Origin of the sequence: Streptomyces sp. NPDC047028 (genome assembly GCF_040644095.1) — a bacterium.
GTDB lineage: Bacteria > Actinomycetota > Actinomycetes > Streptomycetales > Streptomycetaceae > Streptomyces.
This window is the reverse complement of the sequence record NZ_JBEYVS010000010.1, coordinates 1-56,258: the sequence shown is the minus strand read 5'-3', so window position 1 is coordinate 56,258 and position 56,258 is coordinate 1. Positions and strand designations below refer to the sequence as shown.

The following is a 56,258-nucleotide window of genomic DNA, read 5'->3' as shown; positions in this document are numbered from 1 at the left end:
TGACGTGACCTCAACACCTCCCGGAGGCTGGGTTTCCTCCCCACCCCACCTCTCCAGGAGGCACGCAGTGAGACGTCTTCACGCATGTCTGAGCGCGGCGGCGGCCGTCGGACTCGCCGCCGCGGGCACGACCGCGTTCGTCGCGGGAACGGCCTCGGGCGCGACCACCACCGCACTGAGCAACCGCTGGTACGCGGCCGCCCCGTATCTGATGCCGCTCGACAACGACCCGCCGTCCGCGTCCGCGATCATGGACGCCACCGGCCTCAAGGCGTTCCAGCTGGCGTTCATCCTTGCCCCCAACGGCGGTGGCTGCTCCCCCACCTGGGGTGGCACGGCCCCGGTATCCTCGGACACGGCCGTGAAGTCGGTGATCGACACGATCCGCGCCAAGGGCGGCGACGTGTCGGTCTCCATCGGCGGGTACGGCGGCACCAAGCTCGGCCAGGCATGCTCGGACGCGGCGGCCACCGCGGCGGCTTACCAGCAGGTCATCACCAAGTACGGGCTGCACGCGATCGACTTCGACCTGGAGGAGCCGGAGTACGAGAACACGGCTGCGATCAAGAACGAGATCGGCGCGGCGAAGATCCTCCAGCAGAACAACCCGGGCCTGTACGTGTCGGTGACGACGGCCGGGACCGCGGACGGCACCGGCTGGTTCGGCAAGCAGATGCTGCTGGAGGCCAAGTCCCAGGGGTTCACCCCGAACAACTTCTCCATCATGCCGTTCGACGGCGGCTTCAACGGGGCGGCGAGCCAGACCGGCGCGCTGACCAAGTTCAACGCGATCCTGCAGTCCACGTTCGGCTGGAACGAGGCGACCGCCTACGCCCACGAGGGCTTCTCCGGCATGAACGGCCGCAGCGACACGGGCGAGTACTTCACGCAGGCCGACTTCCAGACGGTGCTGGACTACGCGACGAGCCACAACATGGACCGGTTCACGTTCTGGTCGCTGAACCGGGACCGGCAGTGCAGCCCGCCCGACAACGGCGGCCGCACGTCCGGCACCTGCTCCAGCGTGGCCCAGAACTCCTGGGACTTCGCCAAGTACTCGGTGAAGTTCGCCGGCGCGACGCCGCCCACCACGCCGCCCTCCACCTCGCCCACCCCGACGCCGACCCCGCCGGGCATCTCCTGCAAGTCCGCCTGGAGTTCCTCCGCGGTGTACACGCAGGGCGACGAGGTCTCCTACGGCAAGCACAACTGGAAGGCCAAGTGGTGGACCCAGAACGAGACGCCGGGCGCCTCGCAGTGGGGACCCTGGGAAGACGAGGGAGCCTGCTGACCCTCTTGACGTGTCTGGTTCAGACCTTTAACTTCTCGGGTCATCGGTGACCAAGGATGCGTTCAGTGTTCACATCGCTGAACGCATCCTGGTTCGACGAAGGGACCCCCACATGACCCGTACCCGACTCATCGCGCTGACGACGGCCGCCGGCCTCGGCCTCGCGCTCGCCACCCTCGGCAACGACGCCCAGGCGGCCGACCCGCACGTCGCCCCCGGCGGGAACTTCGACCTCTCGGTCTGGCAGCTCCAGGAGCCCGTCGGCTCCCCCGGGCACCCCACGACCGTCTCCTCCTCCCGGCTCCAGGGGGCGGACGGCTACCAGGACACGTACTTCTACACCGACAAGCGCGACGGAGCGATGACGTTCTGGGCGCCCGAGAAGGGAGTGACGACCCCTCACTCGAACTACGCGCGCTCGGAGTTGCGGGAGATGGACCCGGACGGCGGCGCCGCCGACTGGCCGCTGGCCGGCTCCCACCGGATGAGCGCCACCCTGCGCGTGGTGTCCGTGACCAAGAACGTGTGCGTCGGGCAGATCCACCTCGGCTCCGGGGGCTCCTCCACCAAGCCGCTGCTGGAGCTGTACTACCGCGCGAACGGGGACATCGTCCTCGGCACCGAGAACTCCCCATCCGGCGGCCAGACCTCGCACCCGGTCGGGCACGTCCCGGTCGGCAAGACCTGGCGGTACACCATCGCCGTCTCCGGCGGGAACACCATCGAGCTGACCGTGAACGGCAGCACCACCCGCTACGGCATCCCCTCGTCGTTCAAGCCGTACAAGCAGTACTTCAAGGCCGGCTCCTACAACCAGTCCTCCTCGGACAGCACCAGCCGGGGCGCCCGGGTGGCCTTCTACGGGCTGACCGTCCAGCACGGCTGAAACGCGGGCCGAAACAGGCTGAAACACGCCCCCACCTGCGCGACTGGTGCATTCGGCCCAGCGGTCGTAGCGTCGACTTGCACGCGGTCGGACACGGCACGACGGGTGGGAGCGACCATGCGCGGAACTATGGCAAGTGCGGTGATCACCCTCGGCGCGGGCCTGATGCTGACCGCCGGCATGACCACGGCCTCGGCGGGCGCGCCCACGGCCGCCCACCGGGCCCCGTCGGTGCGACCGGTGCTCGTCGAGTGCCTGGGGCACGGCGACGTCCGCCCGGCCGACTTCATCCTGGCCTGCGGCGACGGCAACAGCCGCCTCACCGGACTCCACTGGACCCAGTGGGGTCCGCGGGCGGCGACCGGCACGGGGATCAACGAGGTGAACGACTGCAAGCCGTACTGCGCGGCCGGCCGCTTCCACTCGTACCCGGTGGCCGTCCGGCTCGACGAGCCCAAGCCGTGGAAGAACCACCCGGGCGCCCAGTACTACACCCGGATGAGCCTCACCTACACCGCCGACCGTCCCGACGGCTTCAAGCCGGTCATGACCTTCCCGCTCTTCGACTTCGCCGGGCACTGACGACAGGGCTGGGCCCGTCACCCGGGCGCATGCCACCGATCCCTCTGCCGTGGGCCGCGCGGGCGACCCCGCGGCCCGGCTCCCGCCCTCAGTGACCGGGGCGGCGTCATGTTGGTGTGACCCCGTAAGGCCGGCGCCCCGCGTGCCGTACGAAGAGAGGTCACATGCCCCGACTCCCCCGCCTGGCCGGTGTCGCCACGGCCGTGCTCGCGCTCGGTCTGGTCGCGGCTGCTCCCGCCACCGGTGCCGAGCCCCTCGTCACCGACGCGCGGATCCTCACCCACTTCGACCTGGCCGCCGGGCAGACACCCGAGAACATCGCCCTCGAACGCGACGGCTCCGCCGACCTCACCTTCGCGTTCGCCCGGCAGATCGCCCACGTCACGCTCGACGGCGACCTGGAGATCCGGGCGACCCTCCCGGACGTGGCGAACCCCGGCACACCCGTCGTGCACAGCGCCCTCGTCACCGGCATCGCCCGCGCCCACGACGGCACCCTCTACGTCAACTACGCCACCGGCACCAGCAGGACCGGCGTGTGGCGCATCCCCCGCGACGGCGGCACGCCGGTGCAGATCGCCCGGCTGCCCGACGACGGGCTGCCCAACGGACTGGCTCTCGACGAGCGGCACGGCGTGCTCTACGTCGCCGACTCCGCGCTCGGCACCGTGTGGCGGGTACCGCAGTCCGGCGGCAAGGCCACGGCCTGGGCCAAGGACACGGCACTCGACCCGCTGCCGGCACCGCCCGCGAGCGGCTTCGGCGCCAACGGCATCAAGATCCACGGCAACGCCGTCTGGGTGTCCGACACGGACCGCGGCACGCTGCTGCGCATCCCGTTCGGACCGGGCCGCTCCGCCGGCGCCGTCGAGACCCGGGCGAGCGGGCTGGCCGGCATCGACGACTTCACGTTCCCCGGGCGCGGGGACAGCGCGCTGGCCGCGCTGAACGACACCGACCGGGTCGTCCTGGTGGGCCGCGACGGCACCCACACGGTCGCGCTCACGCAGGCGGACGGGCTGTCCAACCCGACGTCGGTGGCGGTACGCGGGCGGACCGTGTACGTGCCGAGCGCCGCCTACCTCACCCAGCGGGACCCGAACCTGCTGCTGGCCCGGCTGCGCCACCTGCTGGGCCGGATCTGAGCCCACCCGCTCACGCGGACCGCGCGCCGCGTCCGGTCTCCCGGTCGCGGCGCGCGGTCGTGTGCGTGCGGGTGGGGTCAGGCGATCTCGACGAGCAGGTCGCCGCCCTCCACCTGCTGGATGCGGTTGATGGCCAGCCGGGACACCCGTCCCGCCTTCGGCGCGGTGATCGTCGCCTCCATCTTCATCGCCTCGATGGTGGCGACCGTGGCGCCGGCCGCGACCTCGTCGCCCTCGGCCACCGCGAGCGTCACGACACCGGCGAACGGCGCCGCCACATGGCCCGGGTCGCCGCGGTCGGCCTTCTCCGTCACCGGCACGTCCGAGGCGGCCGCCCGGTCACGTACCTGAATGGGCCGCAGCTGTCCGTTCAGCGAGGACATCACGGTGCGCATGCCCCGCTCGTCGGCCTCGCCGACCGCCTGCAACTCGATCAGCAGGCGGACGCCGGGCTCCAGGTCGACGGCGTACTCCGTGCCCGGGTCGAGGCCGTAGAAGAAGTCCTTGCTGTCCAGGACGCTGGTGTCGCCGAAGGACTGGCGGTGCGTGTCGAACTCGCGGGTCGGGCCGGGGAACAGCAGCCGGTTGAGCGTGGCCCTGGGCTCCTTGGCCAGCCCGTCGCGGTCCTCGGCGGACAGTTCGGCGACCGGCTTGGCCTCCCCGCGGCCCTGCAGCGCCTTGGTGCGGAACGGCTCGGGCCAGCCGCCGGGCGGGGTGCCCAGTTCGCCGCGCAGGAAGCCGATCACCGAGTCGGGGATGTCGAACCGGTCGGGCGTCGACTCGAAGTCCTCGGGCGAGACGCCCGCGCCGACCAGGTGCAGGGCGAGGTCGCCGACCACCTTGGACGACGGGGTGACCTTCACCAGGTGGCCCAGGATGCGGTCGGCCGCCGCGTACATCGCCTCGATGTCCTCGAAGCGGTCGCCGAGCCCGAGGGCGACGGCCTGCGTGCGCAGGTTGGACAGCTGGCCGCCGGGGATCTCGTGGTGGTAGACGCGGCCGGTGGGGGAGGCGAGGCCCGCCTCGAACGGGGCGTAGATCCTGCGCACGCCCTCCCAGTACGGCTCCAGGTCGCCGACCGCCTGGAGGTCCAGGCCGGTGGGCCGGTCGGAGTGGTCGGTGGCGGCGACCAGCGCGGACAGCGACGGCTGCGAGGTCGTACCGGCCATGGAGGCCACCGCGCCGTCCACGGCGTCCACGCCGGCCTGGATCGCGGCCAGGTACGTGGCGAGCTGGCCGCCGGCCGTGTCGTGGGTGTGCAGGTGCACCGGCAGGCCGAACTCGCGGCGCAGCGCCGAGACCAGGGTGGCGGCGGCCGGGGCGCGCAGCAGGCCGGCCATGTCCTTCACGGCCAGCACGTGCGCGCCGGCGTCGACGATCTGCTCGGCCAGGCGCAGGTAGTAGTCGAGGGTGTAGAGCCGCTCGTTCGGGTCGCTGAGGTCGGCGGTGTAGCAGAGGGCGACCTCGGCGATCGCGGCGCCGGTCTCGCGTACGGCGTCGATGGCGGGCCGCATCTGGCCGACGTCGTTGAGCGCGTCGAAGATGCGGAAGATGTCGATGCCGGTGGCGGCGGCCTCCTGGACGAAGGCGTCGGTCACCTCGGTCGGGTACGGGGTGTAGCCGACGGTGTTGCGGCCGCGCAGCAGCATCTGGAGGCAGATGCTGGGCACGGCCTCGCGCAGGGCGGCCAGCCGCTCCCAGGGGTCCTCGGCGAGGAAGCGGAGGGCTACGTCGTAGGTGGCGCCGCCCCAGCACTCCAGGGAGAGCAGTTCGGGCAGGGTGCGGGCGACGGCCGGCGCGACGGCGAGGAGGTCCTTGGTACGCACGCGGGTGGCGAGGAGCGACTGGTGGGCGTCGCGGAAGGTGGTGTCGGTGACGCCGACCGTGGGCGAGTCGCGCAGGTGCCGGGCGAAGCCCTCCGGGCCGAGTTCCACCAGGCGCTGCCGGGAGCCGGCGGGCGGCTCGCCGGCGGGCAGCGGCGGCAGCTTGCCGGTCGGGTCCAGCAGGTGGGGTCGTTCGCCGTGCGGCTTGTTGACGGTGACGTCGGCGAGGTAGGTGAGCAGCTTGGTGCCGCGGTCGGCCGAGTGACGGGACGTCAGCAGGTGCGGGCGCTGCTCGATGAAGGAGGTGGTGACCCGGCCGGCCTGGAAGTCCGGGTCGTCCAGGACCGCCTGGAGGAAGGGGATGTTGGTGGACACGCCGCGGATGCGGAACTCGGCGACGGCGCGACGGGCGCGGCCGACTGCGGCCTTGAAGTCGCGGCCCCGGCAGGTGAGTTTGACCAGCATCGAGTCGAAGTGGGCGCTGATCTCCGTGCCGGCGTGGGTGGTTCCGCCGTCGAGCCGGATGCCGGAGCCGCCCGGCGAGCGGTAGGCGCTGATCCGGCCGGTGTCCGGGCGGAACCCGTTGGCGGGGTCCTCGGTGGTGATACGGCACTGCAGCGCGGCCCCGCGCAGGGTGACCGTGTCCTGGGAGAGGCCCAGGTCGGCGAGGGTCGCGCCGGCCGCGATGCGCAGCTGGGACTGGACCAGGTCGACGTCGGTGACCTCCTCGGTCACCGTGTGCTCGACCTGGATGCGCGGGTTCATCTCGATGAAGACGTGGTTGCCGTCGCGGTCGAGCAGGAACTCCACGGTGCCCGCGTTGCGGTAGCCGATCTCGCGGGCGAAGCGGACCGCGTCGGCGCAGATCCGCTCGCGCAGCTCCGGGTCGAGGTTGGGGGCGGGCGCCAGCTCGATGACCTTCTGGTGGCGGCGCTGCAGCGAGCAGTCGCGCTCGAAGAGGTGGATGACGTTGCCCTCGCCGTCGGCGAGGATCTGCACCTCGATGTGGCGGGGGTCGACGACCGCCTTCTCCAGGAAGACGGTCGGGTCGCCGAACGCGGAGGCGGCCTCGCGGGAGGCTGCCTCGATGGACTCGCGGAGCTGGGCGGGGTCCTCCACGCGGCGCATGCCGCGCCCGCCGCCGCCGGCGACGGCCTTCACGAACACCGGGAAGCCGATCGCCTCGGCGGCGCGGACGAGTTCGTCCACGTCGTTGGAGGGCGCGGAGGAGCCGAGGACGGGCACGCCGGCGGCTCGGGCGGCGGCGACCGCGCGGGCCTTGTTGCCGGTCAGTTCCAGCGTCGGCGCGCTCGGGCCGACGAAGGTGATGCCCGCTTCCTCGCAGGCGCGAGCCAGTTCGGGGTTCTCGGAGAGGAAGCCGTAGCCCGGGTAGACGGCGTCCGCCCCGGCCCGGCGGGCGGCGGCGACGATCTCCTCCACGGAGAGGTAGGCGCGCACGGGGTGGCCCGGTTCCCCGATCTCGTACGCCTCGTCTGCCTTGAGCCGGTGCAGTGAGTTGCGGTCCTCGTGCGGGAAGACGGCGACCGTGCGCGCGCCGAGTTCGTACCCCGCCCGGAACGCCCGAATCGCGATCTCTCCACGGTTGGCGACCAGCACCTTGCGGAACATCCTGGATTCCCTTCAGCCTGCCGGCGACGAACACCATGGTGTCAGCCGTACCTGCCGTACGTTGCGGCAAGGCTAGGGGGTGCCCGCACGTGTCGAAGTGCGAAAACCGTCACATTGACGTGGTGGGGACATGCCAGTTTCGGGGGTACCGGGGGTCACGGAGGTCTGCTCGGGCGCGGTCCGGGCGTGGACGACGACGGTCCCGGGCCGGATCACCGGCGCGAGGGGGGCGCGCCCGGTCCGGCCGGGTCGCCACAGGGCCCGTGACAGGGCCCACGGGAGGGCGCGGAGACGGTCGCCGCGGCCGCGCAGCAGGCCCAGGACGATCGCCGTGCCGACGGCGATCAGATGCTCGCGCCCGGCCAGGTTGGGGACGGCGATCGACTCCCACACCATCGATCCGCCGGTCAGGGTGAACACCACGGGCGCGCGGCGCACCACCGAGAGGTAGGTGAACAGGCCGACCACGGCGGCCGACGGCCCGGTGTCGAGGACCTTCCCGCAGTCGGCCGGCAGTCCGAGGCCCCACCAGCCGGGGCCGAGCGCGATCATCAGCCGGGCGGTGAGGGTCCCCGCCAGCGTCGTGACGTACGCGATGACCAGGGTCCGGGTCCGGCCGAGCGCGAGTTCGGCGAGGGCGAAGGCGAGGAACAGCTGGGTGATGCCCGCCCAGACCGGCAGGTCGAGCGCCGGGACGTAGAGGGAGACGGGGGTGCGCAGCAGGGAGAGCCAGAGCGGCAGGTCGGCGGTGACACCGCCGAGCCGGCGCACCCAGAGGGCTCCGGTGGGGTGCTGGGCGATGTCGTGGAAGAAGATGACGCCGGCCGCGGCGACGAACGCCAGCGGGAGCCCGGACAGGCCGCGGCGGGCGAGGCTGTGCACCGGGTCGACGACGATGGCGTGCCATTCGCCGCGCAGGGTGCGCGCGGTGAACCGGGTGGCGCGGGCGAGGACCGCGCGTAACCGGTCCCGGCGCCGGTCGGCGCTCATGGGGCACGGCGGCCCGTCGGCCCGACGTCCCGCGTCACGCACATCTCCCCCCTCCGCTCCGGGCATCCGTTTGGTCCGTTCGAGGCGTTCCGGTCGTGATCCGCCCGTTTCCTGCGCCATCGTAAAGATGTACCGCTCTCATCCGGCTGAACCTCCGCCTTCCAAGACGTGGCGCGCCGCGGCCGAGTTGCCCGGCGTGACGCGCGGGGCGGCCCGGCGGGCACGCCTTGACTTGGAGCGCGCTCGAAGTCGTAGCGTCCGGGCGGTACGAAGATCGAGTGCGGAAAGGCTGGAACACGACATGCGACAGCGCAGTCTGCGGGACCTCCAGGTATCGGCCATCGGCCTCGGCTGCATGGGGATGTCCGCCTTCTACGGCTCGGCCGACCAGGACGAGGGCATCGCCACCATCCGGCGCGCGCGGGAGATCGGGGTGACCTTCCTCGACACGGCGCAGATGTACGGCCCGCTCACCAACGAGTCACTGATCGGCGAGGCGATCCGGGGGCACCGCGACGAGTACGTGATCGCGACGAAGTTCAACTACCGGATGGACGACGCGGTGCCGGGCGACATCAGCACGGTGGGCCGGCAGGACGGCTCGGCCGAGCACGTCCGCAGCTCGGTCCACGGTTCGCTGGAGCGGCTGGGCACCGATCACATCGACCTGTACTACCAGCACCGGGTGGACCCGAACGTGCCCATCGAGGAGACGGTCGGCGCGCTCGGGGAACTGGTCGCCGAGGGCAAGGTGCGGCACATCGGGCTGAGCGAGGCGAGCGCGGAGACCATCCGGCGGGCGCACGCCGTCCATCCGGTGACCGCCGTGCAGAGCGAGTACTCGCTGTGGACGCGGGACGTGGAGGCGGAGGTGCTGCCCGCCTGCCGGGAGCTGGGCATCGGCTTCGTGCCTTATTCGCCGCTCGGCCGCGGCTTCCTCGCCGGACGCTTCAGCTCCCCGGAGGAACTGGACGAGGGCGACTTCCGCCGCAGCAACCCGCGCTTCGCCGACGCCAACCTGGAGGCGAACCTGCGGCTGGCCGCCAAGGTCAAGGAGATCGCCGCCGAGAAGGAGGTCACCCCGGCCCAGCTGGCGATCGCCTGGGTACTGGCCCAGGGCGACGACCTGGTGCCCATCCCGGGCACCAAGCGCCGCACCTACCTGGAGCAGAACGCGGCCGCGGTCGACATCGAACTCACCGAGGAGGACATGACCCGCATCGACGCGGAACTCCCCGAGGCGGCAGGCGCCCGCTACGACGAGGCAGGCATGCGATCGGTCAACCGCTGACACCCCCGTTCGCGCAGTTCCCCGCGCCCCCAGAGGGGCGCGGGCCTGCGCCGGATCGCGGCTCCGCCGCGTGGGCGCGACAAGCCACTGACGCCCCGCAGGTAACGACGGCCGGGGGCAGCGCCCCGAAGGGGCGCGGGGAACCGCGCGACAAGCCACGACGAGCCCGCGGCCGACGACGGCCCGGACGAGACTGGGCCGCCCGCGCTGGGCCTCCTCATGGAGTGGGCGGGAGCCCGCGGCGCCCTGACCGCCGGCGGCCTGCTGATCGCTGGCACCATCGCCGCGGGCCTTCTGAAGCACCGCACCGCGCGACCGACCCGCCCGACCTTGCCGAAGCAGGACAGCGGCCTCCCGGACCGAGAGACCCTGCGCACGGCCGGCTGACGCGTACGCCCTGCCTCATGCAGCACGGGTCGGCAGGTGGTACACGTGGAACGCCTGCCCGATCACCGGCTGCGCCACGTTCCGTACCCGCACTCCCCCGCTGGTCATCCCGTGCTCGGTCCCCGCATGCGCGTGTCCGTGCACCGCGAGGTCCGCGCCCCCCGTGTCGATCGCCTCGGCCAGCAGATAGCTCCCGAGGAACGGGTAGATCTCCGCCGGCTCCCCCGCCAGCGTGTCCTCCACCGGCGAGAAGTGGGTCAGCGCGATCCGCACGTCGCAGTTCCGCTCGTCGAGGTCCTTCAGCGCCCCGAGCAGCCCGTCCGCGCACCGGCGCGTGTAGCGGACGAACTCCTTCATCAGCGGCTCCCCGAACTCCCCGGCGCACCGCCCCACGAACCCTCCCCCGAACCCCTTGGTCCCGGCCACCCCGATGCGCGCCCCGTGGGCGGTGACCACGGCCGCCTGTCCCTCCAGGACGTGCGCGCCCGCGTCCCGGAGGATCGCGGTGACCTCCTCGGGGCGTTCGTCGTGGTGGTCGTGGTTGCCCAGGACGGCGACGACCGGCACCGCGAGGTCCTTGATCTCACGGGCGACGACGCCGGCCTCCTCGGGCGTGCCGTGCCGGGTGAGGTCGCCGGCGAGGAGCAGGACGTCCGCGCACTGGGGCAGGGTCTCGAAGGAGGCCCGGAGCGTGCCCTGGCTCTCGGGGCCCATGTGGATGTCTCCGACGGCCGCGACGCGGATCATGTCAGGTCCTCCCCTTGGTCGGGCGAGGCGGTCCCGGCGACGAGGAGGTCGCAGTGGACGGGGTGCCCCGCCAGTTCCTCGCGGGCCAGCTTGAGGATCTCGTCACGGCACTGGGTGGAGGGCACCGTGCCGGTCAGCTGGACGGCGTCGCCGCGAGCGACGAGCCGTACGCCCAGTTCCCCGAGCGGGCCGGCGGCCAGGTGCTCGGCGAGGTGCGCGACGCGGTAGTCCAGGTTGAGGTCCGCCGGCGTGTCCGGCGGACGGCGTGTGTCGTGGTCGGTCATGGCTGCCCCTCCTGGGGATCGATCACGTTCAGCCGTTCGAGGAGGAAAAGGAAGGCGGCGGGCATGGGCTCGCCGCCGCAGGTCGCCCGCACCTCGTCCCAGTCGACCTTCTCGCGCACGGCGCGGGCCACCGGCAGCACGGCCCCGAAGTCGCAGTAGTGCTCGGAGAACGCGCTGATCAGGCTGCGCATGAGATCGGTCGGGGACAGGACGGGCATGAGGACCGAGTCGACGGGGAGGCACTGGGCGCGGCCGAGCATGTCCTCGGTGACGGGCTCGTGGGCCAGCGCGAAGATGACGTCGACGTCCTGCCCCTGGCTGGTGGTCTTCACCAGCCAGTCCTCCGGCGGGGTCCGTACGGGCAGCCCGGCCTCGCGCAGGGTGGCGGCCACCGCGTCGGCGTCCTCGGGCAGCACGCAGAAGTCCGCGTCGTGCTGGAGGTGGCGGCCGCCTCCGTGGGCGTACACGGCCACGCTGCCGGCCAGCGCGAAGGGGTGGCCCTTCCTCTTCAGGAGGGCGCCCACCTGTTTGGCGGCCTCCAGGATGGCCTGGCTGCGGTCGCGCGGCAGGTGCTGCGCGTCCGGTGCGGCCGGTGCGGGCTCCTGCCCCGCGGTGGCGAGGCGGAGTCCGGTGACCTCGGCCGGCCGGACGGGGGCGGGGTCCTCCCCGTTCTGCGTCATGGCCTCTCCATTCACGGCGCCCTGCTGCCCCGGCGGGCCGGACCGGCCCCGGGGACCATCGGGTACCCGGGCGGCCCGCACCGACACGGCACCGCCGCCGTCGCCGTGCCGGAAGACCGTGAGACCCCACGGCCCGCCCCGAAAGGCAGAGCCGCCCGGCCGTCAGGGTTTGCGGGCGACCGCGCCGTACATCGCGATGTCCTCGTCGCGGATGCCCCGCTCGCCGGTGCCGTCCGGGTGCCACCGGTGGACCTGGACGACGCCCGGGTCGAGCAGGTCCAGACCCTCGAAGAAGGCGTGGGCCTCGTCCAGGGTCCGCAGCCGCATCGGCATGCCGCGGGCGGCGTACTCGCGGGCCACGCGGCCGACCTCGGCGGGCGCGAAGTCGGCGGTGCCGATGGACATGGCCAGGTGGCTGCCGGAGGGCAGCGGCTCCATCAGGCGGCGTACGACACCGACCGCGTCGTCCGCGTCGACCATGAAGTGGACGATGGCGATCACCGTGAGGGCCACCGGCCGGTCCAGGTCGAGGGTGGCCCGCAGCTCGGGGGCCCGGAGGATGGCCGCCGGGTCGCGGAAGTCCGCCTCGACGTACGCGGTCCGGCCCTCGGGTGTGCTGGCCAGCAGGCCCTGGGAGAGGGTGAGGACGATGGGGTCGTTGTCGACGTAGACGACCCGGGAGGCGGGGGCGACGGCCTGGGCGATCTCGTGGAGGTTCGGCGAGGTCGGGATGCCGGTGCCGATGTCCAGGAACTGGCGCATCCCCGCCTCCTCGGCGAGCCGGCGCACCGCGCGGTTCATGAAGTCGCGGTTGGCGCGCATGTGGACCGGGAGCGCGGGCCACTCCCGGGACATGGCGTCCCCGGCCTCCTGGTCGGCCGGGTAGTAGTCCTTGCCGCCCAGGATGTAGTCGTAGATGCGGGCGGAGTGCGCGTTCTCGGTGTCGACGCGGTCGGCCGGCCATCCGTTGTCGGTCAACGCCGTGCTCCTCGGTCGGTGGTTCTGTGCGGGGCATCTGAGGTTCGCGGAATTCTCGTTCACAGCTCCTTGCGGAGCGCGCCGAGCAGGCTCTCGGTACTGCCCGCGGGTGCCGCCTGGGCGCCCAGCCGGTCCAGGGCCTCGCGGTACACCACGACCTCGTCGCCCTTGTCCAGGTAGACGGCGCCGACGAGGCCGCCCAGGTGGACGATGTCGGGCAGTTCGGGGGCCCGGAACCGGAACAGGTGGAAGGCGCCCGCCCGCAGCGCGGGGTGCGGGCCGTTGGCGAACGGCATCAGCTGGAGCGTGACGTGGGGCAGCCGGCTCAGCTCCACGAGATGGTCGATCTGGGCGCGCATCACCTCGGGCCCGCCGACCGGCCGGCGCAGCACGGTCTCGTCCATCACGACCCACAGCCGCGGCGGGCCCTCGCGCGCCAGCAGATCCCGGCGGCGCCTGCCCAGGGCGACGCGGCGTTCGGTCACCTCGGCCGTGGCGTGCGGGTCGCTCGCGCCGAGCAGGGCGCGGGCGTAGTCCTCGGTCCGCAGCAGACCGTGCACGAACTGGTTCTCGTAGGCCCGGATCTGAAGGGCGGCCTGCTCCAGGCTGAGGCAGGCCGCGAACCAGTCGGGCACGACGTCGCGGTAGGTGTGCCACCAGCCGCGCTTATTGGCCTCCCGCACCGACCCCAGGAAGGTGTCGATCTCCCGCCGGTCCGTCACGCCGTACACCTGGAGCAGTTTCTCGGCGTCCGCGAGGCGCAGCCGGGCCACCTTCGCCGCCTCCATGCGGCGGATGGTGGAGTGGCTGACGCCGATGACGGCACCCGCCTGGTCGTAGCTCAGGCCGGCCCGGGTCCGCAGGTCCTCCAGCTGTCTGCCGAGGATCATGCGCAGGACGGACGGGGCGCCGCCCCAGTCGGTCTCCTCGGTCACGCACTACCCCCTCACACAGGTCCGGGGTCACCGTCTCATGCGACGGCTCTCCGCGGCCCCCCCTTCGATCACGTCGTGACGGAAGCAGCATGCTCGTGGCTGCTTGCAATTTTCAACTTGCCGGTTGCGAGGGGTTGTTGGCGGGTGCGAAAGTGGTCTCCCTGCTCCGGCCGACCAAGGAGCGGGCGGCACAGCCCAGTTGGGGGAGACCGGGCTGATCCACGGCCTCGTACGGAGGCGCGTTTCGTCGTCCGCGCCCCGGCGGCCGGTTCTCCGACACCGACCCCCACGGCACGAGGCCGGACGAAAGGCGTACGGCGATGGCTCCGCCCTCTCTCCCCCGACCGCTGCACGGACTCCCCGGGCAACCGTACGCGGAAGCCGGGGCCGCGTTCGCGGAAGCCGGGGCCCCGTACGCGGACGACCCGGTGCCCCCCGGGCCGGCGCACGCTTCCGACCCCCCGCTGCCCGGTCTCACCGCTGCCTTCGAACTGCCGGCGGCGCCCGCTTCGGTGGGCACCGCCCGCCGGGTCCTGCGGGACGTGCTGGCCGCGTGGGGTCTGCCCGGGGACGCGCTCGACGACGCCGTCCTGGTCACGTCCGAGCTGGTGACCAACGCGCTGGTGCACGCGGCCGGGGAGCGGATCACGTGCCGGCTGCGGGACGCCGGGGACCGGGTGCGCGTCGAGGTCGAGGACCAGAACCGGGGGCAGGCACGCCCCGTGCCCCGCCGGCCCGGGCCCGAGGACCAGAACGGGCGCGGACTGTTCCTGGTCGATGTGCTCAGCGCCGACTGGGGGGTGACGGTCGTGTCCGGCCGTACGGCGCGCGTGGTCTGGGCGGAGCTCGCGGCGACCGGGGCGAGACCCGGCGCGGCCGGACACGCACCGGCCGCACCTCACCGACGGACCACCCCCCACTCGTCCGAAGGACCCTCGGCACATGACCCCCACGACCCACGTGACCTCCGGGACGCCTATGACCCCGCCGGCGCCCATGAACGACCTGAACCCCGTGCACCACGTGAGCCGCATGAACCCGCCGGCTCCGGCGCCTGACCCGTCCGCGGATCCTTCCTGGACCGGCACCCGCCCCAAACCGGGCCCGGCTCCCCTGGCGGAAGCCGACCGCCCCGGGCCCGGCCGCCCCGTCACGATCACCCGCCGGGCCCCCGCCGGCGACGGCCGGATCTGATGCCTGCCGGGCCGGGCCGGCGGCATTCGCACCGGTTCTGCCGTAGATTCGCCCGCGCCGCGGGACGCCCGCGTCCACCGGGGCCGGGCGATGCCCCGGCGGACGGCCCGGCCGCGCCCGCACGGACATCCATCAGCAGGGAGAGGTGACGTGACAGACACCGGATTCAGCCCGGACCGCATCGACACCAGCAGGCCGCACTCCGCGCGGATGTACGACTGGTACCTGGACGGCAAGGACCACTACGCCGTCGACGCGGACGCGGCGCGGGAGGTGATGCGGCTGCTGCCCGGAGTCAAGGACATCGCCTGGGCGAACCGCGAGTTCATGCACCGGGCCGCCCGCTACGTCGCGGACCAGGGGGTCGCCCAGTTCCTGGACGTCGGCACCGGGATCCCCACCGAGCCCAACCTGCACCAGATCGTGCAGGACGTCAGCCCGAGCGCCCGGGTGGTGTACGCCGACAACGATCCCATCGTGCTGCGGCACGCCGAGGCGCTGCTCCAGGGCCGGCCGGAGGGCCGTACCGCCTATCTGCACGCCGACGTCCGCGAGCCGGAGAAGATCGTCGAGTACGCCCGCGAGCACCTGGACCTGACCCGTCCGGTCGGGCTGTCGCTCATCGCACTGCTGCCGTTCCTCACCGACGAACGGGACCCGTACGGCGTCGTCGCCACGCTCCTCGAACCCCTGCCGCCGGGCAGTCACCTGACGATCTCGCACATCACGTGGGAGGCCGACCCGGGCGTCTGGGAGGGCATCGACGCCGTCTACCGGTCCGGGGGCACCGAGTTGCAGGCGCGCTCGGCCGCCGAGGTGACGCGGTTCCTCGACGGCCTGGAGATCTGCGAGCCGGGCGTCGTGACGGCCACCCGCTGGCACCCCGAACCGGGCATGCGGGTCCAGGCCGAGCAGCCCGTGTACGTGGCGGTGGCCCGCAAACCGTGACGCCCGGCCGGTGGTTCAGGCGTCGGCGTCGGCCAGTCCGGCGGCCAATGTGGCGCCCAGTTCCCAGCAGGCCTCCACGTCGGCCTTGCCGGGTTCGCCGGTGACGGTCACCGCCCCGGTGGCCGGGCGCCAGCCGAGGCCGGTGGTGATGGACTCGATGGCGCGGACGGCACCGGTGACGTCGTTGCCGCCGTGCACGTAGTAGCCGAAGGGGCGGCCCCGGGTCTCGTCCAGGCAGGGGTAGTAGACCTGGTCGAAGAAGTGCTTGAGGGCGCCGGAGACGTACCCCAGGTTCGCCGGGGTGCCGAGCAGGTAGCCGTCGGCCTCCAGGACGTCGGAGGCGGTGGCGGACAGGGCGGCCCGGCGGACCACGCGGACGCCCTCGATCTCGGGGGTCGTCGCGCCGGCGACGACGGCCTCGAACAGCGCCTGGCAGTTGGGCGAGGGGGTGTGATGGACGATCAGGAGGGTAGGCACACCCGAACCCTGCCGTGCGGGCGGGGCCGGCCGCAAACACGTGAGGAGCCGTTGTGCCCGAGGAGGACCGCGAGGTACCGGCAGCCGTCGTGTTCGACGCGCTGGGCCTGGAATACGAGAGGGCGTTCGCCGGGTCCGAGGCCCACCGGGCGTCCCTGCGCCGGCTGCTGGACGGGCTGGAGCCGGGCAGCCGGGTGCTGGACGTGGGCAGCGGGACGGGCCGGCCCACCGCGCGGACCCTGGCCGACGCGGGGCACCGGGTGCTCGGCGTCGACGTCTCACCGGTGATGACCGAACTGGCCGCGAAACAGGTGCCCGGCGCCGAGTTCCGCCGTGCCGACATCCGCGCTTTCCCCTTGCCGGACGACTCGTTCGACGCCGTGTGCGTGTACTTCTCGCTGCTGCAGATGACCCGGGCCGAGCAGCGGGCGGTGGTCGCCCGCCTGGCGCGCGCGGTACGGCCCGGCGGGCTCGTCGCGCTGGCCACCGTGCCCCTGGACCTGGAGGACGTCCAGGGCCTCTTCATGGGGCAGCCGGTGCGGGTGACCAGCTTCGCCGCCGCGGACTTCACGGCGCTGGTGGCCGGGGCGGGTCTGAGCGTGCTCGCCGAGGAGAGCGTGTTGTTCACCCCGGACCACCCGGACGCCGTGGCCGAGCCGCATCTCTTCCTGCACTGCCGCCGGGACGGCGGCTGAATTCCCCTACGGCGTCGCCAGGGGCCTCAGGTACTGTGTCCGCCTGGACCACAGGGGAGTAAAGAGTGCAGGTCAGGGCGGGGAACAGAGTGGGGAACACACGGGGCGGAGCGGCGGCTGCGAGCGTGGCGGCGATGCTGCTGGCAGCGGCGCTGAGCGGATGCGGCGGGGCAGCGGGCAACAGCGGCGGACCGTCGAGGGCCGACGGCACGGCCCACCCGAGCGCGTCGGGCACGGTACGCGTGGCAGCCCGGGGCGGCACGGTCGGTGCCACCGGCTCCGCCTGCGAACTGCCCGTCCACTTCGACGTCGCCGCGCACTGGAAGCCCAGGTCGATCGACGCCGGCGCGGCGGCGTCGAAGGCGGCCGACGGCCCCGACGGCGACCTCGGGCGCTCGGTGGCCGACGCCCTGATGCACCAGGGGCCGGTCACCGCGGCCTGCGAGATCGACGCCAAGCCGGCCGGTGACATCGGCTTCCTGCGCGTGTGGACCGGCCGCCCCGGCGACACCGACGCCCGCGGTGTGCTGCGCGCGTTCGTCGCAGCCGAGGACAACGTGAGCGAGGAGCGGTACCGGACGTTCACGGCCGGCGGCCTCTCCGGGGTGGAGGTGGACTACCTCTACACGAGCAAGGTCCTGGACGAGACGAAGAAGGAGTGCGCCTTCGCCGTCGTCACGCCGCACGGCCCCGTCGTGGTGCACCTCGGCGGCCTGGACACCGAGGAGCACGAGGCGATGCTGCCGGCATACGAACTGGCCAAGCGGACGCTGCGGCTGAACTGACGGCTTGGAGCGGGACGGCGCGGGCGGCGGTGTGCGGGTGCCGCCTGCCTGGCCCCGGTGGTTACCGGAGCCAGGCGGGGGCCGATCAGTAGGTGCTGCGCCTGGCCCGGAGGAACAGGACGAGGCCGGAGAGGGCGAGCAGGATGCCGATGGCCGCGGGCCACAGGTGGGCGCCCGTGTCGGCCAGTCCGCCGCCCTGAGTCCCCTGGGGCTCGGTCTGCGCGACGGGAGGCGGGGTGTCCTGGCCGGTGGGGGTGGTGGTCTGCGGGGTCTGGGTGGCCTGGCCCACCTCGCCGCCGGCGGCGGTCTCGGTGGAACCCGACCCGGCCTCGCCGGACCGGCCGGGCTGCGTGGTCTTCCCGGCGGTCGCGGAGTCACCGGCCGCACCGGAGCCGTCCGACGTTCCCGAACTGCCGGACTTTCCGGAGCCGACCGACGTTCCGGCATCCCCGGAAGTGCCGTGGCCCGTGCCCTTCCCGGTGCCCGCTCCCTTTCCGCTGTCGCCGCCCCTGGCGGTCTCCGTGGCCCTGGGATTGCCGGTGTGCCGCGTCTTGCCCGGTGCGGTGGTCTTTCCCGGCTCGGCGGGCGAGGTCGACGCCTCGGCGCGCGGCGGCTCGCTCGCGCCGGCCGTCGGGCCCGCGCCGCTGCTCGCGCCCGGGTCCGGGGCCGTCGTGGCGCCGGAGTCGCCGCCGGGGCCGCAGGTGCGCCCGGAGTTGATGCAGTCGACCATCTGCCGCATCAGGCCGTCGTCGAAGATGGCGATGAAGTCGCCGTGGTCGGTGACCGGTTTGTGCAGCTGCTCGGGGAAGGAGTCCACCGCGAACAGCGGGACCGTACGGCCGCCGTCCTTCAGGCTCGGCGCGTCGACGTCGTAGACGATGCGCTGCACGAGTTGCGGAACGGGCTCGAAGCCCGCAGGGCAGGAGCCGTCGGGGGCCTGGAAGGCCATGTGGGTGCGGTGGTTGGCACTGTCGGTGTTGCGGCCGTCCCAGCAGCTCTGGAATTGGAAGCTGCGTACGACGTCGCTGCCGGCCGGGCACAGCGGGTACTTGTCCTTCAGCTGCCGGTCCTCGTAACCGGTGCAGCTCCAGGAGGCGTTGGCGTTGGCGGGGCCGTTGACGAAGGCCTTGGCGTCGCCGGTGATGATCCGCAGCAGGCGGGGCATCGCGGTGACCTTGCCGCGCGCGTTGCCGACGAAGGTGAGGGTGACCTCCTTGGGGGTCACGATCTGGCCCGCGTTGCCCTCCGTGCCGCCGCCCGGGGCTCCCGCGTCCCGTTCCTGCTTGCCGTTCTGCAGGCGCAGCACCGGCCAGTAGTACGTCGACTTGTCGCCCTTGTCCACGCAGCTGGTGTCGGCCTTCTCCAGGTCGTCGTCGCTGGCGAAGGCGTTGTTGGACTGGTTGCCGATGTAGTCGTGGAAGTGGTGGGCGCCGTTGGTGACACCGGGTGAGGTGATGACGTTGTCCGAGTTACGCAGGCCGTTGGCGTTGACGCCGCAGTCCGAGGTGAAGCTGCCGCGGGACGCGTCGGCCTGGGGCGCGGGGGTGGACACGTTGGGCTGTACGGAGGTGATGTCCTGGTAGTCGGAGGCGACGGGCCCGTTGCCCCCCTGGCCGGTGCCGGCCTGGCCGCCACCGTTCCGGCCGTCGCCGTTCTGGCCGTCGCCGTTCTGGCCGTCGCCGTTCTGACCGGTCCCGTTCTGTGCGCCGCCGTTCTGGTCCTGGCCGGACGCGCTCGGGGCTGCGCCGTTCTGGCCGGCGCCGGCCGCGTCGCCGCCCTCGCCCGGGCGCAGGGTGCAGGCGGCCAGGGATTCGAGTCCCTCGGGCCGGTTCCCCGCCTTGTCGATGGCGTCGGCGATCCGCAGGATCGTGGCGGCGCGCTTCTCCTTCAAGGGGTTCATGATCGTGCCGTCGGCGCTGCCGGGGTCCTCTCGGACGGTCTGGGCCGACTGCTGGAGTTGACGGTAGGCGCCCGCCGTCTGCTGGTCGAGCTGGGAGAGTTCGCGGTTTACGTCGGCACGGGCCGCTTGCGGCACATCCGTCAGTTTCGTCCCGACGTCCGGGCAGTCGATCGTGGCCATGCCGGCGGACTTGATCTGCCCGGTGGCCGTCGGCGCGCCCTGCCCGCTCCCATCGCCGTCGCTGGCCGAGGCGTAGACATTGACCGCGACCAGCCCTCCTCCGCCCAGCATCAGAGCGATCGCTGCGAAGGTCGCGCGTTGTGCGCCGGTCGGGCGTCTGCGCCTGTTGCGTCCCAAGGTCGTACCCCTGCGTCTCGTAGCCGTTCGGGCGTGGAGTTCCCCCGGGCTGATACGTGGGGCGGCGCCGATGTGTTCAACCGTCGCGGGAATTCACCGAAACCTCATGGGAACCGCGGCCGGACCGGCTGGGCAAGATGCTGTACCCGCCCGAACGTCATGGCGAACATCACGAATATGTATCGGACATTCCGGCCGTCAACCTTCACGGGAGCCACACAAGTTGGCTAGGTTGACGCCTGGCCGACCGGCTCCGCCCGGGCGAACCCGCCGGGCTGCCCTTGGGGCGGTGAACCCGGTGGTCTCGGGAGAGCGTCGGCCCAACTGCCCTGCGGGGCGAGGAAGGAGCACGTCTTCCATGGCGCCGGAGAGCCGCGACGAGGTACGGCAGCGGATCAACTCCCTCTACGACCGGGCGGAGGACGCCACCGGCAACTTCAACGCGACCCGCGCGGCGGCCGCGCGGTCACGGGGCGTTCACCTCGCGAAGCGGCCGGTCGGGCTGCGCCCGGATCCGGGTCTGGACGAGGTGGCCCGGCCATGGTTCGACCTGGCACGCGCCTCACTCGGGCCCACCGTGCCCGCCGCGCTGCCCGCCGGCCGGCAGCCGGACCGCCCGTCAGCCCTCGCGGAACTCACCGGCCGGGCCACCCCGGCGGAACAGTACGACCGGCTCGCACTGCCGGAGCCAACCGGCTCGGCCGCCCTGCCGGAGCCGGCCGGCCGCGCGACTGCGGCACTGACCGGGCGACCGGCTCCGGAGCTCACGGCGCGAGCGTTGCCGCCCGGCGTCGGCCTGCCGGAACTGCCCGGTGGCGGCCCTCCGGAACGGTCGGGCGCCGACTCCGCGGCACTCCCGCTCCCTTTCGCGGCGCAGCCCGGGTCCGCCACCGCCGAGACGGCACGGCGCCCCTCCCCCGCCCAGAGCAAGTCGGCCACCCGGCGCAAGCTCGCCGCCGCGGGCGACTTGTTGTTCCGTCACACGGCGCGGTCCGTCCTCCCCCTCGCCACGGTCCAGTCCCCGCCCTCGCCGAGCGCGCCGGGTCCTGCGGCGGACCGGTCCGTCACAGATCCCGGGGAACAGTGGCGCCGACCCCAATGGGCGGCACCGGGCGTGTTCCGGACCCCAGCCCCCCTCCCCCTGCCCGCCAACCCCGACCCGCTGACCGACACGGGCACCTTCGCCCCACCGGCGGCCGCCGATCCACTGACCGGCACGGGTGCCTTCGCTCCACCGGCGGCCCTTGACCCGCCGACCGACACCGGGACCTTCGCCTCACTGACCGGCACGGGTGCCTTCGCTCCGCCGCCGCCCGGCTCCGATCCCTTGACCGACAGCGGCGCGCACGTCTGGGCCGCCGCCGTCGATCCCCTGACGGACAGCGGCGCGCACATCTGGGCCGCCGCCGTCGATCCCCTGACGGACACCGGCTCCCTCGCTCGCCGGCCCGAGGTCACCCCGCCGCGTGTGATCGACCCCTTGACGGACAGCGGCTCCTTCATCCGGCGGCTGACGGACACGGGCTCGTTCGCCGCAATGCCCACCACCCCGCCCACCGCCGCGACGGAGTCGGCGCACGCCGTCCGTATCGGTAAGGTGCTGGCCTTCGCGCGCGAGCAGATCGGCAAGCCGTGTGTCTGGGGCGCCACCGGGCCCGACTCCTACGACTGCTCCAGTCTCACCCAGGGAGCCTGGCGGGCCGCCGGGGTCACGCTGCCGCGGGCCGCGCATGAGCAGGCGTTCGCGGGCACGCCGGTCCCGCTCGCCACCATCGAGCCCGGTGACCTCGTCCTCTTCTTCGACGACGACCGGCACGTCGGCGTCTGCACGGGCGACGGCATGATGGTGCACGCGCCCGGCCCTGGGTCGTACATCCGCGAGGAGTCGATCTACGGCGCCGGGGAGTCGGCGATCCACCGGGTGATACGTCCCGCGTGAGGGGAGGGGGCGGCCCGCGAAGCCGCCTTTCGGCGGCCCCGGCCTCATAAGGCCACGCTGGAGAAGTCATAAGGTCCGCTTATGAGGTCATAGACGTGACCCTCGTACCAACTTAGGTCTGCCTTAGTTTAGGCTTCCCGTCGAGTCGCCATCCACGCTCGAAGGGAACCTGATCATGCCGCGCCCCCTGCGGGTAGCCATCGTCGGAGCCGGCCCCGCCGGGATCTACGCCGCCGACGCCCTGCTCAAGTCCGAGGTGGCCGCCGAGCCCGGCGTCTCCATCGACCTCTTCGAGCGGATGCCCGCCCCGTTCGGCCTGATCCGGTACGGCGTGGCCCCCGACCACCCGCGGATCAAGGGCATCGTGACCGCCCTGCACCAGGTGCTGGACAAGCCGCAGATCCGCCTCTTCGGCAACGTGGACTACCCGAACGACATCAGCCTGGACGACCTGCGCGCGTTCTACGACGCCGTCATCTTCTCGACCGGCGCCATGGCCGACCGCGAGCTGCGCGTCCCGGGCATCGACCTCGACGGGTCCTACGGCGCCGCGGACTTCGTCTCCTGGTACGACGGCCACCCGGACGTCCCCCGCACCTGGCCCCTGGAGGCCGAGAAGGTCGCCGTCCTGGGTGTCGGCAACGTCGCCCTCGACGTGGCCCGGATCCTCGCCAAGACGGCGGACGAACTGCTGCCGACGGAGATCCCGCCGAACGTGTACGACGGCCTCAAGGCCAACAAGGCCCTGGAGATCCACGTCTTCGGCCGCCGGGGACCGGCGCAGGCCAAGTTCAGCCCGATGGAGCTGCGCGAGCTGGACCACTCCCCGAACATCGAGGTCATCGTCGACCCCGAGGACATCGACTACGACGCGGGCTCGATCGAGACCCGCCGCGGCAACAAGCAGGCCGACATGGTCGCCAAGACGCTGGAGAACTGGGCGATCCGGGACGCCGGCGACCGCCCGCACAAGCTGTTCCTGCACTTCTTCGAGTCCCCCACGGAGATCCTCGGCGCGGACGGCCGCGTCGCCGGCCTGCGCACCGAGCGCACCGCGCTCGACGGCACCGGCAACGTCAAGGGGACCGGCGCGTTCAAGGACTGGGACGTCACCGCCGTCTACCGCGCCGTCGGCTACCTCTCCGAGAAGCTGCCCAAGCTGCCCTGGGACCTGGAGACGGGCACCGTCCCGGACGAGGGTGGCCGGGTGATCGAGGAGGGCGGCGCCCACCTGCAGTCGACGTACGTCACCGGCTGGATCCGGCGCGGCCCGGTCGGCCTCATCGGCCACACCAAGGGCGACGCCAACGAGACGGTGTCCAACCTGCTGGACGACTACGCGAACGGCCGCCTGCACGCCCCGTCGGCGCCCGAGCCGGAGGCGGTGGACACCTTCCTCGCCGAGCGCGAGGTCCGCTTCACCACCTGGGAGGGCTGGTACAAGCTGGACGCCGCCGAGCGGGCTCTCGGTGAGCCGCAGGGCAGGGAGCGCGTGAAGCTCGTCGAGCGCGCCGACATGCTGCGGGAGAGCGGGGCGTAGGCCCCGGACGCCGGTACACCGCCGGACGGACGCGTGCGTCTCCGCTCCGCCGCGCTGCCCGACCGCGTTAGGCCCGGTGAACGGGGCCCGCCCCTGAGCGGATGGACGGGCGGGCCCTCGACGGCCCATTGTGGGGGCCACGCGAACGCACGGACACGTGTGAACCGCGGTCGCCTGACGCGTTCCACGCACACCCCGCGCGCGGGGCGCACACCCCGAGCGCGGAGGCCGTTCGCGCCGTAGGCGGGGCCGGTTCGCACCGTGCGTGAGTCCAGTTCGCGCATGCGCGGGGGCGGGTTCGCGCCATGCGCGGGGACGGCTCACGCCGTTCCGGGGCGGTTCGCGCCATACTGCGGGGGCAGTTCAAGCCCTTGCGGGGGCGGTTCCCGCCGTTGCCGGTGCCGAGGCGCCGGGCCCGGCGGTTCCCGCCGTTGCCGGTGCCGAGGCGCCGGGCCGGCGGCCGTCGCGCCGGGTTCGCGCGACGCCTGCGCGCCCCTCCCGTTCGCGGCGCACGCGCGGCGTACGGGTGCCGCACATGGCGCGCCCCCGCGCCGCCTGCGCGCGCCCAGTCGCGCGACACCCCGGGCACCCACCCCCCGGCTCGGGGCGCACGGCGGTGATACTGGTAGACGCACCCGCCCCCATCAGCAGATTGGCCCATGTCGAACTCCGCCACCGACCACGCCACCGTCCCGCAGAGCCTCTGGGCGGCCCGCGGCCGTCACACCGGCCCCGCCCCCGAGGAGATCCTCCGCCGCGCCCTGCGCCGCCGCAGGGACGACGGGGACATCGACGACTTCGCCGAGCCGCCCCCGGACGAGGACTCCGCGCGGCGCGTCTTCGAGGCGCGCTGGCGGGCCGGCGGCACGGTCACGGTGCGGGCCCGCCTGACCCTCGTACCGCGCGAGGGCCACCCGGAGGGGCACGAGTGGACACTCGTCGCGGAGGCGGAGCGGCCCTGGGACGACGCGTGGCCGTCGCCCGCGACCCTGTTCTGGCCGGAGGCCGGCGACGACGGCGAGGCAGGCGCCTGGGACCACCACCCGAGCGTCGCGGGCCTGCGCTTCCGGCAGGTCAACGCGCTGCCCACGGACGACAAGGAGATGCGGCGCCGGCTGCGGGACGCGGCCCGGCAGGCCTGGTGCGTGCACGTCGTCGTGCACGAGGCGATGACCCCGGACGAGCGCGGCCGGCTGCCGCTGACGGGCCTGCTGCCGCCGGGCCTGAGGCACCGCGTGGTGGAACACCGGGCGGCGCCGCACCAGTTGCGGGCCGTCAACTGGGCGCTGAAGGACCTCGGCGTCGAGGTGCCGCGCGGCGGCGCCGTACTGCTCCCCCCGGACCCTGCGCCGGACGGCTACGACGGGCCGGACCACCGGGTGCGGGACGTCTTCCTCGACGGCAGCGAGCCGGCGGGGCTCGTCGAGGTCCTGCGGCGCTACGTCGCCCTGCCCCGGCCGCTGCCCGAGGGCGGCGCGGAGGCACTGGCCGACCTGCGGGACAACTGGACCCTGATGACCCCGCAGGAGGAACTGGAGCGCGAACGGCAGCGGGTCGCGCGGTACGCCGAGGCGCTGGAGGCCATGACGCAGTCGCGGGACCTGTACCGGGAGGCCGCCGAGCGGGCCCACGAGGCGCTGGCCGCCTACCGTGACACGCCCGCCGCTTTGGCACCGCAGGAACCAGTCGGCACGGAATCCGCCTCTGCCCTGCAGCAGTTGGCCCGGACCTGGGACCGGCTGCGGTTCACCTCCCGGCCGGGGAAGGGCACATGACCGGACCCGTTGTGCGGGGCCGGGCAATCCTGGCAGCCTGAGGGCTGGAGGCCGGATGGACGACACGACCACGATCCTGCTGGTGACCGCCGCCGTCGTCGCGGCGGTGCTGCTCGCCGTCGCCGTCGCCGTACTGGTACGGCTGGTCCGTACCCGGCGCACCCTGCGGCGGGCCGGGCTGCCGACGGGGCCCCGCTGGGTGTTCTGGGGCGCGGTGCTGTATCTCGTCCTGCCGACCGACCTGCTGCCCGACCCGGTCTACCTCGACGACATCGCCGTACTGCTCCTCGCCCTGCGCACCATGCGCTCCGCCCACCCGGTGCCGCCGGCGTCCGGCACCATCGGACGATGAAATCCACGTTCACGGGGATCGACTCCGTGCCCGCGGCCCCCGAGGTCGCCGTCGTCGTCGACGTGCTGCGCGCGTTCACCGTGGCCGCGTGCGCGTTCCGGGGCGGTGCCGAGCGGATCGTGTTCGCCTCGACGCGGGAGGAGGCGCTGGAGCTGAAGGCCCGTCACCCCGGCTGGCCGGCCTTCCAGGACGGTGCCCCGCTGCCGGGGTTCGACCTGGCCAACTCGCCGGCCCGGCTGCGTTCTCTGGACGTGCGGGGCCGCACCATCGTGCAGAAGACGACCGCGGGGACGGCGGGTGCGCTGGCCGCGTCCGGTGCCGGGCTGCTGCTCTGCGCGAGTTTCGCGGTGGCCGGCGCGACCGCGGAACTGCTGCGGGGAGTGGCACCGGACGAAGTGACCTTCGTCGTCACCGGGGACGGCGGACGGGCCGAGGAGGACAGGGCCTGCGCCGAGTACATCGCGGCGCGTGTCGGCCGTGCCGCCGCCGGCCCGGAGCCGTATCTGGACCGGGCCCGGCGGTCCGATGCCGCCGCCCGGCTCGCCGAGGGCGTGCGCCGCGGGTTCGCCGGGGTGCATCCCGAGGACGTGGCGCTGTGTCTGGAGGCGGATACGGCCTCGTTCGCGATGGTGGCCGCCCGGACGGACGGCCACCTGGTGCTGAGGCCGGCCGGGCGGCCGGCGGGCTGAGTCAGCGCCGTTCGCCGTGGCGCCCGTTCGCCGTGGTCAGCGTGGTGAGCAGGACCGCCAGCGCGGCGATCGCCGCCGCCGCGGCCAGCGCGCCGGCGATCCACGGCGGGGCGAGGACGGCGGCCTGGATCCGGGCGGCGTTCGGCAGGCCGAACCGGCCGGCCAGGACGTGCCCGGCGGCAAGCACCGCCGTCACCATGAACGCGCCCGCCGCCGCCAGCAGCCGGAACGCCGATGCCCGCGAGGGCAGCGCCATGGCCAGCAGGACGCACAGCGCCGAGACGACGATGGTGGCCCCTAGGACGCCGTGGGACGGCCCGGTCCAGTAGCGCGGGGCGTGGGCGACCCCGCACAGGAACGCCATCAGGGAGGCGAACCGGGCGCCCCACAGTGCGGCCGTGGCCGTGCGGGCGGCCGGGCCGCGGGGGTCCGCGCGCCCCTTGCCGGCGCGGGCGGCCGCCGCGGGCGCGACCACGGGCATGGGCGCCGTCAGGACGGGGACGGGGAGCGTCGCGTCCGGCGGGGGTGCCTCGCGGCGGGCGCGTTCGGCGACCAGTCGGCCGACCAGTTCGGCGATGTCCTCGACCGGACGGCCGGCCGCCGCCTTCACGGCGGCCTGCCCGCAGTGGGGTTCCAGGGGCGTGCGGCGCAGCAGCTCCATCAGCCGGCTGACGTCCTCGACGGGACGGCGCTCCGCGGCGGCGCGGATCGCCTCGTCGGCGTTGCCGGTGCCCCGGGGCGACTCGGCGAGCAGCGTGACCAGGCGCATCACGTCCTCCACGGGGCGGCCGATGCCGGCCGCGCGCAGGGCGTCGGCGGTGGCGCGGGCGTGCTCCGGCGAGCCGTCCAGCAGGCTGATGAGCCGGACGACGTCCTCCAGCGGGCGGTCGGCGACGGCCGTGCGGAGCAGGCCGTACAGCGGATCACCGAACGGATCGCTGTCTGCGGGCGCGACGCTGCCGTCGGGCACGGCGCTGTCGCCGGGTGTGGGCTCGGGGTGCTTCTCCGGGGGCCCGTCGGGCCGGGTTCCGGGGTCGGGCGGGGGCGTGGCCAGGCCGGTGACGGCTGCTGCGTCGGGTATGGCGAAATCGTCGGGACGGGGGGACGGAGAGCGGGTCGTCATCTCGGCTCCAGAAGAAGGGTGCGGCCGCACCTGCGCCCCCGCGTGCGGCGCGCGGCATTACGGTGACCATTACTAGGAGCCCGGCCGGAGTCCCGCCACCCGGGCGGGGCAGAGGTGTGAGCCGGCGTCCGGTCAGCGGGAGCGCAGGGTCCGCGAGGGCGGTTCGCCGAACCGGGCGCGGTACCGCTCGGCGAAGCGGCCCTGGTGGGCGAAGCCCCAGCGACGGGCGACGTCGGCCACGGTCGTCGACTCCGGCTCCGCGCGCCGCAGTACGGTCCCGGACGCGGTCCATGCGGATGTCCCGCAGGTAGGCCATGGGGGTGGTGCCGACCTGACGGCGGAACACCTCTTGCAGCCACCGGGCGCTCATCCCGCCGACCTCTGCCAGGTCCGCGGTGGTGTACGGCTGTTCGGGGTGGGCGCGGACGGCCTCGGCGACGCGGGTGACCGGCCGCGCGAAGCCGTGGCGGACCGGGCGGAACCGCACGCAGAGACCCCGCACACCCGCACCGCACGGCTCGGCCTGCCGTGGCGGCCGCCGGAACCGCACGCCCGGAGACCCCGCGCGCCCGCGCCGCGAGGCCCGGCCCGCCGCGCTCGCCGCTGCCGATCCTGTCCGCCCAGGTGCGGTCCGGCGCCGATCTGTCGCATTCTTGCTGTGTCCACCCGGCGGCGCACGGGACGAGGTAGGGCCGATGGCTGGGAGCGGGGAGCAGGTGGTCCGCGCGCGGGCCCGGCTGGCCGCGCTGCTCGTCGACGCCTCCACCAGCGCGCTCGGAGCGGCCGGGGCACGCGTGGCCGGCGTGTACCTGCGGTCCTCCACGCCCGGGCTGCTGCGGCTCGCGGTGCTGGTCGGGCTGCCCGGACCGCTCTTCCGGCCCTGGTGGCGCCTGCACACGGCCCGGCCGTTCCCCGTGTCGGACGCCTACCGGCTCGGCGTCCAGGTGGTGCTGTCGGACGCGGCGGAGACGGTGCGCCGCTATCCACAGTTCGCGGCGGGCCTGCCGTTCCAGTTCGGCTCGGTGTACACACCCGTCCCCGGTGAGGACGAGCCCCTGGGGGTGCTGACGGTGCTGCGCCCGGCCGCGGACTCGGTGGACGAGCTGCTCGACCGCGACCTGCTCACCCGGCTCGCCGAGGACCTGGGGGCGGAGCTGCGCGTCCTCGCGGCGGCGGGCGGCACGGGTGTGACCGCGGGCGGCATGGGCGCGCCAGCGGGTGGCGCGAGCGCGGCGATGGGCGGCACGGGTGCGGCGGGCGGGGAGGCGGCGACGGGCGGCGCGGGCCCGGGAGCGGGCGGCGCGGGCCCGGGAGCGGGCGGCGCGGGCCCGGCGGCCGGTGGTTCGGGTGCGGCGGCGGTCGTCTGGGACGGGGAGCCGTTGTGTGTGCGGCCGCCCTCGGTGGGGCCGGCCGAGGCGCGCGTGGGGCGGTTCGCCTGGGATCCGGCGACCTCGGCGGTGCGCGGCGACGACCGGCTGCACGCCCTGCTCGGCCTCGGTCCCGGCGAGGTCGCGGGCAGCGGCCCGGCGCTCGCGGACGCCGTGGCCCCGGGGGACTCCCACCGGATACTGTCCGCGCTGCACGAGACCGCCGCCGGGAAGCCGCCTCCCACGCCGCTGCGCGTGCGTTCCCGGGACGGCGCCCCGCGGCTGCTCGACCTCTGGCCGGCGGCGGCCGGCGACGGGACGGAGGTCGGCGGGTTCGTGTTCGACCCCGGTCCGGCCGTCTCGGCGGACGGCGCGGCCGACCTGTTGCCGCAGGGGGTGTTCTGCCTGGACCGGCTGGGTGTGATCGTGTACGCCAATCCGGCCGCGGCCCGGCTGGCGGGCCGGGAACGGGCGGGTCTGCTGGGCCGGCCCGTGTGGGAGGCCATGCCGTGGCTGAGCGGTCCGCCGTACGACGATCACCTGCGCGGCGCGCTGCTGTCCCCCGAGTCGGTGCACGTCCATGTCCGGCGTCCCGCCGGGCACCGCGGGGAGCCGGCCGGCGGCGAGTGGCTCGCGCTGTCCGTCCATCCCGGCGCCGACCTGCTGACCTGCACCCTGGTCCCGGCCAGCCGGATGGACGCGCCCGTAGAGCCGACGCCGGAGCCGCACGAGCCGGAGGGCGCGGTGGCCGGCGGGCCCTCGATGGAGCCGTTGTACCGGCCCATCGCGCTCGCGATCGCGCTCACGGACGCGGTGACCGCCCAGCAGGTGTCGGCGGTCGTCATGCAGGAGCTGCTGCCCGCGTTCGGCGGCCGCCGCCTGGCCATCTACCTGCTGCAGGACCGGCATCTCTACCTGGCCTGGGAGACCGGCTTCCCGCAGGGCTTCCTGTCCCCGTTCGACGGTGTCGGGCTGGACGCGCACATCCCGGGCGTGGAGACCCTCACCACCGGCCGCCCGCTGTTCTTCGAGTCGATGCAGCAGATGGCGGCCACCTACCCGGGCATCCCGCTGGACGCGGAGGAGGGCGCCCGAGCCTTCCTGCCGCTGATCGCCTCCGGGCGGCCGGTGGGCTCCTGCATCCTCGGCTTCGACCGGCCGCGGAGCTTCAGCAGCGACGAGTGCACGGCCCTCACCGCGCTCGCCGGGCTGATCGCGCACGCGATGGAGAAGGCCCAGCGCTACGACAGCGAGGCCGCGCTCGCCCGCGGCCTGCAGCAGGCGCTGCTGCCCCGGCGGCTGTCGGCGCACCCGCGGGTGGAGACGGCGGGCCGCTATCTGCCGGGCACGCAGGGCATGGACGTGGGCGGTGACTGGTACGACGTGGTCGAGGCGGGCGACGGGCTCGCGCTGGTCATCGGCGACGTCCAGGGGCACGGGGTGCAGGCGGCGGCCACGATGGGGCAGCTGCGCAGCGCGGTGCGCGCGTTCGCGCTGGGCGACCGGCCGCCCGACGAGGTGATGAGCGGGACGAACCACCTGCTGATCGACCTGGACCCGGGCCAGTTCGCCAGCTGCTGCTATCTGCGCCTGGATCCGGCCACCGGGCGGGCCCGGGTGGCCCGGGCGGGGCATCTGCCGCCGCTGCTGCGCGCTCCGGACGGCCGGACCCGGGCGCTGGACATTCCGGGCGGTGTCGTCCTCGGCGTGGATCCGCGGGCCCGGTATCCGGTGACCGAGCTGCTGCTGGAGCCGGACGCGGTCCTCGCCCTGTACACGGACGGTCTGGTCGAGCGGCCCGGCGCCGACATCGACGACGGGATCGAGGCGCTGCGGCTGGCGCTGGCGCGGGCCGGTGCGGCGCCCGGGCGGCGTGGCGGGCGCTCCCTGGCCGGGATGGCCGACCGGCTGACGGCCACCGCCCGGCACGCCGCCGACCGGCCCGACGACGTGGCGCTGCTGCTGGCCACCCGCCGCGCGGCGCCCGCGCCCCGCCGATGAGGGGAGCGCGCCGCGATTCGTGGCGGTCACCTCGGGTGACGGTCTCGCCTGACGGGGCCGGGCAGTGTAGACATGGGCTCATGGTGCGACTGCCCGGCCGGCCCGACACGCGGCCGCCTCGCTCGTTCGGGCATCCGCGTGCGTCGCTCGGCGCGCGGCAGCCGGACGGGAGCGGCGCGAACGGCTCGCGTCCGGGGGTGCTGCGTTCTGCGGTGAGCGGTCGCAGCGTCGCCGGGCAGGTGTTCGTGCTGCAGGTGGTGATCGTGCTGCTGCTGGTCGTGTCGGCGGTGGTGGCGCAGGTGCTGCAGGTGCGGCACGACAGCGACCTGGAGGCCCAGAACCGATCCCTCGCCGTCGCGGTGACGTTCGCCAACGCGCCCGGCACGGTGGCGGCATTGCGGTCGCCGCATCCGACGGCCGTGCTGCAGCCGCGCGCGGAGGCCGCCCGCAAGGCCTCCGGGGTGGACTTCATCGTGGTGATGAACACCGACGGCATCCGCTACACGCACCCGAAGCCGGACCGCATCGGCAAGAAGTTCGTGGGGACCATCGGGCCGGCGCTGGCCGGGGGCACGGTGGTGGAGCACATCCACGGCACCATCGGGCCGCTGGTGCAGGTGGTGGTGCCGGTGAAGGACTCCGCCGGCAAGGTCGTGGGTCTGGTGTCGTCCGGCATCACCACCGCACACGTGGGCGGGGCGGCCGACCAGCAGCTGCCGCTGCTCCTGGCGGCGGCCGCGGCGGCGCTCGCACTGGCCACCGCGGGCACGGCGCTGGTCAGCCGGCGGCTGCTGCGTCAGACGCGCGGCCTCGGGCCGTACGAGATGACCCGGATGTACGAGCATCACGACGCGGTGCTGCACGCCGTCCGCGAGGGTGTGCTGATCGTGGGCGGCAACGGCAGGCTGCTGCTCGCCAACGACGAGGCACAGCGGCTGCTGGACCTGCCGCCGGACGCCGAGCGGCGGCATGTGCTGGACCTCGGCCTGGACGAGGAGACGGCGGGTCTGCTGTCCTCGGGCCGGGTGGCGACGGACGAGGTGCACCTGGTCAAGGACCGGTTGCTGGCCATCAACCAGCGCCCCACCGACCTGCGCGGCGGTCCGCCCGGCAGTGTCACCACACTGCGTGACTCGACCGAGCTGCGGGCCCTGTCGGGGCGGGCGGAGGTGGCGCGCGAGCGGCTGAACATGCTGTACGACGCCGGGGTGGGCATCGGCACCAGCCTGGACGTGACCCGCACCGCGGAGGAGCTGGCGGAGCTGGCGGTCCCCCGGTTCGCCGACTACGCGACGGTGGACCTGTTCGACGCGGTGCTGGGCGGCGAGGAGCCCAAGCCCGGCACGGCGCTGCGCCGTACGGCGTCCACGGGTGTCCGCAAGGACGCCCCGCTGTATCCGGTGGGCAAGCGGATCCGGTTCGTGGCCACGTCGCCGCAGGCGCGCAGCCTGACCACCGGGCAGTCGGTGGTGGAGTCCCGGCTGCGGGAGGCGGCCGGCTGGCGGGCGCAGGACCTGGAGCGCACCGAGCAGGTCGTCGGGTACGGCATCCATTCGCTGCTCACGGTTCCGCTGCGGGCGGGCAGCCTGGTTCTGGGGGTGGCGAACTTCTGGCGGGCGGACAAGCCGCAGCCGTTCGACGGGGAGGACCTGGCGCTGGCCGAGGAGCTGGTGGCGCGGGCGGCGGTGTCGATCGACAACGCCCGCCGCTACACCCGCGAGCACAGCATGGCGGTCACGTTGCAGCGGAGTCTGCTGCCGCGGTCGCTGCCCGAGCAGGGTGCGCTGGAGATCGCGTACCGCTATCTGCCGGCGCAGCTGGGGGTGGGCGGCGACTGGTTCGACGTGCTGCCGCTGTCCGGGGCGCGGGTGGCGCTGGTGGTGGGTGACGTGGTGGGGCACGGGCTGCACGCGGCGGCCACGATGGGCCGACTGCGCACGGCGGTGCACAACTTCTCCTCGCTGGACCTGCCGCCCGACGAACTCCTCGGGCTGCTGGACGAACTGGTGGGCCGGATCGACCAGGACGAGACCCCGGCGGACGGTGCCGCGGCGATCACCGGCGCGACCTGCCTGTACGCGGTGTACGACCCGGTGTCCCGGCGCTGCACCCTGGCCCGGGCCGGGCATCCGCCGCCGGCCCTGGTACGGCCGGACGGCAGCGTGGAGTTCCCGGACCTGCCGGCGGGGCCGCCGCTGGGGCTGGGCGGGCTGCCGTTCGAGACGGCCGATCTGGAACTGGAGGAGGGCAGCCGGCTGGTGCTGTACACGGACGGGCTGGTCGAGGACCGCGACCGGGACATCGACGTCGGTCTCGACCTGCTGCGCGACGCGCTGCGCCGGACGCCCGGCGCCTCTCCCGAGGAGACCTGCCGTACGGTGCTCGACCGGCTGCCGGCCCGGCCGAGTGACGACGTGGCGCTGATCGTGGCCCGGACCCGGGTGCTGGGCACCGACCGGGTCGCGGAGTGGCAGGTGCCGTCGGATCCGGCGGCCGTGTCCGAGATGCGGGCCTCGGTCACCCGGCAGCTGACCGACTGGGGCCTGGAGGAGCTGACGTTCACCGCGGAGCTGATCCTGAGCGAGCTGGTCACCAACGCGATCCGGTACGGGCGCGGCCCCATCGGGGTACGGCTGCTGCTCGACCGGACGCTGATCTGCGAGGTGTCCGACAGCAGCACGACGTCGCCGCACCTGAGGTACGCGGCGAGCACCGACGAGGGCGGCCGGGGCCTGTTCCTGGTGGCGCAGCTGGCGGAGCGCTGGGGCACCAGGTACACCCCGCACGGGAAGATCATCTGGGCGGAGCAGCCCCTGCCCTGAACGCCCACGCGAACACAACCGTCCAGGGCGGCCGGGCTGGCGGGTTCAACGAGGGCCCGGTCCGCCCCGGAGCGATGATGGTCAGTTGCCGCCGATGCGGGAGCGCAGCAGCTGCTTGCCCAGCTCGGCGCCCTTGCGGCTGTCCGCCTGTGCCTTGCGGAACAGGTCCACGACCTCGTCGTCCTTGTCGCGCTCGGCGTCCTGGATGTACTGCTCCAGGCGCAGGGAGTTGCTCAGGCACGCCTCGACGTACCAGATGAGGTTGTAGTCCTTGTCCCGGGTGCCGGTGACCTCGCCGGTCTCGCTGGTGCTCGTCATTCGGGGTCTCCTCCTTCTGCCGACCCTGGCGATTTCTGCTCGGGCAGGACCCCGGGTACCCGTGCGGTCAGGGGGCACACGGCGCGGTCCGGGCGGATGCCGGGACCCGGCGGGGGCGCGGCCGTCAGCCGAGGGCGCGGTCCAGGTCGAACGCGGCACTGATCAGGGCGAGGTGGGTGAACGCCTGCGGGAAGTTGCCCTGTTGCTCTCCGGTGCGGCCGATCTCCTCGGCGTACAGGCCGAGGTGGTTGGCGTAGGTGAGCATCTTCTCGAAGGCCAGCCGGGCCTCGTCGAGCCGGCCGGCCCGCACCAGCGCCTCGACGTACCAGAACGAGCAGATGGAGAAGGTGCCTTCGTCGCCGCGCAGTCCGTCGGGGCTGGCCTCGGGGTTGTAGCGGTAGACGAGGGAGTCGGAGACGAGTTCCCCGGTGAGGGCGTCCAGGGTGGACAGCCACTTGGGGTCGGTGGGGGCGATGAACTTCGCCAGGGGCATCATCAGTACCGAGGCGTCGAGGACGTCGCCGTCCTCGTGCTGCACGAAGGCACCCCTCCGCGGCGACCAGCCGCGGTCCATGATCCGCCGGTAGATCGTGTCGCGGGCCTGTCGCCAGCGCGGCAGGTCGGCGGGCAGCCCGCGCCGGTTGGCCAGCCGGATGGCGCGCTCCACGGCCACCCAGCACATCAGGCGCGAGTACAGGAAGTTCTTGCGCCCGCCGCGGGTCTCCCACACGCCCTCGTCCGGCTGGTCCCAGTGGTCGCACACCCAGTCGACCAGCCGGCACACGTCGTCCCACTGGCCGCTGGAGATGGGCTGGGCCCACTTGTCGTAGAGGTAGACCGAGTCGATCAGGGCGCCGTAGATGTCGAGCTGGAGCTGGCCGGCGGCGGCGTTGCCGACCCGGACCGGGGCGGAGCCGCGGTGGCCCTCCAGCTGGGTCAGTTCGCGTTCGGGCAGGTCGGAGCGGCCGTCGATGCCGTACATGATCTGCAGCGGGCCCAGGGCGGCGCCGTCGCCGGGGCTGATGTGGGTGGTGAGGAACCGCATGAACGCCTCGGCCTCGCCGCTGAAGCCGAGGCGCAGCAGCGCGTACACGCAGAACGCGGCGTCCCGGATCCAGACGTAGCGGTAGTCCCAGTTCCGTTCGCCGCCGGGCTGTTCCGGGAGGCTGGTGGTGGGGGCGGCGACGATGGCGCCGGTGGGGGCGTAGGTGAGCAGTTTCAGGGTGAGCGCGGAGCGGTGCACCATCTCGCGCCAGCGGCCCCGGTAGCGGGACTGGTGCAGCCAGCGCCGCCAGTAGGCGACCGTCGTGTTGAACTCCCGCTCGGCCTCCATGCGGGGGCAGCCGCGCGGGGTCACCTGCTCGCCGACGAGGTCGAGGGCGAACACCGCGCTCTCCCCCTCGCCGAGCTTGAAGGCGGCCCGCGCGTCCTGCCCGTCGTGCTCCAGAGGGACGGTGGAGGTGAGGGCCAGGGAGCGCCGGGCGGACTCGAAGAGGATCATGCCGCCTTGTTCGCGCAGGGTGTGCGGGTCGGCGCCGTAGCCGAAGCGCGGGGCGACCAGGCTCCGGAACGGCACGGTGCCGCGGACGCAGACGACACGCCGGATCAGCCGGTGCCGGCCCTCCTCGTCCGGCCGTTCGTCGCCCTGGCCGGTGACCGGCATGAAGTCCTGGACCTCGCCGACGCCGTCCTCGGTGAAGAAGCGGGTGATCAGGACGTTGGTGTCGGGGAAGTAGAACTGCTTGGTGCGGGCCGGTACGGCCGCGGCCAGTTCGAAGCAGCCGCCGCGGTCGGCGTCCAGCACGGCCGCGAAGACGCTGGGCGCGTCGAAGGACGGGCAGCAGTACCAGTCGATGGTGCCGTTCGTGCCGACCAGGGCGACACTGCGCAGATCGCCGATGAGCCCGTGGTCGGCGATCGGCAGGTAGCGCGGAGCACCGGCCGGATCCTGCGGGAACGGCGTCTCGGCCATCGCTCGGGCCTCCCTGGTGCGGGGTGCTGTCTCCAGCGTAGGGGGGAGGTTTCCGCCCGGCGCGGCCAGGAACCCGGACCGGTCCCGGGCCCTTCCGGATGCGGGGCGTGGCCGGGCGGGGAATCGTGAGAGTGTGCCCCGTTCGGCGGCACCGGCACGGATGCGGTCATCCGGACCGAGGAGGAGGCATCATGGCGACGTCAACACCCGAAGAGTCCCGGTCGTCCGGCGACCACTGCACCCCGGACGCCCTGCTCCACTCCGCTCCCGCCCGGGGCATCAGCCCTGAGGACCTGGTGATGGCGGCGGGCAGGGACGTCACCCCGGCCAACCTGGACTGGGCGCGCCGCAAGCTGGAGACGGAGGGGCCTTCGGCGGTCGAGAAGCTGCTCCCGTAAGGGCACGGAACCGGGGGCGGGAGCAGGGCGGGGCGTGTGCGGCGGACGCGTGGCGGTGCGTCCGCCGGCACGTGAGGGGACGGCGCGCCCAAGGCCGTGCCCGCCGCTCTCTTCCGGCGGGGCACCCGGGGCTGCCAGACTCCCGGGATGCCCGACTTCGACTTCGACATGCTCGTCATCGGATCCGGTCCCGGCGGCCAGAAGGCCGCAATCGCCGCGGCCAAGCTGGGCCGCCGGGTGGCCGTCGTCGACTCCCCCGACATGGTCGGCGGTGTCTCCCTGCACACCGGCACCATCCCTTCCAAGACCCTGCGCGAGGCGGTGCTGTACCTGACCGGTCTCACCCAGCGCGACCTGTACGGGCAGAGCTACCGGCTCAAGGAGGACATCACCGTCGCCGACCTGACCGCCCGCACCCGGCACGTGGTCGGCCGTGAGGTGGACGTCGTCCGCAGCCAGCTGTCCCGCAACCACGTGACCCTGCACGCCGGCACGGGCCGGTTCACCGACCCGCACACGGTCGCCCTGACCGACGCCGGCGGCCGGGAGCGGCAGTTGAGCGCCGAGCACATCGTCATCGCCACCGGCACCCGGCCGGCCCGCCCGGACACGGTGGAGTTCGACGGGCGCACCATCATGGACTCGGACAACGTGCTCTCACTGGAGCGGGTACCGCGCTCCATGGTGATCGTCGGCGCGGGCGTGATCGGCATGGAGTACGCGAGCATGTTCGCCGCGCTGGGCAGCAAGGTGACGGTGGTCGAGAAGCGGCCCGGCATGCTCGACCTGTGCGACGTCGAGATCGTGGAGTCGCTCAAGTACCACCTGCGCGACCTGGCCGTCACCTTCCGGTTCGGGGAGACCGTGGCAGCCGTCGAACGGCATCCGCGCGGGACGCTGACCGTGCTGGAGAGCGGCAAGAAGATACCGGCGGACACGGTGATGTACTCGGCGGGCCGGCAGGGGCTGACCGCCGGCCTCGACCTGGACAGGGCCGGCCTGACGGCGAACGCGCGCGGCCGGATCAAGGTCGACGAGCACTACCGCACCGAGGTGGAGCACATCTACGCCGTCGGTGACGTCATCGGCTTCCCGGCGCTCGCCGCGACGTCCATGGAGCAGGGACGGGCCGCCGCGTACCACGCCTGCGGGGAGCCGGTCGGGCGGATGCACAACCTCCAGCCGATCGGGATCTATACGATCCCCGAGATCAGCTTCGTCGGACGGACCGAGGACCAGCTCACCGAGGACTGCGTGCCGTTCGAGGTCGGGATCGCGCGTTACCGGGAGCTGGCGCGGGGGCAGATCATCGGCGACTCCCACGGCATGCTGAAGCTCCTGGTCTCCCCGGAGGACCGCAGGCTGCTCGGCGTGCACTGTTTCGGTTCGGGGGCGACCGAGCTGATCCACATCGGGCAGTCGGTGATGGGGTGTGGGGGGAGCGTGGACTATCTGGTGGACGCGGTGTTCAACTATCCGACGCTGGCGGAGTCTTACAAGGTCGCTGCGCTGGACGCGACGAATCGGCTGCGCCAGCTGGGGCGGCTTGATTAGCTCGGGTGAGCTGCGCTCGGCGGGGTGAGGGTCGTCGTACGGGTGCGGGTGGGATGTGGCTGGTCGCGCAGTTCCCCGCGCCCGTTAGGTGGGTGCAGCCCAGGCCGACTGAATCGCGGCCCGGATCACCTGCCCCGGGCCGGCTCAGCGGTTCGGGTCTTCGGTGATGTGTACCGCTGCCTCCTCGGCTCCTGCCGCTCCGCCGTCGATGCCGACGTCCCGGGCGATCTCGTCCTTCGTGGTGTCCGGGTGGGCGCCCTCGTCCGGGGCCACGAGGCGGCCGGCCCGGGTCTCGCCCGCCTCGGGGTCCACCGGTTCGCCCTCGCCGTCGAGGAGGTCGCCGATGCCGTCGCCGGGGGGTGCGGTGGCGTCGGGGACCTCCTGGCGCAGGCGGTCGTCGAGGGTCTCGCCCTCGTGCTGTTCGGCGGCGGTGGTGCCGTGCTTGGTGACGCCGAGGGGGCGTTCGGGCGGGGAGTAGCCCTCGTCGAGGACGTCGTCGTAGGTGCGCTCGCCGACCGCGTCCTGGAGGTCCAGCGGGGCGGCGTCCTGCTGTTCCTCGTTGGTGCCGGTGGGCTGGTAGGCGTCGTCCGCCATGGGGGTCTGCTCGGCCTGCTGGTCGCTCATCGCCGGCTCCTTGTCGGCTCGGGGTCGGACCCGGTCCGCGTTTCCCGGAGCGCGGTGCCTAACCCTGCCGCCGGTCGCCGGGTCAGTCGGCCGGGGCGTGGGCCAGAGACGCCGTCCACTTCTCCTCGATGCGGCCGGCCTTCCAGACGACCAGGGCGATCGCCCAGGTGACGAAGAAGAGGCCGACGATGGCGAAGCCGACCGTGTTCAGGTCGAGGCCGGCGATCCAGTCCCAGAACGCGCCGTGCAGGCCGAGCTTCTGGGCGAGCAGGCCGAGGAGTTCGACGGTGCCGATGAGGAGGGCGACGGCGACGGACAGGCCGGTGATGGTGAGGTTGTAGTAGACCTTTCGGACCGGCTTGGAGAACGCCCACTCGTAGGCGAAGTTCATGAACGAGCCGTCGATGGTGTCCAGCAGGGACATGCCGGCCGCGAACAGCACGGGCAGGCACAGGATGGCGTACCAAGGCAGGCCGGAGGCGGCGCCCGAGCCGGCGAGGACGAGCAGGGCGATCTCCGTGGCGGTGTCGAAGCCCAGTCCGAAGAGCAGGCCCAGCGGGTACATCTGCCACGGTTTGGTGATCGACTTCATGACGCGGCCGAGCAGCCGGTTCATGAAGCCCCGGTTGTTCAGCTGCTGCTCCAGGGCCGCCTCGTCGAAGTCGCCGGAACGCATCCGGCGGAACACCTTCCAGATGCCGGCCAGGATGACGAGGTTGATGGCGGCGATGACGTAGAGGAAGGTCCCGGAGACGGTCGTACCGATCAGGCCGGTGACGTCGTGCAGCCGGGAGTCGTCGTTCTGGACCGGTCCGGCCAGGGTCCGCACGCCGAGGGAGAGCAGCAGGGCGAGGCCGAAGACGATGCTGGAGTGGCCGAGGGAGAACCAGAAACCGACCGAGAGCGGCCGCTGTCCCTCGCCCATCAACTTGCGGGTGGTGTTGTCGATGGCCGCGATGTGGTCGGCGTCGAAGGCGTGCCGCATGCCCAGCGTGTACGCGGTCAGGCCGATGCCCACGCCGAAGGACTGGGTGCCGACGCTGTAGTGCTCCGGCGCCACGATCCCGACCAGCGTGCCCCAGCCGATGACGTGCAGCGCGAGGACGAACGCGGCCATCGCGCCGGCCCTGGTCCACTCCTGGCGCGTCATGGAGCCGCGGACGCGGTGCCAGGCCGAGCGCTTGGTGCCGGCCCGGGCGGGGAGGGACGGAGCGGGACCAGGGGCGGCCGTCATCGTGAGGGTGTCCTTCGGTGGTACGGGTACGGCTGCGTCGACCAGCCTGGTGCCATCATCCCGTACTTGCAACTCATGTGCAGTAAAGCGCGCGCCCGGCCTTTCCCATGAGCGGGAAAAGCCGGACGGCGGGTGGGCAGGGCCGCGGTCAGGCGGAGAGCAGGCCCCGGCCGAGCCAGTCCCCGGCGTCGCGCACGCCGGGCAGGGCGAAGAAGTAGCCGCCGCCGGTCGGGGAGATGTAGTCGACGAGGGGTTCGTCGATCAGCCGGGTCTGCACGGCTTCGAACTGCCGCTTGAGGTCCTGCTGGTAGCAGCAGAAGACCAGTCCCATGTCCAGGTCGCCGACGTTGTCCACGCCCCGGTCGTAGTTGTAGCCGCGGCGCAGCAGGCGGGAGCTGTCGGTCTTCGGGGTGCGCGGGTTGGCCATGCGGATGTGGGAGTCCAGCGGGATGACGGTGCCGTGCGGGTCCTTGGCGTAGTGCGGGACGTCGGTCTCCTTGGCGCCGTCGAGCGGGGCGCCGGTGTCCTTGCGGCGGCCGAACATCTTCTCCTGCTCGGTGAGCGAGACCCGGTCCCAGAACTCGACGAGCATGCGGATGATCCGGATCACCTGGTAGCTCCCGCCGTGTGTCCAGGCCGGTTCGCCCTGCCCGTCGCCGATCCAGATCAGCCGGCTGGTCTCGCGGGGCGAGGTGACGTCGGGGTTGGCGATGCCGTCCTTGAAGCCGAGCAGGTTGCGGGCGGCGCCGGTGGGGCGCGGGGCGTTCTGGAAGCCGTCGACGCGCCACTTGATCTGCAGGGCGCCCCGGGTGTGCCGGGTCAGGTCGCGCAGGGCGTGCAGCACGGTGTCCTGGCTGTTGGCGCACAACTGGAGGGAGAGGTCGCCGTGGCACTCGGCGGGGTTCAGGTTGTCGTTGGGGAACGTCCGCATCGGGGTGAGCCGGAGCGGCCTGGCCTTGGCGAGGCCGTAGCGGTCGTCGAAGAGGGAGGCGCCCACACCGACGGTGACGGTCAGGGCGTCCGGCGGCACCTGGGGGCCGAGGAGGCCGTTGTCGGAGGGCGGCGCGCCGACACCGAGGTCGGTGGGGGTGCCGCCGGCGGTGAGGAAGCGGGCCCGTTCGGTGAGGGTGCGCAGCAGGCCGGCGAGGTCCTTGCGGTTCTCGGCGATGACGTCGAAGGAGACGAAGGTGGCCGCGGCGGGCGCCGCGGTGACGATGCCGGCCTGGTGGGCGCCGTGGAAGGGGACCTCGGCACTGCTGTCGTCGCCGCCGCTGTCCGCCCGGGCCGGGCCGGCGCTCGCGCCGAGGGCGAAGCCGCCGCCGGCCAGGACCGCTCCGGCGGCGCCGGCGCCGAGCGCGCCGCGCACGAACGAGCGGCGGGCCGGACAGGCCGGGGTTTCGGCAGTGGACATCGAGGGGTTCCCTTCGGGCTGGTGCGGGCGCTGCGGTGTCGGGTGCGGGGCGGGCATCAGGCGGACTTCCTGACCTCGAGGAGGTCCGGTACGGCGGCCAGGTCCTCCAGGAGCTGCCCGGTGGCGCCGTCGACGCGCTGCCGGCCGGAGGTGCCGAGCCGGTCGACGGGCGTCCAGTGGTCGCCGTCGTGGGCGGCGGCCAGGAGCTTCTGGAGCCGGGCGGTGTCGGCGTCGACCGTCGGGAGGAGCTTCGGTGCGCGGGGGGTGAGCAGGGGCTTGAGGACGGTGAGCAGTTCGCGGGTGCCGGCCAGGTTGGCGTCGGCGGTGGCCAGGTTGGTGCCGCTGCCCATGTCGGTGTCGCCGGTCAGCTCGAACTGGAGGGTGTTCTCCAGGATCTCGTGGGCCCGCAGCGGCAGGTCGCCGGGGTCGAAGGGCTGCGCGGGGAACGCCGTGCGCAGGCCGCCGGTGTCGGCGGCGAGCCGGTCGGCGGGGGCGCTCAGGTCCTTGGCGGACTCGCCGTGCCAGAGGCCGTACTCGATGCGCAGGAAGCCGGTGAAGGCCTTGTCGTGGACGCCGTCCGGGAGTCCGTCGGGGCGGCCGTCGATCTTCTGGTCGTAGTCCTGGAAGGTGCCGTAGGCGGCGCCGAGGGAGGCGTAGGTGCGGTGGGCGGTCAGCCAGTCGGTGCGCGCCTGGTCGAGGTGGCCGCCGGCGATGTCGCGGTCGAGGGTCCGGGTCTGGGTGACGAGGGTGTCCAGGCCGTGTTCGACGTACGTCTTGTACGCCTTCAGGGGCGCGGCGAGGTCCTGCTCGGAGACGGGGACGACGGGTGTGGCGCCCTTGCCGCCGGTGACGCTGACGGATTTCGAGGTGACGGGCCTGCCGCCGGTGGGGACGCAGCGCCAGGCGTAGGTGCCGCCCGCGACGGTGGCGACCAGGTCGCGGGTGGTGCCGGGGGCGAGGCCCTCGATCTCGCCGTAGACGGCGTTGGTCGCCGGGTCGATCAGGTAGACCTCGGAGGTCTTGCCGCCGGTGTTGTGCATGCGGAAGGTCTGCCTGCCCGGTTCGGGCGCGGTGAAGCCCTGCCCGCAGTCGGTCGGGGAGACGGCGACGGTCTGGTCGCCCGCGGGCTTGGGACGGGAGAACGCGACGACGCCTGCGGCGACCACGGCGGGTACGGCTACCACGGCGGCCGGGACCACCCAGCGGGGGCGGGGTGAGCGGGCGGGCTTCGGCGCGGGGGCCGGCTTTTCCGCCTCGGGGGACGGCGCGGGCTTGGCCGCCGGGGTGCGGACCCCGCGGATGAACAGGGTCATGACGGTGGCGAGGTAGGCGACGTAGGCCACGACCTGCAGCCAGGTCATGGCCGGTGTCAGGTTGAGGACGCCCTGGAGCAGGGTGCTGTACCAGGAGCCGGCGTCGACGCTGCCGGAGAGGTCGAACGCGAAGGCGGCCTTGCCGGGGAGCACGCCGCCCTCCTGGAGGTCGCGCAGGCCGTAGCCGAGGACGCCCGCGGCGATGACGATGAGGACGGCGCCGGTGGCGGTGAAGAACTTCGTCAGGTTGATCTTCAGGACCCGACGGTACAGGCCCCAGCACAGGGCGGTCGCGAGCACCAGGCCGATCCCGGCGCCGGTCAGCGGTCCGACGGACTCGCCGGCGGCCTGGGCGGTGGTCCACAGGAACAGCGCGGTCTCCAGACCCTCGCGGCCGACGGCGAGGAAGGAGGTGAGGACCAGCACGCCGGAGCCCATGGCGAGCGCGCCGGTCACCTTTTCCTTCAGCTCGCCCGACAGGCCGCGGGCGGAGCGGCGCATCCAGAAGACCATGGCCGTGACGAAAGCGACGGCGATCACGCTGAGGGCGCCACCGAACGCCTCCTGGGCGGTGGTGGGCAGGGACGCGGCGGTGAAGGTGAGGACCGCGCCGAAGCTCATCGCCAGTGCGACCGCGGCGAGGACACCCGTCCACACCTGGGGCAGCCGCTGCCGGGCACCGGCCCGGACCAGGGTGGCGATCAGGATGGAGACGATCAGTCCGCCTTCGAGTCCCTCCCTCAGTCCGATCAGGAAACTCGGAAACGCGTCGTCCCACATGCCCTGCGACCCTCCCTACTTAGTGAAGGCATGCCTTACCTTCGACGACCATCATGACTACGGGGATGTAGTCGGCCGGTCATGGGGCGGCAATGTCGGGGCAAAAGCCGGGAACGCGGCCCGCCGGCCGTTCGTCTACAGTTCGGTAGACCGTCTACAAATCCGTAGTCGGATGTTGCCGTGAACCACCTGTCACCGAAGGAAGGGCGTGCGATGACCGCTCCCCCACCCCTGTCGTCGCAGCTCGCTGTGAACGTGCTGGACGCGCATTCCCTGCTGGCCGCCTTCGGCGTGCTGGGCGTCGGCGTGGTGCTGTTCGCGGAGACGGGTCTGCTGATCGGCTTCTTCCTGCCCGGTGACTCCCTGCTGTTCACGGCGGGGCTGCTGTGCACGGGCTCGTCGGACAGCGGGGTGCACCTGTCGCTGGGGCCGCTGCTGGTCGCGGCGGCCGTGGGGGCGCTGGCGGGCGCGCAGTGCGGGTTCCTGCTCGGCCGGAAGGCGGGCGGGGCGCTGCTGGCCCGCAGCAGATCGGCCCGGCTGCACGAGGGGGCGAAGCGCGCCGAGGAGCTGCTGGAGAAGTACGGGTACGCGAAGGCGATCGTCCTGGCCCGCTTCGTCCCCGTGGTGCGGACGGTGCTGAACCCGATGGCGGGCGCCCTGGAGGTGCCGGCGCGGACGTTCACGCTCTGGCAGGTGACCGGTGGCCTCGTGTGGAGCCTCGGCGTCACCCTGGCCGGGTACGCGCTCGGGTCGTCCGTGCCCAACATCGACACGTATCTGCTGCCGGTGATCGCGCTGATCGTGTTCGTGTCGCTGATTCCGGTCGCGCTCGAACTGCTGCGCTCCCGCAAGGCCGCCAAGGAGGCCCGATGACGACGCTCGCGCTCACCGGCGGGGCGGTCGACGGACCGCTGTACCGGGACGTGGTGGACCTGGCCCACCGCTCCCCCGGCTGGCTGGACGACACGGTCAGGGTGTGGTCGGCGTACGGGCTGGCGGTGTTCGCGCTGTTCATGCTCGTGGGCTGGTGGCGGGCCCGCCGGGTCGGCTCCTCGGCGGCGGTGACGGCGCTGGCCGTTCCCCTGGCCGTGGTGCTGGCGTACGGCGCGAACTCGGTGGTGAAGCTGCTGGTGCGGGAGGACCGGCCCTGCCGGCACCTCACCTTCCGGACGCTGGAGGCGTGTCCGGTGCAGGGCGACTGGTCGTTCCCGAGCAATCACACGGCGATCGCCGCGGCGGCCGCGGTGGCCCTGTTCTTCGTCTCCCGGCGGCTCGGCGCCGTCGCGACCCTCGCCGCCTGCGCCATGGCGGCGTCCCGGGTGTGGGTGGGCGTCCACTACCCGCACGACGTGGTCGTGGGCGCGGTGGTCGGCGCGCTGGTGGCCTTCGTGGTGATGACGGCGGCACGACGGCTGCCGCTGGGGTTCGAGCGGTGGCTGTCGGCGAGCTGGCTGCGCCCTCTGCTCGTGTCATGAACCGCAAGCACACGGCGGAGGCCGCGGGCAGCCTCGGCCTCGGGGCCTGGGCGGCGTTCGGGGTGCTGACCATGGTGGTGGCCGGCCGCAACGGCGCGCCGCTGTTCCTGGACCACGGGCTGCTGTCCTGGTCCGTCGGCCACCGCCCGCCCACGGCGGTGGCCGCGGCCCGCGGGCTGACCGCCACCGGCACCGGGGTGATCCCCTATGTGCTGGTGCTGCCGGCCGGGCTGTTGGTGGGCGCCACGCGGGCGCAGCGGCTGGCGGCCGCGCTGCTGGGCGCGGCCTGCCTGGCGGCCGGCCAGGCCGTGCGGTACGGCGTGATGGAGCTGGTGGCCCGCGTCCGCCCGCCCGAGCCGGACTGGCGGACCCACGCCTCGAACTGGTCGTACCCGTCCGGGCACACCACCACGGCCGCACTGACGGCCGGACTGGTGATCCTCGCGATCTGGATACGGGCGCCCCGCGGCCGTACGGCGTTCTGTCTGGCCGTCGCCTGCTGGGGCGCCGGCGTCGGCCTCACCCGGATCTACCTCGGCGTCCACTGGTCCACCGACGTCCTGGGCGGCTGGCTGTTCGCCTCCGGCTGGCTCGGTCTCTGCCTGTGCGCGGCGGCCTGGTGGCTGCCCTCGGGATGCGTGACGGGACCACCGAGAGCGAGGGCCGACGACCGCACGGACACGGCGGGCGAACCGGTGTGAAACCCTCCGGGCGGCGAAGGTGCCCGGAACGCCCGGAAATGAAGGAACGCGGGCGACGCGGTTCGTGTCAGGCTGCCGGGCATGTCTGAACGCGCTGTCAGCTTCGGAGCGGTGGCTCAGTCGTACGAACGGTTCCGGCCGGGGTATCCCGCGGAGCTGTTCGGCACCGTGATGTCGTACGCGGGCCGGCCGGTGCGGACGGCCCTGGAGATCGGCGCGGGGACGGGCAAGGCGACGCGCCTCTTCGCGCGGCGGGGGATCACGGTCACGGCCACCGATCCCGACGCGGCCATGCTGGCCGAGTTGCGCAAGCACGTGCCGGCGGACGTGCGCACGGTGCGGGCGGCTTTCGAGGACCTGCGGCCGGGCGAGAGATACGGGCTGGTCTACGCGGCGGCGTCGTTGCACTGGACCGAACCGGACCGCCGGTGGGAGCGTATGGCGGCGCTGCTGGAGCCCGGCGGCGTCTTCGCCTCGTTCGGCGGAGCCCCGCACCTGGCCGACCCGGCTGTCGAGGCGGCCGTGCGTGCGATGCGGGCGCCGTTCCTGGACAGCGATGACATCCCGTCACCGGACGGGACGCCGCCGGGGCACGACATGCAGTGGCCGGGTACGGAACTCCAGCGGTGCGAGTGGTTCACCGGCGTCCGGCAGGCTGTGGTCCGACGGCGTCTGACGATGAGCCCTCGCGACTACGTCGGTCATCTCTCCACCGTCTCGGCCTACCTCTTACTCCCGCCCGCGGAGCGGGAAGAGGTGTTCCGGCGCATCAGGCAGGGGGTGGGCGAGCAGGTCGAGTTGACCGCCGACGTCACCGTCCATCTCGCCCGTCGGCGACGGGAGCGGTGACGCTCCGCCGGCCGGTGTCGTCACAGCGCCCGGCGGCGGACCAGTACTCCGAGGACCAGCAGGCCCGGCAGCAGGGGGAGCCATACCGTGAGGAGGCGATAGCCGATGACCGCGGAGGCGGCCGCCGAGGCGGGGGCACCGGCCGTGGTCAGGGCGAAGGCGAGGGCCGCGTCGAGGGAACCGAGACCGCCAGGAGTGGGCAGCAGGGCGGCCGCGCTGCTGGCGGCGAGGTAGAGCAGCGCCACCTGCAGCGGGGGCAGGGCGAGGCCGACGGCCTGGGTGACGGCGATGACGACCGCGGAGTGCAGCAGGGCGAAGAGCAGCGAGCCGCCCCACAGGGCCGCCGCACGGGCCGGGCACGCGTGCACGGCCCGGATGTCGGCCATGACGCCGGTGACCACGCGGCGGCAGCGGGGCCACAGGGGGCCGGCCAGTAACGCCGCGAGGAGGACGGCGGCGCCGAGGACGGCCGCCAGTGCCGCCGGGGAGACGTGCGGGACGCTCAGCAGCCCGGGGCACGCGGGCGCGAGTGCCGCGATCAGGGCGAGGCGGACCAGTCCCCCGGCGGTGGTCTTGACGGCGACCGCACCGGCCGCCCGGCATGCCGGGAGTCCGCAGCGCATCAGGAAGCGCAGGTTCAACGCGCCCGCGCCGAGGCCGGCAGGCAGGACGTGGTTGGCGGCGGACGCGGCGAACTGAGCGGCGACGAGCCGCCGGGCCGGCAGCCGCAGGGTGACCGCGCCCTGCTGGGCGAGCGCCGATGCCGCCCACGTGCCCGAGGCCGCCGTCGCGCCGACCAGCAGCCAGCCCTGGTCGGCGACGGCCAGCCGCACCGCGCCGGTCTCGACCGCCGGCCAGTGCCGCCGGGCCATGTAGACCGCGCAGAGCAGGAGCGTGAGACAGCCGGCGAGGTGCCAGCACACGCGCCGCCGCCGGAACGCGCCGACCAGCTCGACGGGCGCCGTCATGCCCCACCCCGCGCGCGCCGGAGCGCGCCGCTGCCGTCCGCGGGGCGGAGTGGTGGGGCGTCGTTGCAGCTCATGGGCCCTCCGGTACGGCGTAGTAGAGGCGCAGTTCGCCGAGTCGTACGGACGGCCAGGTGCGGGCGTAGTCCGGGAGCCGGTCGCCGGGGGCGACCAGCGTGGCCACCGGCCGGTGGCGGGCGGTACGGGCTATGGCCGTCGAGGTGCTGTTGGCGTTGTGCCCGGTCGTGGCCGCCGACGAACAGCCGGCGTAGAACGCGACCGGGATGGCCTCATGGCCGGTGAGCAGACAGGGCTCGCGGACCCCGAGCCGGTGCAGAGTGGCGGCGGTGCGGGACCAGTCGCGGTGGGCGGCGGCGGTGCGGTCCACGAGGGGCAGCAGGACCGTGAGTTGCACGGTGAGGTGGGCGGCCAGGGCGAGGACGGCGAGCGTCGTGGCCACCGGTCGCCGGGCGCCGCCCGGCGTGGTGGTCAGCCGGCACAGCGCGTCGGCGACGGGGATCGCGAGGAGGGCGTAGGCGGGGAGGAGGAAGCGGGGCGCCGCGTAGCCGATCATGAAGAGGTAGGGGAAGGCGGCCATGACCGCCGAGGCGAGCGGCAGCAGGGTCGCCGCCGCGCGCCGGGCGCGGACGGCGACGGCCAGGCCCAGCAGGGCGAGCAGCGGCAGCGCGAACCACCAGAGGGTGACGGCGGGTCCCGGCAGGGTGCCGGTGCAGGGCCGGCACAGGGTGCGTCCGCCGAGGCTGCGGAGCTGGTCGGCGACGGCGAGGTGCCAGCCGAGGCCGCCCTGGATGTCCGAGCCGTCGGAGAGCCGGTTCAGCAGTCCGCCGTACGCGGTGTACGCCTCGACGACCCATTCGACGGCGCCGGCCGCGAGGCCGCCGAGGAGCACGGCCAGGACGGTCCACCGGCGGCGGAGCAGGACGAGGACGAGCAGGGGCAGGGCCGCCAGGGCCGCGTCCATGGGCCGCATCCAGGCCATCAGCGCGCCGCTCGCGGCCAGCCCCCACAGGGCGGTCCGGTCGGACGGGGCGGTCACGGCGCGCAGCGTGCAGGCGGTGGCGGTCAGGGCGCCGATGGCCACCCAGTAGTTGGGCATGGCCTGGGGGCCGTAGAAGAGGGTGATCCAGAGGGAGGCGAACAGGGTGCCGGCGAGGGTCAGCACGCGGACCGGGAACAGGGGCCGCCAGGCGCGGAGCGCCAGGTAGAGGGCGAGGCCGGAGAGCAGCGCGAGATAGACGCGCAGCAGGGGTGTCGAGGAGGACCAGGAGGCGACGGGCGCGACGAGGAGGGAGACTCCGCGGGCGCGGGGTGCGCTGAAGAAGGCGGCGGGCGCGTGCCCGCTGACCTGGCTGACGTACACCGTCTCGTCCCAGCCGAGGCCCAGGCCGGGCCGGACGAGGAGCAGTTGGGCGGCGGTGAAGACGGCTCCGACGGTGGCGAGGGGCCAGACCACGCCTGCCCGTCGGGGGCCGCCCGGGGCGCGGGGCGCGCGTTCGCGCCGGGTCCCGACGAGTGTGGCGTACGCATGGCCGGCCATCATCACCCCTCCGACCCTACAGCGTGTAGGGCTCTCGGCCACCCTACAGCGCCGCGAGTTCTCCGGTTGGAACCGGGGACGAAGCCCACGCAAACATGCCCAACCTAACCCGTGTTGGGGGCGTACGCCGGGCGCACACGGCCCTCAACCCGGTGGCACTACGCGCTGTAAGGTGGGGGCATGGCTGGCACAGGGTCCCGGGACCGGGCGGAGCGGCGCAGCGCCGGGGAGCTGGAGAGCGAGGTACTGGCCGCTCTCTGGGCCACCGAGCGGCCGCTGACCCCGGCGGAGATCCAGGCCGAGATCGGCGGCCTCGCCTACAACACGGTGCACACCATCCTCAAACGCCTGTACGACAAGGGGCTGGTGCTGCGGGACGCCGACGGGCGGCGCGGCGCGTACCGGCCGGCGAAGAACGCGGCGGAGCTGACCGCCGAGGCGATGCACGAGGCCCTGGACCGGGGGCCGGATCCGATCGCCGCCCTCCAGCAGTTCGTGACCGGTCTGAGCCCGGAGGAGGAGCGGGCGCTGCGCGACCTGCTGACCGGGGGCGGCGCATGAGGTACGACGTCTACACCCCGCTGGTGCTGTCCTTCCTGCTCGCCGCGGTCGGCCCGGTGCTCGCCCGGCGGTCCGCCCCGGCGCTCGCCGCCCGCGTGCTGGCCCCGGCGGCCGTGCTGACCGCGGCGGCCACCACCTGGTCGCTGGTGCTGCTGGGCGCGGCCCTGCTCGGGGACGCCCCGCCGGTGGTCCGCGAGGCCCGCGAGGACGGGGTCCGCCTGAGTGATCCGGTACCGGAGTTCATCGGGCTGGCGGCGTGTCTGGCGCTGGCAGCCGTCGGATGGCGGGTGGGTCGGGCGGTGCGCGCCGAGCGGTGCACCCGGCGGGCGCTGCGCCGCCTGTGCGCGGCGCATCCCGCGGGCACGGAGCTGATCGTCGCCGCCTCCGAGGTGGCCGAGGCGTTCGCGATCCCCGGCCGGCCGGGCAGGATCCTGGCCACCTCGGCCATGCTGGGCGCGCTGGAGCCGGCCGAGCGGCGGGTGCTGCTCGCGCACGAGCGCGCTCATCTGGCCCACCGTCACGGCGCGCTCGTGACGGCGGCCACGCTCGCGGCGGCGGCCAACCCGCTGCTCGTCCCGGTGCGTTCGGCGGTGGTGTTCCTGGTGGAGCGCTGGGCCGACGAGCAGGCCGCGGCGGACGTCGGCGACCGGCGGACCACCGCCCGCGCGCTGGCCCGCGCCGCGCTGGCCGCGGGCCGCTCCCGCCCCGGCTGCGCCCTGGCGTTCACCGGTCACACCGTCACCCGCCGCATCGCGGCGCTGCAGACCGGTCCGCCCCCGCGCCTGTGGGCCGCCGCGGCCGCCGTCCTGGCCCTCGGCGTCCTCCCGCCCCTCCTCGCCGCCGACGCCACGACCGACCTCCTCGCCCTCCTGTCGACAGCGCTGAGCTGACGTCCCGAGCGCCCGCACAGCCGGCCCGTGAAAACCGCGCCGGGGCGTGCCTCCATGTGGGCACGCCCCCGCCGGTGCTGGTGGCGCTCCCCGCGTGGGTCACCCCGTGTTGGGGGCGCGGTGGGGTGGCTGGGCCGGGGACGGGCCCGGGGTGGTGCGGGGGACGGGGCGGACGGCGGGGGCGCCGGCGGTCAGGGTCAGGGGCTCGCCGTGGTGGTGGAGCGTGAGCGGCGGGCCGTCGAGGAGGTGGTACGACGCCGTGTCCCCGGTGATCTCCACCCGCAGGCGGCTGCCGAGGAACTGCAGGTGGAAGGCGAGGCGGCGCAGCCGCTCGGGCAGGCGCGGCGCGAACAGCAGGCTCGTCGGGTCGTGGGGGGCGTGGCGCATCCCGCCGAACCCCGCGACCAGCGCCATCCAGGTGCCCGCCAGGGACGCGATGTGCAGCCCGTCCCGGGTGTTGTGCTCCAGGTCCTGAAGGTCCATCAGGGCGGCCTCGGCGGTGTAGTCGTAGGCGAGCCGCAGATGCCCGGCCTGGGCGGCCACGACGGCCTGGACGCACGCCGAGAGCGAGGAGTCCCGCACGGTCAGCGGCTCGTAGTACGCGAAGTTGCGGGCGACGTGCTCCTCGTCGAAGAACGCCCCGCAGGTGTACATGGCCAGCACCAGGTCGGCCTGCTTGACCACCTGCTTGCGGTAGAGGTCGAAGTAGGGGAAGTGCAGCAGCAGCGGGTACTGGTCGGGGCGGGTGCCGGCGAAGTCCCAGTGCTGGTAGCGGGTGAACCCGGCGTGCTGTTCGTGGACGCCGAGTTCGTGGTTGTACGGCAGGTGCATGGCCTCGGCGGCGTCCCGCCAGGCCGCGCTCTCCTCCTCGTCGACGCCGAGCCGCTCCCCCTCCGCCGGGTGGCGTTCGACGGCGTCGGCGGCGGCGAGCAGGTTCGCGCGTGCCATCAGGTTGGTGTACGTGTTGTCGTCGGCGACCGCGCTGTACTCGTCCGGGCCGGTGACGCCGTCGAGGTGGAAGGCGCCGTGCGCGTCGTGGTGGCCGAGGGACCGCCACAGCCGGGCGGTCTCCACCAGCAGCTCCACGCCGACCTCCCGCTCGAAGCCGGTGTCGCCGGTGGCCGTGACGTAGCGGACGACGGCGTCGGCGATGGCGGCGTTCACGTGGAACGCGGCGGTGCCGGCCGGCCAGTACGCCGACCCCTCCGAGCCCTCGATGGTGCGCCACGGGAACGCGGCGCCGCCGAGCCCGAGCTGCGTCGCCCGATCGCGGGCCGCGTCCAGGGTGTTGTGGCGCCAGCGCAGCGCCTCGGAGACCGACTGCGGGGAGGTGTGGGTGAGCAGCGGCAGCACGAACATCTCGGTGTCCCAGAAGGCGTGCCCGTCGTACCCGGAGCCGGTCAGCCCCTTGGCGGGGATGGCCCGCCGCTCGGCGCGGGCGCCCGCCTGGAGGACGTGGAAGAGGGCGAAGCGGACGGCCTGCTGGATGTCCTCGGCGCCGTCCACCTCGACGTCCGCGCGGGCCCAGAAGTCGTCCAGGAAGTCCCGCTGGTCGGCGAGCAGCCCCTCCCAGCCGTCGTGGGCGGCGGCCGCGAGCGCGGCGTCCACCTGGTCGGCCATCGCGGGCAGCGACCGGCCGCCGGACCAGCCGTGGGCGACCACCTTCTCCACCCGCAGTGTCTGCCCCGGCTCCAGCACGGAGGTGACGGTCAGCCGGGCCACGTCGTCGCCGCTCTCGCTGCGGGTCGTGGTGCGCTCGGGGCCGGTGATGACGTGGTCGGCGGCCACGGCGACCCTCAGGCCGCTGCGCCGGGTGCGGTGCACGAGCCGCAGCCGCTCGCCCAGCGCGAAGTGGCCCTCGGGTTCCAGCGGCGACGACAGCACCTGGGCCGCGCGCGGGTCACCGCCCGCCTGGGGCAGTTGCTCGTTGGCGACCAGCTCGGACTGGATGACCACCCGGCTGCGGCTGTCGACGGCCTCCACCTCGTACGCCACGGCGGCCACCGCCCGCTGGGTGAGCGAGACCAGCCGGGTGGAGCGCACCCGGATGGTGGACCCGGCCGGGGACGTCCACTCGCAGGTGCGCTCCAGCACCCCGCGGCGCAGGTCCAGGACGCGCTCGTGGGAGACGAGGCGGCCGTAGCGCAGGTCGAAGGGTTCGTCGTCCACGAGGAGGCGGAGGATCTTGCCGTTGGTGACGTCGATGACCGTCTGGCCCGACTCGGGGTAGCCGTAGCCGGCCTCCGCGTACGGCAGCGGGTGCAGCTCGTGCACGCCGTTGAGGTAGCTGCCGGGCAGGCCGTGCGGTTCCCCCTCGTCGAGGTTGCCGCGCCAGCCGACGTGGCCGTTTGACAGGGCGAACACCGACTCGCTCTGGGCGAGGACGTCCAGGCTGAGATCGGTCTCGCGCACGGCCCACGGCTCGACGGCGTAGGACTTGTGGGTGATCACCGCTTGCCTCCCAGCTCGGCGAGGTCCTTGACGACGATGTCGGCGCCGTGCGCGTACAGCGCGTCCGTCTGGCCGACCCGGTCGACACCGACGACGTAGCCGAAACCGCCTGCGCGGCCCGCGTCCATGCCGGCCAGCGCGTCCTCGTACACCGCCGCGGCGCCCGGCTCGACGCCGAGGTCGCGGGCGGCGGCCAGGAACGTGTCGGGGTGCGGCTTACCGGGCAGCTTCCGCTCGGCGGCCACCACGCCGTCGATACGGACGTCGAAGTACCGCTCGGCGTCGACGGCGCGCAGCACGTCGCGGCAGTTGGCGCTGGAGGAGACGATCGCCGTGCGCAGACCGGCCGCGCGGACCGCCTCCAGATAGCGCAGGGTGCCGTCGTAGGCCTCCACGCCGCCGGTGCGGATCTTCTCCAGGAGCAGGTCGTTCTTGCGGTTGCCCAGTCCGTGCACGGTCCGGGCGTCCGGCGGGTCGTCGGGGGTGCCCTCGGGCAGTTCGATGCCGCGGGAGGCGAGGAAGGCGCGGACTCCGTCGGCGCGGGGCCGGCCGTCGACGTACTCGTCGTAGTCGGCGGTGTCGAACGGGCGTGCCTGCTCGCCCTGGTAGTCGCGCAGGAAGGCGTCGAACATCTCCTTCCAGGCCGCCGCATGCACGACGGCCGTCTTGGTGACGACCCCGTCGAGGTCGAACAGACAGGCCGAAATGGTGTCGGGGAGACCGAGCTCAGTCATACCCCCACTGTTCCCCGCGCGGAGGTTTCCAGTAGGTGGTGAGCGCCACATGGGGGAAGGGGGCACCGGGGAGGGCGATGACACACTCTCAGGTGTGCCGCTGACCTTCGACGACCTCCTCACCCGGGCCGGGTCCCTCGCCGGGGGCCCACGCCGTACCCTCCTCGGCATCGCGGGCAGCCCCGGCGCGGGGAAGTCGACCCTCGCCGAGCACCTGGTGCGGGCGCTGAACGGCGATGGCCCGCCCTGGGTGGCGTACGTGCCGATGGACGGCTTCCACCTGGCCGACGCGGAGCTGGACCGGCTGGGCCGCCGGGACCGCAAGGGCGCCCCGGACACGTTCGACCCGGCGGGGTACGCGGCGCTGCTGCGGCGGCTGCGCGAGGACGCCGACGAAGTCGTGTACGCGCCCGGTTTCGAGCGGGTGCTGGAGCAGCCGGTCGCGGGCTCGATCCCGGTCCCGCCCGACGCCCGGCTGGTGGTGACCGAGGGCAACTACCTGCTCCTGGAGCGGGGCGGGTGGGAGCGGGTGCGCCCGTGCCTGGACGAGGTGTGGTTCTGCGAGATCGACGAGGCCGAGCGGATCCGGCGGCTGGTGGCCCGGCACGAGCAGTTCGGCAAGGAGCACGCGGCGGCCGTCGCCTGGGTGCGGCGCAGCGACCAGCGCAACGCCGACCTGGTGGCCCGCACCCGCCCCCGGGCGGACCTGGTCGTACCGCCCACCGCGCTGCCCGGCCGCTGACACACGAGGGCGGCCTTGAACTTTGGCCGGCCGCGGGCCGTACCGGTGTGTACGGCAGAGGGTCTGCCGGTACGACTCGTGCGGCGGTGACATCCCGCGGCGGGGCGAGCGGTGCGACAGTGGGGCCATGACGCGGCTCACGGCCGCTCCCGCCCCCGGCCGGCCGGTGCCACCGCGGGGCGGATGATGGCTCGCGAACAGCACCCGGTCCTCGGTCCCGGGACCCTCGGCGGCAACCCGGCACCGCCCGCTCCCGGCTCGGCGCCGCCCTCTCCCGGGCCGGCCCGGCCGCGCCGGTTCGCCGTGCTGTGGCGGCGGCGGTGGCTGGTGCCGCTTGTGGTGGGGCTGCTGCTGGCGCAGATGGCCGCGGCGATGGTCACCACGGCCGTGCGGCAGACGCCGACCATCGACGAACCGGTGTACGTCGCCACGGCCACGGACTATCTGCACGAGCACCGGGTCCGCTACAACCCCGAGCACCCACCGCTCGGCAAGCTGCTGATCGCCACCGGCGTGGCGGCGGCCGGGCCGCACTACGACGCGTCGTACACCGGCACCCAGGGCGCGGTGGGCCGGCATCTGCTGTACGAGTCGGGCAACGACCCCTGGCGGCTGATGCTGTGGGCCCGGTTGCCGGTGATCGTGCTGACCCTTCTGTTCGGGCTGGTGGTGTTCGCGTTCGCCGGGGATCTGGTGGGGCGGGCGGGCGGCCTGGTGGCGCTGGCGCTGTACGCCTTCTCCCCCGATGTGATCGCCCACGGCTCGCTGGCCACCCTGGACGTGCCGGCCGCCGGCTTTGTGCTGACCGCGTCCTGGCTGGTGTGGCGGGCCCGGCGCCGGCCGCGACGGTACCTGCCCCTCGCCGGGGCGGCGCTGGGCGCGGCGGTGGCGACCAAGATGAACACCCTGCCGGCGATCCCGGTCCTGATGGTCCTCGCGGCGGTGTCGGCGGTGCGAGCCGTCCCGGTGGAGGCAGGTGAGCGTGCCGGAGACCGCCGACGGCTGCTGCTGCGGGGTTCCGCCGCCGCGGGTGTCGTCCTGCTGACTGCGCTTGCCGTCGTATGGGCGTCCTACCTCGTGGTCGACCCGCGGCTGCGGTTCACGCCCGCCGAGCCGGTGCCGGCGGTGCACGGGCTGCGCGGCCTGGTGACCGGGTCGTTGCCGGTGCCGCCCGCCTACCGGGCGGGGATGCGGGTGCAGTTCGGCCTGGAGGACCACGCGTGGCAGGGCTTTCTGTTCGGGCACCTCTACACCGGCTCACGCTGGTACTACCTGCCGGCCGCGCTGCTCGTGAAGACCCCGCTGGGGCTGCTGGCGCTGGGCGCGGCCGGTGCCGTGGCGCTGGTGGCGGTGCGGCGGCTGCGCCCGGCCGCGCCGTACGTGCTGGTGCCGCCGGCCGTCCTGCTGGCCGTGGCCATGACGGGTGCCCGGGACCTCGGCACGCGGTACGCGGTGTTCGTGCCGATGTTCCTCGCCGTCGCGGCGGCCGGGGTGCCCAGGCTGCGTGCGCGGTGGGCGGCGGGCGCCACGGCGGTGCTGGTGCTGTGCGTGGCGGCCAGTTCGCTGCTCACGTTCCCGTACTACCTGCCGTACTCCAACGAGGCGTTCGGCGGCCCGGCGAAGACACATCTGCGGTTGCACGACTCGAACGTGGACTGGGGGCAGGACCTGGGCCGGCTCGCCGACCGGCTGCGCCGGCCGCCGTACCGGGGCGAGCGGGTGTGGCTGGTCTACAAGGGCAGCGGTGTGCCGTCGTACTACGGCATCCACGCGGCCGATCCGCGCAAGGCGCCGCCGGCCGACGTGCACGGGCTGCTCGTCGTCTCCGACTCGGCGGTGGACAAGGCGCGCGGCAGGCTGGCCGAGCTGATCCACAGCAGCGTCCCGGTCGGTGACGTCGGTCATTCGATCACCCTGTTCCGCCGCTGAACACGTGTTGTCACATGTGTTGTCATATGCCAGGCCCCGGGCCGTCGGCGGGCCCTTCGCGGCTCGCCGGGGGCCTGTTGCCGTTTCGCCGCCGCGTCGTCTTGTTCGCGCTGATCCTGGCCGCGACCGCGTGCTCGGGACAGGAACCGGCCAAACGGCAGTGCGGTGCGATGGCGGTGGTGCGGAT

General features: G+C 73.6%; 47 protein-coding genes. 26 read left to right on the top strand and 21 right to left on the bottom strand.

All coding sequences use genetic code 11. From position 1 onward, the window contains the following. The first annotated feature begins 67 nt into the window (after positions 1–67). The 4 genes from ABZ854_RS11745 to ABZ854_RS11730 all read left to right on the top strand — a co-directional run bounded on the left by ABZ854_RS11745 (position 68) and on the right by ABZ854_RS11730 (position 3,904). On the top strand, positions 68–1,291 hold the full coding sequence (locus tag ABZ854_RS11745) for a carbohydrate-binding protein (protein ID WP_361208023.1): 1,224 nt from the start codon (positions 68–70) through the stop codon (positions 1,289–1,291). A 112-nt stretch (positions 1,292–1,403) separates the two neighbouring features. Beyond that, entirely contained in the window at positions 1,404–2,177 is a 774-nt protein-coding gene (locus ABZ854_RS11740) for a polysaccharide lyase family 7 protein (RefSeq protein WP_361208020.1), read from the top strand. Between the two features lie 129 nt (positions 2,178–2,306). Continuing rightward, a complete protein-coding gene (locus ABZ854_RS11735; RefSeq protein WP_361208017.1) occupies positions 2,307–2,759 on the top strand; it encodes a hypothetical protein in 453 nt (150 codons plus the stop codon). A 164-nt stretch (positions 2,760–2,923) separates the two neighbouring features. Next, positions 2,924–3,904, top strand: a complete 981-nt coding sequence (locus ABZ854_RS11730) for a hypothetical protein (RefSeq protein ID WP_361208014.1) — start codon at positions 2,924–2,926, stop codon at positions 3,902–3,904. 77 nt (positions 3,905–3,981) lie between these two features. Here the strand turns inward: ABZ854_RS11730 and ABZ854_RS11725 are convergent, their stop codons facing one another. Together ABZ854_RS11725 and ABZ854_RS11720 are read right to left on the bottom strand one after the other, a co-directional pair. Next, positions 3,982–7,356 carry a pyruvate carboxylase gene (locus tag ABZ854_RS11725; RefSeq protein ID WP_361208011.1) on the bottom strand — a complete coding sequence of 1,125 codons (3,375 nt, stop codon included), beginning with the start codon at positions 7,354–7,356 and terminating at the stop codon, positions 3,982–3,984. A 72-nt stretch (positions 7,357–7,428) separates the two neighbouring features. Next, positions 7,429–8,346, bottom strand: coding sequence for a hypothetical protein (locus ABZ854_RS11720; protein ID WP_361208008.1), 918 nt, complete (start codon positions 8,344–8,346; stop codon positions 7,429–7,431). Between the two features lie 301 nt (positions 8,347–8,647). Between ABZ854_RS11720 and ABZ854_RS11715 the strand changes: the two genes are divergently transcribed. Next, positions 8,648–9,637, top strand: a complete 990-nt coding sequence (locus ABZ854_RS11715; protein WP_361208004.1) for an aldo/keto reductase — start codon at positions 8,648–8,650, stop codon at positions 9,635–9,637. A gap of 402 nt (positions 9,638–10,039) precedes the next feature. Here ABZ854_RS11715 and ABZ854_RS11710 read toward each other — a convergent pair whose 3' ends face one another. The 5 genes from ABZ854_RS11710 to ABZ854_RS11690 form a co-directional block, all read right to left on the bottom strand. Next, the gene (locus tag ABZ854_RS11710; RefSeq protein WP_361208001.1) at positions 10,040–10,771 is read right to left on the bottom strand and encodes a metallophosphoesterase; all 732 of its coding nucleotides are present in this window, start codon (positions 10,769–10,771) and stop codon (positions 10,040–10,042) included. Continuing rightward, positions 10,768–11,055, bottom strand: coding sequence for a BON domain-containing protein (locus ABZ854_RS11705; RefSeq protein WP_361207998.1), 288 nt, complete (start codon positions 11,053–11,055; stop codon positions 10,768–10,770). Before ABZ854_RS11705 ends, ABZ854_RS11710 begins: the two co-directional genes overlap by 4 nt. Next, positions 11,052–11,735: a hypothetical protein gene (locus ABZ854_RS11700; protein WP_361207995.1), complete on the bottom strand. Its 684-nt coding sequence runs from the start codon at positions 11,733–11,735 to the stop codon at positions 11,052–11,054. Before ABZ854_RS11700 ends, ABZ854_RS11705 begins: the two co-directional genes overlap by 4 nt. 162 nt (positions 11,736–11,897) lie before the next feature. Next, complete coding sequence (locus tag ABZ854_RS11695) at positions 11,898–12,713, bottom strand: SAM-dependent methyltransferase (RefSeq protein WP_361207992.1); 816 nt, start codon at positions 12,711–12,713, stop codon at positions 11,898–11,900. 59 nt (positions 12,714–12,772) lie between these two features. After that, complete coding sequence (locus tag ABZ854_RS11690; RefSeq protein WP_361207989.1) at positions 12,773–13,648, bottom strand: helix-turn-helix transcriptional regulator; 876 nt, start codon at positions 13,646–13,648, stop codon at positions 12,773–12,775. 320 nt (positions 13,649–13,968) lie between these two features. On the opposite strand from ABZ854_RS11690, the gene ABZ854_RS11685 reads away from it, so the two are divergent. Beyond that, positions 13,969–14,706 carry an ATP-binding protein gene (locus tag ABZ854_RS11685; RefSeq protein WP_361207986.1) on the top strand — a complete coding sequence of 246 codons (738 nt, stop codon included), beginning with the start codon at positions 13,969–13,971 and terminating at the stop codon, positions 14,704–14,706. A gap of 286 nt (positions 14,707–14,992) precedes the next feature. Then, a complete protein-coding gene (locus ABZ854_RS11680; RefSeq protein WP_361207983.1) occupies positions 14,993–15,790 on the top strand; it encodes an SAM-dependent methyltransferase in 798 nt (265 codons plus the stop codon). Between the two features lie 15 nt (positions 15,791–15,805). Here the strand turns inward: ABZ854_RS11680 and ABZ854_RS11675 are convergent, their stop codons facing one another. Then, entirely contained in the window at positions 15,806–16,267 is a 462-nt protein-coding gene (locus ABZ854_RS11675; RefSeq protein WP_361207980.1) for an NAD(P)H-dependent oxidoreductase, read from the bottom strand. 53 nt (positions 16,268–16,320) lie between these two features. On the opposite strand from ABZ854_RS11675, the gene ABZ854_RS11670 reads away from it, so the two are divergent. Together ABZ854_RS11670 and ABZ854_RS11665 are read left to right on the top strand one after the other, a co-directional pair. Further along, a complete protein-coding gene (locus ABZ854_RS11670; protein WP_361207977.1) occupies positions 16,321–16,962 on the top strand; it encodes a methyltransferase domain-containing protein in 642 nt (213 codons plus the stop codon). Positions 16,963–17,096: 134 nt separating this feature from the next. Next, a complete protein-coding gene (locus tag ABZ854_RS11665) occupies positions 17,097–17,747 on the top strand; it encodes a lipoprotein (protein WP_361207974.1) in 651 nt (216 codons plus the stop codon). A gap of 85 nt (positions 17,748–17,832) precedes the next feature. Here the strand turns inward: ABZ854_RS11665 and ABZ854_RS11660 are convergent, their stop codons facing one another. Then, positions 17,833–19,938: a DUF1996 domain-containing protein gene (locus tag ABZ854_RS11660; RefSeq protein WP_361207971.1), complete on the bottom strand. Its 2,106-nt coding sequence runs from the start codon at positions 19,936–19,938 to the stop codon at positions 17,833–17,835. A 424-nt stretch (positions 19,939–20,362) separates the two neighbouring features. On the opposite strand from ABZ854_RS11660, the gene ABZ854_RS11655 reads away from it, so the two are divergent. The 5 genes from ABZ854_RS11655 (at position 20,363) to ABZ854_RS11635 (ending at position 26,299) form a co-directional block, all read left to right on the top strand. Beyond that, the gene (locus ABZ854_RS11655; protein ID WP_361207968.1) at positions 20,363–21,943 is read left to right on the top strand and encodes an NlpC/P60 family protein; all 1,581 of its coding nucleotides are present in this window, start codon (positions 20,363–20,365) and stop codon (positions 21,941–21,943) included. A 175-nt stretch (positions 21,944–22,118) separates the two neighbouring features. Then, positions 22,119–23,483 (top strand): FAD-dependent oxidoreductase, encoded by a 1,365-nt coding sequence (locus ABZ854_RS11650; protein ID WP_361207965.1) that lies wholly within the window; start codon positions 22,119–22,121, stop codon positions 23,481–23,483. Between the two features lie 659 nt (positions 23,484–24,142). Beyond that, positions 24,143–25,258, top strand: a complete 1,116-nt coding sequence (locus tag ABZ854_RS11645) for a hypothetical protein (RefSeq protein WP_361207962.1) — start codon at positions 24,143–24,145, stop codon at positions 25,256–25,258. A 55-nt stretch (positions 25,259–25,313) separates the two neighbouring features. Beyond that, on the top strand, positions 25,314–25,610 hold the full coding sequence (locus ABZ854_RS11640; RefSeq protein WP_361207959.1) for a DUF1232 domain-containing protein: 297 nt from the start codon (positions 25,314–25,316) through the stop codon (positions 25,608–25,610). After that, positions 25,607–26,299 (top strand): 2-phosphosulfolactate phosphatase, encoded by a 693-nt coding sequence (locus ABZ854_RS11635; protein ID WP_361207957.1) that lies wholly within the window; start codon positions 25,607–25,609, stop codon positions 26,297–26,299. The genes ABZ854_RS11640 and ABZ854_RS11635 overlap by 4 nt, the downstream gene beginning before the upstream one ends. A 1-nt stretch (position 26,300) precedes the next feature. Here ABZ854_RS11635 and ABZ854_RS11630 read toward each other — a convergent pair whose 3' ends face one another. Together ABZ854_RS11630 and ABZ854_RS11625 are read right to left on the bottom strand one after the other, a co-directional pair. Next, the gene (locus tag ABZ854_RS11630; protein ID WP_361207954.1) at positions 26,301–27,422 is read right to left on the bottom strand and encodes a hypothetical protein; all 1,122 of its coding nucleotides are present in this window, start codon (positions 27,420–27,422) and stop codon (positions 26,301–26,303) included. Between the two features lie 132 nt (positions 27,423–27,554). Then, on the bottom strand, positions 27,555–27,662 hold the full coding sequence (locus ABZ854_RS11625) for a helix-turn-helix domain-containing protein (protein ID WP_361207951.1): 108 nt from the start codon (positions 27,660–27,662) through the stop codon (positions 27,555–27,557). A 455-nt stretch (positions 27,663–28,117) separates the two neighbouring features. Between ABZ854_RS11625 and ABZ854_RS11620 the strand changes: the two genes are divergently transcribed. Continuing rightward, positions 28,118–30,790: a SpoIIE family protein phosphatase gene (locus ABZ854_RS11620; protein ID WP_361207948.1), complete on the top strand. Its 2,673-nt coding sequence runs from the start codon at positions 28,118–28,120 to the stop codon at positions 30,788–30,790. Positions 30,791–30,870: 80 nt separating this feature from the next. Then, a complete protein-coding gene (locus tag ABZ854_RS11615; RefSeq protein WP_361207945.1) occupies positions 30,871–33,612 on the top strand; it encodes a SpoIIE family protein phosphatase in 2,742 nt (913 codons plus the stop codon). Positions 33,613–33,693: 81 nt separating this feature from the next. Here the strand turns inward: ABZ854_RS11615 and ABZ854_RS11610 are convergent, their stop codons facing one another. Together ABZ854_RS11610 and ABZ854_RS11605 are read right to left on the bottom strand one after the other, a co-directional pair. After that, a complete protein-coding gene (locus ABZ854_RS11610) occupies positions 33,694–33,930 on the bottom strand; it encodes a hypothetical protein (protein WP_361207942.1) in 237 nt (78 codons plus the stop codon). Between the two features lie 124 nt (positions 33,931–34,054). After that, positions 34,055–35,902, bottom strand: a complete 1,848-nt coding sequence (locus ABZ854_RS11605) for a glycoside hydrolase family 15 protein (RefSeq protein ID WP_361207939.1) — start codon at positions 35,900–35,902, stop codon at positions 34,055–34,057. Between the two features lie 191 nt (positions 35,903–36,093). Between ABZ854_RS11605 and ABZ854_RS11600 the strand changes: the two genes are divergently transcribed. Continuing rightward, positions 36,094–36,300, top strand: coding sequence for a hypothetical protein (locus ABZ854_RS11600; RefSeq protein WP_129305127.1), 207 nt, complete (start codon positions 36,094–36,096; stop codon positions 36,298–36,300). Between the two features lie 147 nt (positions 36,301–36,447). After that, the gene (gene sthA / locus ABZ854_RS11595; RefSeq protein WP_361207935.1) at positions 36,448–37,854 is read left to right on the top strand and encodes a Si-specific NAD(P)(+) transhydrogenase; all 1,407 of its coding nucleotides are present in this window, start codon (positions 36,448–36,450) and stop codon (positions 37,852–37,854) included. A 144-nt stretch (positions 37,855–37,998) separates the two neighbouring features. Here sthA and ABZ854_RS11590 read toward each other — a convergent pair whose 3' ends face one another. The 4 genes from ABZ854_RS11590 to efeU form a co-directional block, all read right to left on the bottom strand. Further along, positions 37,999–38,478: a DUF5709 domain-containing protein gene (locus tag ABZ854_RS11590; RefSeq protein WP_361207932.1), complete on the bottom strand. Its 480-nt coding sequence runs from the start codon at positions 38,476–38,478 to the stop codon at positions 37,999–38,001. A gap of 82 nt (positions 38,479–38,560) precedes the next feature. After that, positions 38,561–39,712, bottom strand: a complete 1,152-nt coding sequence (locus ABZ854_RS11585; RefSeq protein WP_361207929.1) for a HoxN/HupN/NixA family nickel/cobalt transporter — start codon at positions 39,710–39,712, stop codon at positions 38,561–38,563. A gap of 148 nt (positions 39,713–39,860) precedes the next feature. Continuing rightward, positions 39,861–41,123 (bottom strand): iron uptake transporter deferrochelatase/peroxidase subunit, encoded by a 1,263-nt coding sequence (gene efeB / locus ABZ854_RS11580; RefSeq protein WP_361207926.1) that lies wholly within the window; start codon positions 41,121–41,123, stop codon positions 39,861–39,863. A 56-nt stretch (positions 41,124–41,179) separates the two neighbouring features. Beyond that, entirely contained in the window at positions 41,180–43,216 is a 2,037-nt protein-coding gene (gene efeU, locus ABZ854_RS11575) for an iron uptake transporter permease EfeU (protein WP_361207923.1), read from the bottom strand. A 213-nt stretch (positions 43,217–43,429) separates the two neighbouring features. Here efeU and ABZ854_RS11570 point away from each other — a divergent pair, with 213 nt between their 5' ends. From ABZ854_RS11570 to ABZ854_RS11555, 4 genes are all read left to right on the top strand, one after another. Beyond that, a complete protein-coding gene (locus ABZ854_RS11570) occupies positions 43,430–44,089 on the top strand; it encodes a DedA family protein (protein ID WP_361207920.1) in 660 nt (219 codons plus the stop codon). Further along, positions 44,086–44,691 (top strand): phosphatase PAP2 family protein, encoded by a 606-nt coding sequence (locus tag ABZ854_RS11565; protein WP_361207917.1) that lies wholly within the window; start codon positions 44,086–44,088, stop codon positions 44,689–44,691. Before ABZ854_RS11570 ends, ABZ854_RS11565 begins: the two co-directional genes overlap by 4 nt. Beyond that, positions 44,688–45,392: a phosphatase PAP2 family protein gene (locus tag ABZ854_RS11560; RefSeq protein ID WP_361207914.1), complete on the top strand. Its 705-nt coding sequence runs from the start codon at positions 44,688–44,690 to the stop codon at positions 45,390–45,392. The genes ABZ854_RS11565 and ABZ854_RS11560 overlap by 4 nt, the downstream gene beginning before the upstream one ends. 81 nt (positions 45,393–45,473) lie before the next feature. Further along, positions 45,474–46,241 (top strand): class I SAM-dependent methyltransferase, encoded by a 768-nt coding sequence (locus tag ABZ854_RS11555; RefSeq protein ID WP_361207911.1) that lies wholly within the window; start codon positions 45,474–45,476, stop codon positions 46,239–46,241. Between the two features lie 20 nt (positions 46,242–46,261). On the opposite strand, the gene ABZ854_RS11550 is transcribed toward ABZ854_RS11555, so the two are convergent. Further along, positions 46,262–47,209 carry a lysylphosphatidylglycerol synthase domain-containing protein gene (locus ABZ854_RS11550; RefSeq protein ID WP_361207908.1) on the bottom strand — a complete coding sequence of 316 codons (948 nt, stop codon included), beginning with the start codon at positions 47,207–47,209 and terminating at the stop codon, positions 46,262–46,264. A gap of 70 nt (positions 47,210–47,279) precedes the next feature. Next, the gene (locus tag ABZ854_RS11545; RefSeq protein ID WP_361207905.1) at positions 47,280–48,764 is read right to left on the bottom strand and encodes a hypothetical protein; all 1,485 of its coding nucleotides are present in this window, start codon (positions 48,762–48,764) and stop codon (positions 47,280–47,282) included. 180 nt (positions 48,765–48,944) lie between these two features. Between ABZ854_RS11545 and ABZ854_RS11540 the strand changes: the two genes are divergently transcribed. Together ABZ854_RS11540 and ABZ854_RS11535 are read left to right on the top strand one after the other, a co-directional pair. Then, positions 48,945–49,325, top strand: a complete 381-nt coding sequence (locus tag ABZ854_RS11540; RefSeq protein WP_361207902.1) for a BlaI/MecI/CopY family transcriptional regulator — start codon at positions 48,945–48,947, stop codon at positions 49,323–49,325. Further along, entirely contained in the window at positions 49,322–50,215 is an 894-nt protein-coding gene (locus ABZ854_RS11535) for a M48 family metalloprotease (RefSeq protein ID WP_361207899.1), read from the top strand. Before ABZ854_RS11540 ends, ABZ854_RS11535 begins: the two co-directional genes overlap by 4 nt. A gap of 99 nt (positions 50,216–50,314) precedes the next feature. On the opposite strand, the gene ABZ854_RS11530 is transcribed toward ABZ854_RS11535, so the two are convergent. Next, complete coding sequence (locus ABZ854_RS11530; protein WP_361207896.1) at positions 50,315–52,666, bottom strand: glycosyl hydrolase family 65 protein; 2,352 nt, start codon at positions 52,664–52,666, stop codon at positions 50,315–50,317. Then, entirely contained in the window at positions 52,663–53,400 is a 738-nt protein-coding gene (locus ABZ854_RS11525; protein WP_361207893.1) for a beta-phosphoglucomutase family hydrolase, read from the bottom strand. Before ABZ854_RS11525 ends, ABZ854_RS11530 begins: the two co-directional genes overlap by 4 nt. Before the next feature lie 94 nt (positions 53,401–53,494). On the opposite strand from ABZ854_RS11525, the gene ABZ854_RS11520 reads away from it, so the two are divergent. Both ABZ854_RS11520 and ABZ854_RS11515 read left to right on the top strand, forming a co-directional pair. Beyond that, positions 53,495–54,142, top strand: a complete 648-nt coding sequence (locus tag ABZ854_RS11520; protein WP_361207890.1) for a nucleoside/nucleotide kinase family protein — start codon at positions 53,495–53,497, stop codon at positions 54,140–54,142. 183 nt (positions 54,143–54,325) lie between these two features. Continuing rightward, a complete protein-coding gene (locus ABZ854_RS11515) occupies positions 54,326–56,071 on the top strand; it encodes a phospholipid carrier-dependent glycosyltransferase (RefSeq protein ID WP_361207887.1) in 1,746 nt (581 codons plus the stop codon). The last annotated feature ends 187 nt before the right edge of the window (positions 56,072–56,258 follow it).

Excerpts from the sequence above, each read along its gene's own strand:
- ABZ854_RS11740 (WP_361208020.1), top strand. The coding sequence starts at position 1,404 with ATGACCCGTACCCGACTCATCGCGCTGACGACGGCCGCCGGCCTCGGC.
- ABZ854_RS11735 (WP_361208017.1), top strand. The coding sequence starts at position 2,307 with ATGGCAAGTGCGGTGATCACCCTCGGCGCGGGCCTGATGCTGACCGCC.
- ABZ854_RS11730 (WP_361208014.1), top strand. The coding sequence starts at position 2,924 with ATGCCCCGACTCCCCCGCCTGGCCGGTGTCGCCACGGCCGTGCTCGCG.
- ABZ854_RS11725 (WP_361208011.1), bottom strand. The coding sequence starts at position 7,356 with ATGTTCCGCAAGGTGCTGGTCGCCAACCGTGGAGAGATCGCGATTCGG.
- ABZ854_RS11720 (WP_361208008.1), bottom strand. The coding sequence starts at position 8,346 with ATGAGCGCCGACCGGCGCCGGGACCGGTTACGCGCGGTCCTCGCCCGC.
- ABZ854_RS11715 (WP_361208004.1), top strand. The coding sequence starts at position 8,648 with ATGCGACAGCGCAGTCTGCGGGACCTCCAGGTATCGGCCATCGGCCTC.
- ABZ854_RS11710 (WP_361208001.1), bottom strand. The coding sequence starts at position 10,771 with ATGATCCGCGTCGCGGCCGTCGGAGACATCCACATGGGCCCCGAGAGC.
- ABZ854_RS11705 (WP_361207998.1), bottom strand. The coding sequence starts at position 11,055 with ATGACCGACCACGACACACGCCGTCCGCCGGACACGCCGGCGGACCTC.
- ABZ854_RS11700 (WP_361207995.1), bottom strand. The coding sequence starts at position 11,735 with ATGACGCAGAACGGGGAGGACCCCGCCCCCGTCCGGCCGGCCGAGGTC.
- ABZ854_RS11685 (WP_361207986.1), top strand. The coding sequence starts at position 13,969 with ATGGCTCCGCCCTCTCTCCCCCGACCGCTGCACGGACTCCCCGGGCAA.
- ABZ854_RS11665 (WP_361207974.1), top strand. The coding sequence starts at position 17,097 with ATGCTGCTGGCAGCGGCGCTGAGCGGATGCGGCGGGGCAGCGGGCAAC.
- ABZ854_RS11660 (WP_361207971.1), bottom strand. The coding sequence starts at position 19,938 with ATGCTGGGCGGAGGAGGGCTGGTCGCGGTCAATGTCTACGCCTCGGCC.
- ABZ854_RS11655 (WP_361207968.1), top strand. The coding sequence starts at position 20,363 with ATGGCGCCGGAGAGCCGCGACGAGGTACGGCAGCGGATCAACTCCCTC.
- ABZ854_RS11650 (WP_361207965.1), top strand. The coding sequence starts at position 22,119 with ATGCCGCGCCCCCTGCGGGTAGCCATCGTCGGAGCCGGCCCCGCCGGG.
- ABZ854_RS11645 (WP_361207962.1), top strand. The coding sequence starts at position 24,143 with ATGTCGAACTCCGCCACCGACCACGCCACCGTCCCGCAGAGCCTCTGG.
- ABZ854_RS11640 (WP_361207959.1), top strand. The coding sequence starts at position 25,314 with ATGGACGACACGACCACGATCCTGCTGGTGACCGCCGCCGTCGTCGCG.
- ABZ854_RS11635 (WP_361207957.1), top strand. The coding sequence starts at position 25,607 with ATGAAATCCACGTTCACGGGGATCGACTCCGTGCCCGCGGCCCCCGAG.
- ABZ854_RS11630 (WP_361207954.1), bottom strand. The coding sequence starts at position 27,422 with ATGACGACCCGCTCTCCGTCCCCCCGTCCCGACGATTTCGCCATACCC.
- ABZ854_RS11620 (WP_361207948.1), top strand. The coding sequence starts at position 28,118 with ATGGCTGGGAGCGGGGAGCAGGTGGTCCGCGCGCGGGCCCGGCTGGCC.
- ABZ854_RS11615 (WP_361207945.1), top strand. The coding sequence starts at position 30,871 with ATGGTGCGACTGCCCGGCCGGCCCGACACGCGGCCGCCTCGCTCGTTC.
- ABZ854_RS11610 (WP_361207942.1), bottom strand. The coding sequence starts at position 33,930 with ATGACGAGCACCAGCGAGACCGGCGAGGTCACCGGCACCCGGGACAAG.
- ABZ854_RS11605 (WP_361207939.1), bottom strand. The coding sequence starts at position 35,902 with ATGGCCGAGACGCCGTTCCCGCAGGATCCGGCCGGTGCTCCGCGCTAC.
- ABZ854_RS11600 (WP_129305127.1), top strand. The coding sequence starts at position 36,094 with ATGGCGACGTCAACACCCGAAGAGTCCCGGTCGTCCGGCGACCACTGC.
- sthA (WP_361207935.1), top strand. The coding sequence starts at position 36,448 with ATGCCCGACTTCGACTTCGACATGCTCGTCATCGGATCCGGTCCCGGC.
- ABZ854_RS11590 (WP_361207932.1), bottom strand. The coding sequence starts at position 38,478 with ATGAGCGACCAGCAGGCCGAGCAGACCCCCATGGCGGACGACGCCTAC.
- ABZ854_RS11585 (WP_361207929.1), bottom strand. The coding sequence starts at position 39,712 with ATGACGGCCGCCCCTGGTCCCGCTCCGTCCCTCCCCGCCCGGGCCGGC.
- efeB (WP_361207926.1), bottom strand. The coding sequence starts at position 41,123 with ATGTCCACTGCCGAAACCCCGGCCTGTCCGGCCCGCCGCTCGTTCGTG.
- efeU (WP_361207923.1), bottom strand. The coding sequence starts at position 43,216 with ATGTGGGACGACGCGTTTCCGAGTTTCCTGATCGGACTGAGGGAGGGA.
- ABZ854_RS11570 (WP_361207920.1), top strand. The coding sequence starts at position 43,430 with ATGACCGCTCCCCCACCCCTGTCGTCGCAGCTCGCTGTGAACGTGCTG.
- ABZ854_RS11565 (WP_361207917.1), top strand. The coding sequence starts at position 44,086 with ATGACGACGCTCGCGCTCACCGGCGGGGCGGTCGACGGACCGCTGTAC.
- ABZ854_RS11560 (WP_361207914.1), top strand. The coding sequence starts at position 44,688 with ATGAACCGCAAGCACACGGCGGAGGCCGCGGGCAGCCTCGGCCTCGGG.
- ABZ854_RS11555 (WP_361207911.1), top strand. The coding sequence starts at position 45,474 with ATGTCTGAACGCGCTGTCAGCTTCGGAGCGGTGGCTCAGTCGTACGAA.
- ABZ854_RS11550 (WP_361207908.1), bottom strand. The coding sequence starts at position 47,209 with ATGACGGCGCCCGTCGAGCTGGTCGGCGCGTTCCGGCGGCGGCGCGTG.
- ABZ854_RS11545 (WP_361207905.1), bottom strand. The coding sequence starts at position 48,764 with ATGGCCGGCCATGCGTACGCCACACTCGTCGGGACCCGGCGCGAACGC.
- ABZ854_RS11540 (WP_361207902.1), top strand. The coding sequence starts at position 48,945 with ATGGCTGGCACAGGGTCCCGGGACCGGGCGGAGCGGCGCAGCGCCGGG.
- ABZ854_RS11535 (WP_361207899.1), top strand. The coding sequence starts at position 49,322 with ATGAGGTACGACGTCTACACCCCGCTGGTGCTGTCCTTCCTGCTCGCC.
- ABZ854_RS11525 (WP_361207893.1), bottom strand. The coding sequence starts at position 53,400 with ATGACTGAGCTCGGTCTCCCCGACACCATTTCGGCCTGTCTGTTCGAC.
- ABZ854_RS11515 (WP_361207887.1), top strand. The coding sequence starts at position 54,326 with ATGATGGCTCGCGAACAGCACCCGGTCCTCGGTCCCGGGACCCTCGGC.